Genomic DNA, 57,671 nt, shown 5'->3' on the forward strand with positions numbered 1-57,671 from the left:
AACACCTTACTTGCCATTGTTTGACGGTGTCGTCTTGATGCTTGAGGATGACGAAAGTGAGACACCTGAAACGATTGACCGGTATTTCACGCAATTGCGACACATGGGTGCGTATGACAAGATTGCGGCACTCGTCGTCGGACGCTTCCCGCGCAAAGTCGATTTTGATCCGGACTTCCCGCTCAAAGACATCATTCTGCGCGCGACGCGGGGCTATGATTTCCCGATCATTCTCGATGCGGACTTCGGGCATACGGATCCTGTCACGACACTCGCGAATGGAATTCGGATTCGTGTCGAAGCAACGGATTCGGTGACACTCGATATTTTAGAGGCAGCCGTCGAGTAAAAAGGTCTGCACGACGCCTTGAAATTTGGTACACTGTACCATGGAATCACGATCTTGAATCGTGACGAATCTCCTGCTGAAAAGCACGAAAGGTTGGTCAAACATGCAAAAAACTGGTCATATCTTATTAGAAGATGGAAATAAAATCGAATTCGAATTGTTCAACAATGAAGCACCGATCACGACTGAAAACTTCGAAAACCTTGCGAACTCGAACTTCTACGATGGATTGAACTTCCACCGTGTCATCCCAGGCTTCGTCTCACAAGGCGGATGCCCAATCGGAAACGGTACAGGCGGTTCAGGAAAAACGATTCCTTGTGAAACGTCAACATCATACCCACACAAACACAAAGCGGGTTCACTTTCGATGGCACACGCTGGTCGTAACACAGGATCGAGCCAGTTCTTCATCGTACACGAGCCACAACCGCACCTCGACGGCGTACACACGGTCTTCGGACAAGTGACTTCAGGTCTCGAACATGCACAAAAAATGAAGCAAGGCGCTGGCATTAAAGAAATCCGCGTCGAAGCGTAAGTTCTTGCTCCTCTTCGAACGTTCGAAGAGGAGTTTTTCTTTTTTCAGAACCGGGTACAATCAGTAAGGGAACTCAACTCGAAAAGGAGTGTTTGTCATGCGTTTAGAAGGAAAACGAATCATCCAAGTCGTCAGCAATGACTTCGAGGATTTAGAATTATGGTATCCAGTCCATCGCTTACGTGAAGAAGGCGCAATCGTCGACATCGTCGGTGAGAAAGCGGATGAAACATATATCGGGAAGTACGGTGTCCCAATCAAATCGAATAAGACGTTCGATGAGATCAATCCAGCAGAATACGATGCGATTCTTGTTCCAGGTGGTTGGTCGCCCGATCTATTACGCCGCTTTGACTCTGTTCTGAACATGGTGCGTCATTTTGACCAGAACAAACAACCGATCGGTCAAATCTGCCACGCTGGTTGGGTGCTGATCTCTGCCGGCATCTTAAAAGGTGTCAACGTCACGAGTACGCCAGGAATCAAGGATGACATGACGAATGCGGGTGCAATTTGGCATGATGAAGCAGTCGTCGTCGACGGACATATCGTCTCGAGTCGTCGTCCGCCCGATCTACCGGACTACATGCGTGCCTTCATCCAAGTGATGGAAGAACAAGCGTGATTCAGATGCAGGGGACGTCACGTGACAGTCTCCTGCATTTTCATGGATTATGAAAAAAATGCAGTAATTCTGTGTGAGAAGGTGTAGAATGAATGAGTCTCAGTCGTTCATGCTCCTGAGAGTTGTTGAAATTAGGAAGGTGTAGAATCACATGCTAGTAAAATATAAGAAGTTGAATGAACGGACCGCGATGGGGCTGATCGCCTTTTCGTGCGAAGTGAAGGATCCGAAGTATTTGCTTGAAACGGTTCAAGCCTATGAACAGGAAGAAGACCAACGCTTGTATTTGTACAAACAAGATGAGGATTTCGTCGGTGTCATCGGGTTTCAATTAATGGATGGCCATGCTGAATTGAAACATATCGCATTATCACCATCGTTCCGTGGAGAACGGATGTCGTATCTCCTACTCGATGAAGCAGCCAAGCTTCTTCGAACGGATATTACGGGTGCGACCGAAGAGACGCAACGCCTCGTCGACAAATGGAAAAATCAATAAAAAGACCGGTCCATGGCTTAGATGGACCGGTCTCTTCGGTTTTGTAGCGCTTCTTGTCGTGCCGTGACGACATCCGTACGATCGCGCAAACGGTGTTTATGCGTCACATAGTCGAGATCAGGTGCTGTCGCTTCAAGTGCGACGGTTCGGATGACGTCCGGGAAGACAGGTAACGGGATGTGCCGATAGACTTTATCCGTAAAATGGTCGCGATGATCGAGCAAATATGAGACGTCGATCCCGGACGCAATCAGTGTTGCCCGGTGGCGTTCGATTTTATCGAATGCTTTCGCATATGTCCGCTGTGCCCCAGTCGTATTGCCGCGGCGGTGATGATAGCGGGCGACGGCCAGCTGGATCAGACCGACAAGCGCCTCGTCCTGGCGTTGTCCTTCTTGCCAGACTTCCTCTAAGATTTCATGGCACTCGAAGTAATCGTGCCGGATGTTGAATTCAAATACGAATCGTTCAATCGGATTCATGGAATCACCTCTTCCTTGGAATATAACATAGTCGAACCCACCAGTTGTATGGTATACTAAGGCGCAAAAAACGTTGATGGGCAGGGAGAATCATGGAATCATACAGTGTAAAGATGGATGCGTTTGAAGGCCCGCTGGACTTGCTGTTACACTTGGTTGGTAAATTAGAAATCGATATTTATGATATATCCGTTTCCATGGTGACGGATCAATATGTGTCCTATATCCGTGCGATGCAGCATCTTGAACTAGATGTTGCTAGTGAATATCTTGTCATGGCAGCGACGCTGTTGCAACTGAAAAGCAAACAACTCTTGCCGATCGAACAGACGGAATACGATGAGATTCCCGATTTCGAGGAAGAACCGACGCGAGAAGGTCTGATTCAACAGTTGATCGAGTATAAAGCGTACAAGGAAGCAGCACTCGTCCTGAAAGAAAAGGAAGAGGCACGCCTTGAGCTGTTCTCGAAACAACCAGAGGATTTGATGCGTTATCTCGACACGGATGCACAAGAGTATAACGGTACGTTATCACTGAGTGATTTATTACGTGCTTACGAAAAAATGCGCCAACGGGAAGCCTGGAAGGTACGCCGTTCGAAGACGGTCAAACGGGAAGAACGTTCACTCGAGCAACAGATGGAGTCTGTTGCCCGGTACGTCGCGACCCGTGAGCGTACGACATTCTTCGGTTTTTTTGCGGAGCAACCGACGGTCGAAGAACTAGTCGTCAGCTTCCTCGCTGTTCTTGAGCTCGTGAAGCAACGGGTCATTGATTGTGAACAGATGACCGATGATATCCTATTGCGGAGCATGGTGAAGGAGGAGAGTCAGATTGGCGTATGAACAAATCATTGAGAGCCTGTTATTCGTCGTCGGAGACGATGGGATCGATCCGCGTGGTCTCAGTCAAGCGCTAGAGATCAGTGAAGCGGCAGCACGTGAACAGTTGCTGGCTCTTCAAACGACATTCGAAGCAGAGCAGCGTGTGTTGCAAATCGTGGAGTCGGGTGGTGTCTTTAAGATGGTGACACGAAAAGAGATGTCGCCATATATTCAGGCATATGCCGGTTCGCTCGCAGAAGATTCCTTGTCTCGAGCAGCGATGGAGACACTCGTCATCATCGCATACAAGCAACCCGTCACACGTGCTGACATCGAAGTCGTTCGTGGTGTGAAGACGGAGCGTGTCATCCATACGTTAAGTGCAAAAGGTTTGATTGAAGAGGCGGGACGCGCTAAAGGCGTCGGTCGCGCAAAATTGTATAAAACGACGGATCATTTCCTGGACCATTTTGGTCTGAACAGTATTGAAGAGTTGCCGCCACTCGAGTTCGAAGAAACGTTCGAATCGGATGGAGATCTCTTCTTCCGGAATGATCCTTCATTAGAGGAGAGAGTGAATTAATGGAACGGTTACAAAAAATCATCGCACAAGCAGGTGTCGCTTCGCGGCGTAAAGCAGAGGAATTGATCACAGCAGGTCGCGTCAAGGTCAATGGAAAAGTCATTACGGAGCTTGGGACGAAAGTCGGAGCACGTGCCGAAGTCGAAGTAGACGGCGTGAAGCTCGAGCGGGAAGAACACGTCTACTACATGCTCTATAAACCAACAGGTGTCGTCTCGACGGTTGAGGACGATAAAGGACGTAAGACGGTCGTTGATCTCGTACCACCCGGACACCGTGTCTTCCCAGTCGGTCGACTCGACTACAATACGAGCGGTCTTCTTTTAATGACGAATGACGGTGAATTCTCGAACCTCTTGCTTCACCCGAAATATAAGGTACCGAAGCGTTACATCGTCAAAATCAAAGGTGTACCAGAATACTTCCACGTCAAAGGTCTTGAAAAAGGTGTCGTCTTACCGGATGGTTTCAAGACAGGTAAAGCACGTGTCGAGATGCGCGATATCGATAAGAAGAAAAATACAGCGATTCTTGAAATGGTCATCTACGAGGGACATAACCGTCAAGTCCGTCAAATGGTCGAGACACTCGGTTCGGAAGTCTTGAAGTTGAAACGTGAACAGTTCGGTTTCTTGACACTGGCAGGTCTTACTTCTGGCGAGTGGCGTGAACTTTCAAAAAAAGAAGTCAATCAATTGCGTGAGCTAGCGGATCCAGCCGCTCCACCTACGAAAAGACGTAAGAACACAAAAAAACGTTAATTTGTAAAGCGAGAAGCTCATCCTCCGGGTTGAGTTTTCTTTTTTTGTGACAAAACGATTAACGAATTTCACATTTTGTCAACGGTAAAGCGATTTCAAGTACAATATGGGTGGAGGCGGTAAAATATGAAAAAAACGAAACAAAATCCGGAAGAACGCTTAGCAGCGGCCCAGCAAAAAAAGAAGAAACGCTCCTTCTGGCGTCTGATGATCATGACGATTGTCTTGTTCGCCGGAGCAGTCGTCATCATGCAATTCGTCGATCAAGCGACACGTGATAAAAACGGTCGTGTCATGGCAGGCGATGATGCCCCTGGTTTCGCACTCGTCGATCTATATGGTGAGAAACAGCACTCGATGGACGAGTATAAAGGAAAAGGACTTTTACTCAATTTCTGGGGAACATTCTGTGAACCATGTAAGAAAGAGATGCCATTGATCAATGACAACTATCAGATGATGCAAGACCAAGGCGTCAATTTCGTAGCGGTCAATGTCGGTGAAACACCAGTTCGTGTCTCAAGCTTCATCAAGGATATTGGCGGAACGGACTATCCGATTCTCATGGATACGAACAGTTCGGTCGAGAAGGCTTACGGGATCTACAACTTACCTGTGACATTCATCATCAATAAAAAAGGTGAAGTCGTCGAGAAATATGAAGGTGAGATTGATCAAGCGAAGCTCGAAGAGATGGTGAAGAAGGCGAACGAGTAACGCATCGAAGGGGGATTTAAGGATGCAGGAGCAAGAAGATTTCAAACAACTGGACATGCGTTACGAAGAAGCGGAGCTTCGATCGAAACGTAAAAATCCATCTTGGATCGACCGGGCATGGACGTTCTTCTCGTCCGTCAAGGTCGGGTTATGGTTGATTGCCTTGATCATCATCGCGAGTGGGGTCGGAACGATCTTCCCGCAAGAGATGTATATTCCACAGGCAACACCACCGGAAGAGTTTTATCAAAAAGAATACGGCACGGCAGGTGACATCTACTATACGTTAGGATTCCACAATCTATTTGAATCATGGTGGTATATCGGATTGATCACGCTTTTATTACTCTCGATCATCATCGTGTCGATTGACCGATTCTTCCCGCTCTACAGAGCACTGAAGAAACAACCGGTCATCCAGTCGGACCGTTTCATGAACGGTCAGCGATTTGGCGCGGAAGCGACTGGCGATGTTAAAAAAATCGATGCGATCGCACCGTTGCTTGAGAAAAAAGGCTATAAAGTCCGTCGACAAGACGGGGCACTCTTAGCGGAAAAGCAACGTTTCGGACGATGGGGTCCATACATCAATCATATCGGACTCGTCTTATTCTTCGGTGGTGCGATGCTTCGAGTCGTACCAGGGATGCACGAAGATGAATTGCTTTGGCTCCGCGAAGGGGAGACGTTGCCGATCGAGGCGACGGACAATCAGTACTACTTGAAAAATGAAGCGTTCAACATCGAGTTCTATGATCCTGAGAAGGTCGATGAGAAGTTCAAGAAATCACTTGAAGCAGCAGGCGGAAACGTACCGAAGAACTATGATACGAAGATGACGCTGTACAAGAAAGTCGGCGAAACGTCCGATTTCAAACCGGATCTTGAAGAAATCAAGTCAGGTGAGACGGCAGTCAACCGCCCATTCGAATTCGATGATTATCAAGTCTTCCAGGAACAGTACGCGGCAGATCCGGAATTCAAGACGATGTCGTTTAATATCGTCAACCAGAAGACGGACAAAGTCGTCGATACGATCAAAGTCGACTTGCGTGATCCGAAAGAAACATATGCTTTAAAAGATGGGTATGAAGTCGAACTGAAGGACTTCCTTCCGGACTTCGTCGTCAAAGATGGTCAGCCAACGACGAACTCGGGACGTCCGGTCAATCCAGCCTTCGTCTTTAGTATCAAGTCACCGGAACATCCGAAAGGTGAACGGAGTTTGATTGGGATCAAACTGAACGTCGGTGGAGATGAGAACCAGTACAAAATGGCATTCGCGGGTACAGAACTCTCGAACATCTCGGGTGTCCGGATTAAAAAAGATCTGACGCTACCGTTCCTGTTTGCAGGTGGTATCATCTTCATGGCAGGTCTATTGATCGGAATGTACTGGCCACACCGTCGTCTCTGGCTCAAAGAGAAGAACGGTCGGATCCAGATTGCTGGATTTACGAACAAAAATGCATTGGGGCTTCAAAAAGAAGCTAATCTCGCGTTGACGGAAGTCGGTCTACCAGAACTTGAGGATCGACAAAAGTTGCGGGAAGAGGGGGAAGCTAAATGAATTTGCTTCAGTTGAGCAGTAACCTGCTCCTTACATCGTTCATCGTCTACCTCGTCAGTACAGGATTCTTCGCTGTAGCGACGAGTGGTAAAAAAGGACCGACGCGTTCTGGTAAAATCGCCTTTACGCTCGCGATCATCGGTTTCCTCGCGCAGCTCGGGTATTTCTTCACGCGCTGGGCTGGAGCTGGGCACGTTCCAGTTTCGAACTTATATGAATACACGACATTCTTCGGCATGATGATGGTACTTGGTTTCTTGATCGTTTATGCCATCTACAAAAACAATGTCCTCGGTTTGGTTGCGATGCCAGTTGCATTGCTCGTCATCGCCTATGCGTCGATGTTCCCGGATGAAGTCCAACCGTTGATCCCAGCACTACAAAGTGTTTGGCTCAAAATCCACGTCACGACGGCAGCGCTCGGCGAAGGGATTCTTGCCGTCAGCTTCGCGACGGGATTACTGTATCTGATTCACGCGACGGATTTCAGTAAGGAATCGAAAACACGGACGTGGCTCGAAGTCGTCATGTTCTCACTCGCATGTGTCGTCGGTTACATCTTAGTTGGGCTGTTGTTCAAAGCAACAGGTTCTGCGTCGACGATCGAATACGTTGCGAAAAACGGTGCAACGATGACGCATGACTACGCGATGCCAGTCTTGACAGGTCCTGAAGGCGGAAAAGTCTTATCGGGTTCAGGTGCCGTCATCGAATTACCGAACTTCTTGAACGCGAACAAAGTCAATACGGTCTTATGGTCGATCATTGGTGGCGTCGTCTTATACGTCTTGCTTCGCTTCGTCATTCTTCGCAAGCGTCTTGCTGAGAGCTTGAAGCCGATTGCGCGTAAGATTGATCTTGAGACAGCAGATGAGATCAGCTATCGTTCTGTTGCGATTGGTCTTCCAATCTTCATCCTGGGCGGTCTGATCTTCGCGATGATCTGGGCGCAAATGGCATGGAGCCGATACTGGGGCTGGGATCCAAAAGAGGTGTGGGCACTCATTACGATGCTCTTTTACGTCTTTTATCTCCATATGCGCATCCAGCGTGGTTGGATTGGTAAAAAATCAGCTTGGTTATGTGTCGGCGGATTTGCCGTCATCATGTTCAACCTTGTCTTCGTTAACCTTGTCGTAGCAGGATTACACTCGTACGCATAAGAAAAAAGCAAGCAGCGGACCTGGAAACGGTCCGCTGCTTTTTCGTGTGCGTCTGACCGAAGTGTGCCTTTTCGGAGAAATCAGCCAGAGCAAGCCATTCTTTTCGTTTCATAGTATACTAAAAGAGTAGTAGGATAGAGGAGTAGAGTTTAGTTCATAGGAGGAGACAGCATGTCAGAAGAAGCACGTATTTTAGTCGTCGACGATGAAGAACGGATTCGTCGCCTGTTGAAGATGTATCTGGAGCGGGAAAATTTCACGATCGAGGAAGCAGACAATGGAGAGACGGCGCTTGAAATGGCGCTTGAGACAGAATACGATGTCATTCTCCTCGACTTGATGATGCCAAAGATGGACGGGATGCAAGTCTGTGAAGAACTGCGGAAAACGAAAGCGACGCCGATCGTCATGTTGACGGCAAAAGGCGAAGAGACGAACCGCGTCCATGGGTTTGAGATGGGGGCAGATGATTATATCGTCAAACCATTCAGTCCACGCGAAGTCGTCTTGCGTGTCAAAGCGATCCTTCGCCGAGCAAGTGCGACGAAATTCCTCCACACGGATGCGAAAACAAAAGATGTCATCGTCTTCCCACACTTGACGATCGACAATGATGCGCACCGCGTGACGGTCGAATCGCAAGAAGTTAATTTAACACCAAAAGAATACGAACTCCTGTATTTCTTAGCAAAACAAACGGACAAGGTATTCTCGCGGGAACAATTACTCAAGGAAGTCTGGAACTATGAATTTTTCGGAGATCTACGGACGGTCGATACACACGTCAAACGTCTTCGTGAAAAGCTGAATCGTTTGTCTCCGAACGCCGCTCAAATGATCACGACGGTCTGGGGTGTCGGATACAAGTTCGAGAATAGTCCGACCTGACGATGAAATGGTTGCAAAGCGTTGTCATCAAACTATGGGGAACGATTCTGTTACTCGTTTCGGTCGTCTTGATCGCCTTGACGATCTTGTTACTTGAATTTTTCAACTCGTTCCATATCGAACAGGAACGGGGGCACCTAGCAAAGCTCGGTCAACAAGTCGAGACCGTCTTTCAGGCGCACTCCGGCATCGAGGAAGGGTCGAGTACTGCGGTCGAAATCACGGATATCTATGGCGCGACACTGATCGCAAAGACGCAGGATGATTCCGTCGAAGCGAATATCTCACAAGCGAAGGCAAACCGGATCATCAAGGAACTCGAACGTCAGAACTGGAAAGCAATTGATGGTGAAGAAGGCGAGACGGCGATCGGCAACTATGAGACCTTCGATGGAAAAGCAGCACTCGCGTATCGGGCACCGCTCATTACGGATAGTGGCAACGGAACGATCTACTTGATCGAGCAATTGACGAACATCGAACAGGCGAATGAGGGAGCACGTCAAATCATTCAGCTCTGTGTCCTGTTAGCGATTATCGGGACGACCGTCTTTGCCTTCTTCCTCTCAACACGAATCACGGCACCACTGCGGACGATTCGTCAAGCTGTCGTTGAGGCCGGTGAAGGAAAGTTTGATCAGAGCCTGACGCAACGTTCGCGTGATGAGATCGGTGACTTAGCGCTTGCGTTCAATGAAATGAGTAGTCAACTCAATCAATATGTCACGGATCTCGACAAGGAGCGGCATTTACTCTCCTCGATTCTGCGCTGTATGGCAGATGGCGTGCTGACGTTCTCGAAATCAGGTGAGCTCCTCGCGACGAATCCACCAGCTGAAGCCTTTTTGGCAGGTTCTCCCGTACCGGATGAACTGATTGAATTATTCCAGACGGTCATGCGTGAAGAGACGGAGATGACGGTCTCCTTCGAACGAGAGGGACGCTTCTACATCATCATCGTCAGTCCGTTACTCGAACAAGAAGAACAAATCGGAGCGGTCGCTGTCCTGCGTGATATGACGGAAGCGCAGCAGCTCGAGAAGATGCGTGCTGATTTCGTCGCGAACGTCAGTCATGAATTACGGACGCCACTCGTCATGTTGCAAGGGTACTCAGAAGCGATTGTCGATGGCATGACCGAAAGTGACGAGGCGACGAAAGAATTCGCATCGATCATCTACGACGAGTCCCAAAGACTGTCGAGACTTGTTAACGATCTTCTTGATCTTGCGCGAATGGAAGCGGGATATCAGGAGTTACGGATTGAATCCGTCGAAGCAATACCTTTTGCAAAGCGGGTGATCAAGAAGTTCAAACAGATGGGACGTGATAAACAGGTTACCTTCTCGGTTTCTGGTCCGAACATCGCGTTTGAAGCAGACCCTGATCAAATGGAGCAAGTCTTGACGAACCTCCTCGGTAACGCCCTGCGTTATACGGAGAACGGTGAAATCAAGATTAAGATTGACGAAGATAGGGAAAACATTACATTATCCGTCATTGATTCGGGTGACGGAATTCCAGAAGAAGATCTACCGTTCGTCTTTGACCGTTTTTATAAAGCGGATAAAGCGCGGACACGTGGCAAGACGGGTACAGGAATCGGTCTTGCGATCGTGGCGAATGTCGTCCGAGCTCATGGTGGTGAAGTCGAAGTCGACAGCCGCTTGGGAGAGGGAGCGACCTTCCGGATCCGATTACCGAAAAAACAAGGGAAGCGAACATTATGAGTCGCTTCCTTTCGCTATAGGAGTGAATGAAAAATGAAAATTTACACGAAGTCTGGTGACGAAGGAGAAACATCTCTCGTTGGTGGAAGAGTCAAAAAAAATGATCGTTTGATTAGCTTGATGGGAGAACTCGACGAATTGAACAGTTTCGTCGGACTTGCCCGGACGAAAGCATCGTCAATCGAGGTGCGTGAGCAACTGACAGTGATCCAGCACGCGTTATTCGATTGTGGCAGTGACTTGATGTATGTCGAGCCGCGCCCGTCACGTTTGAGTCAAGAAGCGACGGTTGATTTAGAAAGTTGGATTGACACGTTAACGGAGTTATCACCGCCGCTCGATAAGTTCATCTTGCCTGGTGGAACGGAAGCAGCTGCAACGTTACACGTGGCACGGACGGTCTGTCGTCGCGTGGAACGTTCGATGATCGATGTCCCTCAAGCGGCTCATTTGTTACCGTTCATCAACCGACTCAGTGACTTCTTCTTTACAGCAGCCCGTTACGAGAATGCCGTCAAACAAAAAGCAGATATTGAATATGTCCGCAGTGCGCATGTATTCAAACGAAAGGATGGAGAGCAATGAGTCAGTCATTTAGCACATGGAAAAAGGAAGGAACGAGCTACCATCTCGTTCCGACCGACAAATTCAAGACGACGACGATTCTCGTCACATTTTCAGCACCGTTAGAAGCGAAGACGCTGACAAGCCGTGCAATCCTACCGTACATCATGGAAAAATCGACAGCCGCTTATCCGTCGATGAAAGCTTTACGTGAGCCACTTGAAACACTATATGATGCGGGACTTTATGCGGACGCGTCGAAGTTCGGAGAAGAGCATGTCATCTCATTCCAACTCGATGTCGTCCGGGGAGAACTCGTCCATCATCCGTCGTTGTTAAAAGAAGCACTCGAATTGCTCGAGCAAATGGTGCTGTATCCAGATTTGACGGAAGGTGGCTTCCGTGAACAGTTCGTCAAACAAGAAAAACGATTGCATGCCTTACGGATCAGTTCACTATATGACGATAAAATGCGCTACGCACAGCAACGTCTTCTCGAATTGATGGCACCAGGTGAAGCCGTCGCGTTGCCATCGCTTGGAACACTCGAAGAACTCGAACAGATCACCCCGTCATCCTTGCGTGATACATACCGTTCGATGATTGAAGACGACCGGATTGATGTCTTCGTCGTCGGACATGTAACGAAGGAGGAGATGGAAGACGCTCTATCATTCTTGCCATCGCATTCTGAAAAAATCAGTCATTACATTCCGGCACAAAAAGCAGTCAATGGCGTGAAACGGTCGAGTGAAACGCAACCGATCAAACAAGGTAAATTGCACCTTGGTTACCGGGTAGCGGTCGATCCGACATCTGCTGACTCGATTCGGATGCAAATCGTCAATGGTCTGTTCGGTGGCTTCCCGCATTCAAAACTGTTCATGAATGTCCGTGAAAAAGAGAGTCTCGCGTATTATGCGGCTTCACGATACGCGGCATTGAACAGTGCACTCTATGTTTATGCAGGGGTCGACACGAAAGAAGCGGAACGTGCTGAGAAAATCATCTTGGAACAACTCGTTGATTTAAAAGCAGGACAGTTCACGGATGAAGAATTGACACAGACGAAGGCGATGTTGATCAATGCGCGCCGTCAAATCCTTGATCAGCCAGGTCAATTGATTGGTTGGTTGAATGGTTCGAAGATGCGTGGACTGACACTGGAGGATGAGATTCATATCATTGAAACGGCGACACGTGAAGACGTCGTTCGATTAGCAGCGGCAATCGATCTTGATGCCGTATATCTATTGCGAGGTGAAGCATGATGGAACAACTGACTTATCACGATACAGACGAAACGGTATACCACGAGCAGCTCGATAACGGCTTATCCGTCTATTTGTTGCAAAAAAAAGGATACGAAAAGACGTATGCGACGTTTACGACACGTTATGGTTCGATTGATCAACGATTCAAAAAAGGGGAGGAATGGATCACGGTACCGGACGGCATCGCCCATTTCCTCGAGCATAAGATGTTCGAATCCGAAAAAGGGGACGTCTTCCAAGAGTTTGGTCGTCTCGGTGCCTCTGCGAATGCCTTTACCTCGTTCTCGCGGACAGCGTACTTGTTCTCAGCGACGTCGCTGATCGAACAAAACCTTGAGACATTGATCGATTTCGTACAAGATCCCTACTTCACGCCGGAGAGTGTTGAAAAAGAGAAGGGGATCATCACGCAAGAAATCCAGATGTACCAAGATAATCCGGGATGGCGTCTGTTCTTCGGTCTGATCGAATCGATGTATGCATCGCATCCAGTCCGGATCGATATCGCGGGAACACCGGAATCGATCAATCAAATCACAGCCGATGATTTGTACACGTGCTACCGTACGTTCTATCATCCATCGAACATGGTGTTGTTCGTCGTCGGAAACATCGACCCGGAAGAGACACTGGCATTGATCAAGGCGAACCAGGCGAAGAAGGACTATACGGATCGCCCGGCAATCGAACGAGATTACGGTCAAGAGCCGCATGGCGTACATCGTCCACGCTTTGAACTCGAGCTCGACGTTAAGACACCTAAGGTATTGATCGGTTACAAGGACGAATCGCTTCGCGGTGAGGCACAAGTCCGCCGTGAGTTAACGAGTGAACTGCTGTTACATCTCTTGTTCGATCAGACATCATCGACGTATTTGGAACTGTATGAAGACGGTCTGATTGACGATACGTTCAGCTTTGATTACTCGAGTGAGGAAGAGTTCGCCTTTGCGACGTTTGGAATGGAGACAGAAGATCCAGACAAGTTCATCCAAGCGTATGAGACGCTCCTGCAAACGCGTCCTGACTTTACGGAAGACGAAGTCACACGCAAGCGGAACATGATGCAAGGGAAGTTCCTCCGTGCCTTGAATTCACCGGAATTCATCGCGAATCAGTTCTCGCGTCACGCACTTGCCGGTACGAATCTGTTCACGCTTCCAACGTTGATTGCTTCGATTACGAAAGAAGAGATTGAAGCCCGCTTCGACGAGTTGTTCGCCATTGAAAACCGGGCGATCTCAATCGTCAAACCGTACGCGTGATGCGAATCCTCATCACCGGTGCGAGTGGCGCCATTGGTCTTGCGGCAGCAAAACAACTCGCTGCCGCCGGACATGAATTGGTGCTTCAGACGTATCGACAGCAAGCGGTTTTAGAACGGATGATAGAGGAGTGGCAAGGCGAGCACCACATCCTGACTGCGAACTTAGCAGACGAGGAGGACTTGCAGGCATTCTGTGCGGCATTACCTGTCGTCGATGCCTTCGTCCATTGTGCCGGAACGAGTTATAGTGGTCTGTTGCTCGATCAATCGGCAACATCAATGCACGAACTTTGGAAAATCCATGTCGAGGCGTTGATGCGCATCAGCCAAACCGTAACACGGACGAAACCGTTTACGTCGAAGCTTGCGATCGTCGTCATCAGTAGTGTATTAGGGGAACAAGGTGTCGCGGGTGAGGTCGTCTATTCGACGTGCAAGGCGGCACAGCTCGGATTCGTCAAGGCATACAGCAAGGAACTTGGACCGATGCACGGACGCATCAACGCGATTACGCCGGGGTGGATCGATACGCCGATGAACGCGATTTTCTCGGGAGATGAAAAGGAACAAGCGATCGCTGAAATCCCTGCCGGTCGATTCGGAAAAGCAGAGGAAGTGGCTTCTGCCATCCGTTACTTAGTGCAACCCGAATCAAGTTATGTGTCGGGAGCCATCCTTAAAATAGATGGCGCATGGATGTAGGCGATGGAATTTCAGTTCAGGAATGCTTTTCATTTTTCAAAAAATCATTTAACATGAGGAATGGATAATCGTATTGATAGAGGAGGATGGGCGCGTGAGTGAGTTCGAGCAATGGTATCTCGAATATGAATTAAAGGTCAACCGTCCCGGTATACTCGGGGACATTGCTTCGTTGATGGGAATGTTACATATTTCGATCGTGACGATCAATGGTGTCGATCATCAACGACGCGGTATGTTGCTCCAAACGAAACAACCGGATCAAATTCCACGACTCGCCGCTATTCTCAAGACGATGTCAACCATAGAGGTCATCAAACTACGAAAACCAAAACTACGTGACCGAATTGCGATTCGTCACGGGCGCTATATTGATCAAAGCAGTGATGAACGAAAGACGTTCCGCTTCGTCCGGGAAGACTTAGGGATTCTCGTCGATTTCATGGCAGAGCTATGTAAACAGGATGGCCACTTGTTGATTGGTGTCCGCGGCATGCCACGCGTCGGCAAGACGGAGTCAATCGTCGCAGCGAGCGTCAGTGCGAATAAGAAATGGCTGTTCCTATCGTCGACGTTGATTAAACAGACGGTTCGAACATCGTTGTTCGATGACGAGCGGACGGGTGATTATGTCTACATCATCGATGCGTTAGTGTCACAACGAAATTTCGATGAACGACACTGGCAAATCCTGCGTGAAGTCATGCGTCTACCGGCGACAAAAATCGTCGAACATCCGGATGCGTTCGTCAAATCCAGCGAGTATACGTGGGATGATTTTGATTACATCATTGAATTACGCAACACGACTGAAGAAATCATTGTGACTGAACTGCCTCGTTCCCATGGTGGAAATGATTGGTTCAACTTTGAATAAGTATGAAAAATGGAAGGTGTGTTACCGATGACCGAGCTCGGAACCTACTTAAAAGAACAACGGGAGGCACTTGGTGTCTCTCTCGAACAAATTCAAACGACGACGAAGATTCAAAAGCGTTACATCGTCGCGATCGAAGAAGGTAATTATGATCAATTGCCGGGTGCTTTTTACGCTCGGGCCTTCATCAAGACATATGCGGAAGCACTCGGTCTTGACGTCGATGAAGTCTTTACGACCTATAAACGTGATCTTCCGGAACCGGAAGCACAACCGGTCGTCGAATTGTCACGACGCGCGACGTATTCGAAATCAAGTGCTCCGAAGAAGAGCGTTGCGAAGCGTTGGATTCCGAACATCATCATCATCGTTCTAATCTTTGCGATCGGCGCTGCCTTGTATTATGGTCTGCAGACGTTCCTCGACGGTAACGAAGAGGCGAAGACGTCCGCACCGAAGCAAAATGATGTCACGATCGATCAAGGGGACGCGCCAAGTAAAGAGACGGATGCGCCTGCGAAGACGGAAGAAGAGCCGAAAGAAGAACCGGCAAAACAGGAAGAAACAAAAGAAGAACCTAAAAAAGAGGTACTTGCTGCGAAGTCGACATCTGGTCAAGATGTCACGTATGAAGTCGCAACGAAAGATACGATGAGTGTCTCGATTCAAATCAAGAAAGATGCCTCTCCGTCGCCATTCGTTGGTGTACGTGATACATCACTTGAAGGAGAAGCACTCGCGCCAGACCACATCAACGCATCGGATCCGAATCCGATCGTCGTGAAGGACGCGAAGACGGACTTGATCCGGATCCGGATCGGTTCGATTAAAGGGATTGATAAAATCGTCGTCAATGACCAAGAACTGAAACTGAACCGTTCGCTTCTCGTCCAAAACATCTATCTAAAGAAAGTAGCCACGCCGTAACTCGGCGTGCCTTCTTTTAGATGGCATGTCATTTACATACGAAATGAAGGAGGAGGGCGTTACATGAACTTACCGAATCAATTGACAGTATTACGCGTTTTATTAATTCCCGTGTTCGTCATCGTACTTGCGATTGATCCGAACTGGGGACAGTGGGATGTACTGGGAGCCGAGCTTCCCGTCTCACACTTTGTTGCAGCTATCATCTTCCTTGTTGCTTCACTGACGGACTGGCTCGATGGTTATATCGCTCGCAAACAAAAATTAGTGACGAACTTTGGAAAATTCATGGATCCACTTGCCGACAAGATGTTAGTTGCAGCTGCTCTCGTCTACTTGGTGGAACTTGGATTCGTCGCAGCGTGGATCGTCGTCATCATTCTCTGTCGAGAGTTCGCAGTCACGGGTCTTCGTCTCGTCGCATCTGACGAAGGGATCGTCCTTGCTGCCGGAAACTCTGGCAAAGCTAAGACATGGGTCCAGCTGACATCGATCACGGCATATTTGTTGCACGATATCATCTTTGCGATGTGGAACATTCCGTTCGCAGATATTACGATGTGGCTTGCTTTGATCTTGACGATCTACTCAGGCGTCGAATATTTCTCGAAAAACATTAAGTTAATTACGAAATCCATGTAAGATGGATCAATTTAGACTGTTCGTCATACCGAACAGTCTTTTCTTATACTTCAAGAAGGTGAGGAATCAACATGAAAGCAGAAATCATCGCAGTCGGAAGCGAGCTCCTCCTTGGGGAAATCGCGAACACGAATGCACAGTACCTTTCCGAATGGTTAGCGAGTGCCGGAATTGACGTTCATTATCACACAGTCGTCGGTGACAATCGCGAACGGATGCAAGAAACATTCCGTCAGGCACAACAGCGGGCAGATCTCCTCGTCATCACAGGAGGTCTTGGACCAACGGAAGATGATTTGACGAAAGAGGTGCTCGCTGATCTTCTCGGGCGTGATCTCGTCCTCGATCAAGCGGCGTACGAGCGAATCGAAGGATTTTTAAAGACACGTCAACGGGAGATGACGATTAACGAACGAAAACAAGCTCTCATCATCGATGGTGCAACGGTTTTACGCAACGATGCAGGGCTTGCTCCCGGTATGTCGGTCCAGACCGAGCATCACCAATATATCGTCTTACCCGGTGTGCCACGCGAGATGAAGCAAATCCTCAAAGATCACTTCAGTCATCTATTCGGTCAAGAAACGATTCGTTCTCGGACGTTACGATTCTTCGGAATCGGGGAATCGGCTTTAAACGACCGTCTAGAAACGTTGATCAAGGAAGCGACCAATCCATCGGTCGCACCGTATGCGGAGCTCGCTGAAGTCCGGTTGCGTCTGACGGCTAAAGCACTCGATCAACAGGAAGCCGATCGTATGCTCGATGAACTCGAACAACACGTCCTTGCTGAAGTCGGCATGTACTTTTATGGATATGGGGAGACGAGTCTGCCGGAAGTCGTTCTAAAACGGTATCAAGAAGCAGGATTGACACTTTCACTTGCCGAATCACTGACGGGAGGAGCCGTCGCGAGTGGTCTCGTTGATGTCAGCGGTGCGAGTCAAGTGTTGCGCGGGAGCGCCGTCGTCTATGATGATGCAGCGAAACAAGCCGTGTTATCGGTACCAGAGGATTTATTACAAGAGCATACTGCTGTCAGTAAAGAGGTCGCGATCGCGATGGCTGAAGGGGCACGGGAACTGTATCAATCCGATATCGCCGTCGCCTTGACGGGAGAAGCAGGTCCGACGAGCAACAGCGGAAAAGCGGTCGGAACGGTCTATTGTGCTGTTGCAGACGCACATGGAACACGGATCGTCGAATGGCAATATCCTTCGTTCGATAGAGGCATGATTCGACTGCGCGCCGTCAAGGATACCTATTTCCTTCTACTGAAACATCTCGAAAAAGCACCAGAGTGAGAAAAATGATCAAAGTGCAAGTATACGAATAAATGTTCGTAAAATGCTTGTCATTCGGTCTCAAAAGAAGTACAATAATCTCAGTAAGATAATTAAAAGGAGGCCTGCTACGTGAGTGATCGTAAAGCAGCACTTGAGATGGCGCTACGCCAGATAGAGAAACAGTTCGGTAAAGGTTCTATCATGAAACTCGGAGAAAATGCGGATCAGAAGGTATCAGTAATCTCTTCTGGATCGATTACATTAGATATTGCCCTAGGTGCAGGTGGATACCCACGTGGACGGGTCATCGAAGTATACGGACCTGAATCGTCAGGTAAAACAACGGTTGCGCTTCATGCAATCGCAGAAGTTCAAAAACAAGGCGGACAAGCAGCGTTCATCGATGCGGAGCACGCGCTTGATCCAGCATATGCAAACAAACTCGGTGTCAACATCGATGAGCTCCTCTTGTCACAACCGGACACTGGGGAACAAGCACTTGAAATCGCGGAAGCACTCGTTCGTTCTGGTGCGGTCGATATTCTTGTCGTCGACTCCGTTGCGGCACTCGTACCAAAAGCAGAGATCGAAGGCGAGATGGGTGACTCACACGTCGGTCTTCAAGCACGTTTGATGAGCCAAGCGCTTCGTAAACTGTCTGGTGCAACGAATAAATCGAAGACGATCGTCATCTTCATTAACCAAATCCGTGAAAAAATCGGTGTCATGTTCGGTAACCCGGAAACAACTCCAGGTGGTCGCGCACTCAAATTCTACTCGTCTGTTCGTTTAGAAGTGCGTCGTGCGGAAGCGTTGAAAAACGGTACGGACGTCGTCGGTAACAAAACGAAGATTAAGGTCGTCAAAAACAAGATCGCGCCTCCGTTCAAACAAGCGGAAGTCGACATCATGTATGGTCTCGGGATTTCGAAAGTCGGTGAGTTGATCGACATCGGAACAGACCTCGATATCGTTCAAAAAAGTGGTGCATGGTACTCGTACAACTCAGAGCGTCTCGGTCAAGGACGTGAGAACGCGAAGCAATACATGGTCGAGCATCCGGAAGTCGCAGCAGAGGTCGAACGTTTGATTCGTGAACACCACGGTCTCGTCGATCGCGAAGAGCCAGTTGATTTTGAAGCAGAACAACCAGAAGATCTATTTGCTGAATAAATCGTTTTAGAGAGGATTCGCATGCGAATCCTCTCTTTTTTTAGTGTAAAAGAGGAAAACAGTGGAATTCTTTCCCGTCCGTTCGTTGACAATGAACGAGTGCTATCCTTACAATATAGATGTACGTTTTTTAGACAGCTTCGATGAAATACCGAAATGAACTAAGAAACACCTTGCAAAGGGGAGGTGAACCCATGAGTACACTGACTTGGATTGTCATACTTCTCCTCACTTTGCTGATCGCATTCATCGTAGGCTACTTCTTGCGGAAATCGATTGCAGAAGCGAAAATTCAAGGCGCAGAAACGGAAGCGAACAAAATCGTCGAACGTGCGCGTGAATCAGCTGAGGCAACGAAAAAAGAAGCAGTACTCGAAGCGAAAGATGAAGCATTCAAACTTCGTAACGAAGTGGAAAAAGAATTGCGTGAACGTCGCCAAGAGCTAGCGAAACAAGAAGCCCGGTTGCTCCAGAAAGAAGAGACACTCGATCGCCGTGTTGACGCTATCGACCGTAAGGAAGATCAAATCAATACACGTGATGCAGAGATCGCGAAACGGAAGCATCAAGCTGAAGAACTAGAGCGCAAAGTAGAGGACCTGTATGAACAGGGACGTCAAGAGCTTGTCCGCGTCGCGAATTTATCGCAAGACGAGGCAAGAACGATCATCATGGATGAGACGAAACAGGCTGCTTTACATGACGCAGCCATTCTTCAAAAAGAAATCGAACAAAAAGCAAAAGAAGAAGCCGACAAGAAAGCACGTAACATCTTGTCACTTGCGATTCAACGGTTCGCCGCTGAACATATCGCAGAGACGACTGTATCGGTCGTCAACTTACCGAACGATGAGATGAAAGGTCGGATCATCGGACGGGAAGGCCGCAACATCCGTACGCTCGAGACCTTGACTGGGATCGACTTGATTATCGATGATACGCCGGAAGCCGTCATTTTGTCTGGTTTTGACCCAATTCGTCGCGAAGTCGCTAAAATGGCGCTCGAGAAATTGGTTCAGGATGGTCGGATTCACCCGGCCCGTATTGAAGAGATGGTCGACAAATCCCGTCGTGAAGTCGACGAGCGGATTCGAGAAATCGGGGAAGAAGCGACGTATGATGTCGGGATCCACGGCATTCATCCGGACCTTGTCAAAATTCTCGGTCGCTTGAAGTACCGTACGAGTTACGGACAGAACGTCCTGTATCACTCACTTGAGGTTGCCCACCTTGCAGGTATGATGGCAGCTGAACTTGGAGAAGATGTCACGCTTGCGAAGCGTGCGGGTCTTCTGCATGATATCGGGAAAGCGATCGACCACGAAGTCGAAGGCAGTCACGTTGAGATTGGTGTCGAGCTCGGTACGAAGTACAAAGAGCATCCAACCGTCATCAACGCGATCGCATCCCACCACGGGGATACGGAAGCGACATCTGTCATTTCCGTCTTGGTCGCAGCTGCGGATGCATTATCTGCTGCTCGCCCAGGTGCACGTCAAGAGACACTCGAAAGTTATATCCGCCGTCTCGAACGCCTCGAGGAAATCTCGGAATCGTTCGACGGTGTCGAAAAATCATTTGCGATCCAAGCGGGTCGTGAAGTCCGTATCATCGTTCGACCTGACGTCGTCGATGACGTACTGGCTCACAAGATGGCGAGTGACATCCGGAAAAAAATCGAAGAAGAACTCGATTATCCGGGACACATCAAGGTCACGGTCATTCGGGAAACACGAGCAGTCGAATACGCGAAATAAGTGGAGTGGCGGGCGACCGCCACTTTTTTTAATGAACGGAGGAACAGCAATGAAGATTTTATTCATCGGAGACGTCGTCGGTGCACCCGGTCGACATATCCTACAACAATTCACAGCACGCTTGAAAGCGAAGTACAACCCGAACGTCATGCTCGTCAACGGCGAAAACGCAGCACACGGACGCGGCATCACGAAGTCGATCTATCATCAATTCCTTGAACTCGGATTCCACGGGATCACGATGGGGAACCACACGTTTGATAACCGCGACATCTTTGACTGGATCGACGACGCGGATCGAATCGTCCGTCCGGCAAACTATCCAGAAGGTACGCCAGGTCGTGGGATGATGATCGTCAAAGCAGGTAATAAAAAGATTGCCGTCATCAACGTCCAAGGAACAGTCTTCTTACCACCGCTCGGTGACCCGTTTCGTACCGTCGATGCATTAATTGCGGAAGTCGAAGGAAAAGTCGATGCGATCTTCGTTGATGTCCATGCGGAAGCAACGAGTGAGAAAATTGCGATGGGCTATCACCTCGATGGTCGAGTACAAGCTGTCGTCGGCACACATACGCACGTCCAGACAGCAGATGAGCGTGTCCTTGACGGAGGAACGGCTTACATCACGGATGTCGGGATGACAGGTCCGCTGAACGGCGTGCTCGGAATGCGCCAGGAAGATGTCCTACGAAAATTCAAGACACAGCTCCCAACACGGTTTGAAGTTGCCGAAGGACGGGAACAACTTAATGGAGTCTTGATTCATATCGATGACACAACCAAAAAAGCAACGAAGATTGAACGGATTCATCTGACGGATCAGTCAGTATTCTTCGACTGATTGCCATTTCTGGATGGGGAGGTACACGCATGGACGTCCTGAAAGTATCAGCTAAGTCGAATCCAAACGCGGTAGCAGGTGCACTCGCGGGTGTCATTCGAGAGAGAGGTTCCGTCGAGATTCAGGCCATTGGTGCGGGAGCGCTCAATCAGTCTGTCAAAGCCGTCGCCATCGCACGCGGATTCGTGGCGCCTTCTGGCATCGACTTGATTTGTATCCCAGCCTTCACAGACATTTTGATTGATGGGGAAGAGAGAACCGCCATCAAACTCATCATCGAACCACGATGACGAATTGGACATAGGTCCTATTTGCAAGTAGACCATTTACTCGACTGGAGTAGATGGTCTTTTTGCTGCGTCCGCGAAATTTTCTCACCTTTCCACCGAGGGAGCATTGTACTACTTCCGGTAAATCGGTATCATGAGGGAGGATAGAGAGAACTATCATTTCAGGGGACAGAGAAGGAGCGAACGTCGATGTATAATCAGTTATCATGGAAAGTTGGCGGTCAGCAGGGAGAAGGGATCGAATCAACAGGCGAAATCTTTGCGATTGCCTTGAATCGACTCGGCTATTACCTGTATGGTTACCGTCACTTTTCGTCACGTATCAAGGGAGGACATACGAACAATAAGATTCGTGTCGCGACACAGGAAGTCCGGACGATTTCCGATGATCTCGATATTTTAGTCGCATTCGATCAAGAGACGATCGATGTTAACTTCCATGAATTGCGTCAAGGTGCCATCATCATCGCGGATGCGAAATTCAATCCGACGAATCCGGACGAAGCACGCGCTTCCTTGTATGCGATTCCATTTACGGAGATTGCAGCTGATCTCGGTACGGCTTTGATGAAGAACATGGTCGCGATCGGTGCATCGAGCGCGATTCTCGGCATTGCACCGGAGCGTTTCCAAGCCGTCGTCGAACAGATTTTCGGCCGAAAAGGTCCAGACATGGTCGAGAAAAACTTAGCGGCAATCCGTGAAGGCGCAGCAGCGTTCGAAGCACTTGCAGGAGAGGGCGAACGGTTCGTCTTGGAACCGGCTGACGGAAAACAACGGATGTTCATGATCGGAAACGATGCGATCGCCCTTGGTGCGATCGCCGGTGGAGCGCGTCTGATGGCAGCTTACCCGATCACACCATCATCTGAGATCATGGAATACTTAATCAAGAAACTGCCGCAGTTCGGCGGAACGGTCGTCCAGACGGAAGACGAATTGGCGGCAGTCACGATGGCGATCGGGGCGAACTACGCAGGTGTCCGTGCTTTGACAGCATCTGCTGGTCCAGGATTGTCATTGATGGCGGAAGCGATCGGGTTATCCGGGATGACGGAAACACCGCTCGTCATCGTCGATACACAACGAGGTGGTCCGTCAACCGGTCTACCGACGAAACAGGAACAGTCTGACTTGATGGCGATGATCTACAGCACGCATGGTGAAATTCCGAAGGTCGTTTTGGCACCGTCAACGGTCGAGGAAGCGTTCTACGATGCAGCAGAGGCATTCAACATCGCAGAGGAATACCAGTGTCCTGTCATTCTATTGACGGATTTGATGCTGTCTCTTGGAAAACAATCGGTCGAACCACCGGATATGTCACGCGTTGAGATCCGACGCGGGAAGTTGATCCAGGAAGACTTACCGGAACTTGAAGGAAAAGCGTACTTCAAACGCTACGAAGTGACGGAAGATGGGATCAGCCCACGTGTCATTCCAGGCGTCAAGCACGGGATTCATCACGTAACGGGTGTTGAGCACAATGAGGAAGGGCGTCCGTCGGAAGCGACGAAGAACCGAGTCGATCAGATGACGAAGCGACTCCGTAAGCTGAACACGTTCCGCTTACAGGATGCCGTTCTCGTAACGGAGCATCATGCAGAACCGGATATCTTATTCGTCGGTTTCAACTCGACACGTGGAACAATCGAAGAGATCATGCCACGACTCGAAGCACAAGGAATCAAGGTTGATCACTTGCATATCCGTCAAGTCCATCCGTTCCCTAGTGAGCTTGTCACGCCACACTTAGAGCGGGCAAAACGAGTCATCGTCGTCGAGTACAACGCAACGGGACAACTGGCGAAGCTGATCCAGATGAACTGTGGACATGCATCGAAGATCGAGCATATCCTGAAATTCAATGGCGACCCGTTCTACCCAGCAGAGGTGGTCGAGCAGGTCGTAGGAGGGGTATATCATGGCAACCTTTAAAGATTTTAGAAACGATGTCAAACCAAACTGGTGTCCAGGGTGTGGAGACTTCTCGATTCAAGCAGCGATTCAGCGTGCTGTCGCGAACGTCGGTCTCGAACCAGAAGAGTTGGCATTGATTTCCGGGATCGGCTGTTCTGGTCGGATTTCCGGTTATATCAATACGTATGGCTTCCACGGTGTTCATGGACGGTCCCTTCCGATCGCCCAAGGTGTCAAGATGGCGAACCGCGAATTGACGGTCATCGCGTCTGGTGGCGACGGTGATGGATTTGCAATCGGCATGGGACATACGATTCATGCATTCAAGCGCAATGTCGACATGACGTATATCGTCATGGACAATCAGATTTACGGCTTGACGAAAGGACAGACGTCACCTACTTCTGCACCTGGATTCAAGACGAAATCGACGCCAAAAGGGTCGATCGAAAAGAGTGTTTCACCGGTTGAACTCGCCTTGACGGCTGGTGCGACGTTCGTTGCCCAAAGCTTCTCGAACGATTTGAAGGGCTTGACGCAACTGATCGAGCAAGCGACGGCACATAAAGGATTTGCCTTCATCAACGTCTTCAGTCCATGTGTCACGTTCAACAAGGTCAATACGTACGATTGGTTCAAACAGAACTTGACGAAGCTGTCCGACATCGAAGGATATGATCCGTCGAACTTGGATCTTGCGAAACAGACCGTTCATGCTCACGACGGACTCGTCATGGGATTGATCTATCAGGATGAAACACGTCCTGATTACCAGTCACAAATCGATGGGTATCAAGAATCGGGTCTTGCGTATGCGGATCTTGAGCTGAACGAAGAAACATTCGGTAAACTGGCAGCAGAATTCATGTAAGATAGAGGAAAGATGTGTTTGGTTTTTTGGGGATGCTAAACATTTGGAAGTTCGCCACATATAAAAAACGTGAGCTTCCGCGAAGGAGTCGGGGAAAGATGACGAAATTAGTAACGACGGTAGAAGAGACGACAACGACAAAAACGATGCGTGCACTCGTCAAAGAAGAGCGCGGGTTCGGTGCGGCACTGAAAGAAGTACCAGTACCCGTACCGAGTCGTGGAGAAGTCTTGATTCGAGTCGAGGCAACATCGATCTGTGGGACGGACGTGCATATCTATGAGTGGGACGCGTGGGCAGCCTCGCGTGTCAATCCGCCGTATGTCTTCGGTCACGAGTTCTCAGGCGAAGTCGTCGAGCTCGGAGAAGGCACGAAACGCTTGAAGCTCGGTGATCGTGTCTCGGCGGAGACGCATATCGTCTGTCATCAATGTAAACAATGTCTTCGTGGACAATATCACATCTGTAAGAACACGAAGATCATCGGTGTCGATACACAAGGATGTTTTGCAGAATACGTCGTCATGCCGGAAGAAAACCTTTGGGTCAACCCGGAAGATATGCCAGCAGGGATCGCCTCGATCCAAGAGCCGATGGGCAATGCCGTCCATACGGTTCTCGCGAGCGATGTCAGTGCGAAAACGGTCGCAATCGTCGGTTGTGGTCCGATTGGTCTGATGGCGGTCTCCGTCGCTAAAGCAGCTGGTGCGGCGGAAGTCGTTGCGATCGACGTCAATCCGTATCGTCTTGAACTCGCGCGGACGATGGGGGCGGATGTCGTCATCGATTCACGTCATGACGATGTGTTAGAGCGGATCGAGCGCATGACGGACGGAGATGGAATTGATGTCGTCTGTGAGATGAGTGGTCATCCGGTTGCGATTCGTCAAGCCTTCGAGATGGTGACAGCAGGTGGAGACGTCAACATCCTCAGTCTGCCGGTCAAACCGGTTGAAATCGATTTGACGAACCACGTCGTCTTCAAAGGTGTCCGGGTCCAAGGGATCACCGGTCGGAAGATGTATGAGACATGGAGCCAGGTTTCTGCTTTCTTATCGAGCGAAAAAGTCGATGTCCGACCATTAATCACACACACGTTGCCGCTCGAGCGGTTCGAAGAAGGATTTGAATTGATGCGTCAAGGGAAATGCGGGAAAGTCGTATTACAACCAAGGGGGACGAATTAATGGGATTTGAACACTTACGGACAGAACTAGAAGAGATGAAACAGGCGGGCACGTTCCGCAACCTCGTAGCACTTGAGAGCGCGCAACATAACCGCGTGACGATTGACGGGAAGGAACTGATTCAACTGTCGTCAAACAACTACCTTGGACTCGCCGCACATCCGCGTCTCGCTGAACAAGCAGCGGAAGCAGCGCGCACGTTCGGTGCTGGAACAGGATCCGTTCGGACGATTGCCGGAACACTCGAGATGCACCAAGCATTCGAACGGGAACTCGCGACATTCAAGCACACGGAAGCAGCACTTGTCTTCCAGTCTGGATTCGCAACGAATCTCGGTGTCTTATCGGCACTGCTCGGTCCGGAAGACGTCGTCATCTCGGATGAGTTGAACCACGCTTCGATCATCGATGGGATTCGTCTGACGAAAGCGAAACGCCGCATCTATAAACATGTCGACTTGGCGGATCTTGAAGCGGCCTTACAAGAAACACAAGACGCGCGGACGCGCCTCATCGTCACGGATGGTGTCTTCTCGATGGACGGAAACATTGCACCACTTCCAGAGATCGTTGAATTAGCCGAGCGTTATGACGCACTCGTCATGGTCGATGATGCCCATGCGTCAGGTGTGCTTGGGAAAGCGGGACGCGGTACGGTCAATCACTTCGGTCTTGACGGACGTGTTGCCCTGCAGGTCGGTACGCTCTCAAAAGCCATCGGTGTCCTCGGTGGATACGTCGCGTGTGAACAGCACGTCAAGGATTATCTGATCCATAAAGGACGTCCGTTCTTGTTCTCGACATCACATCCACCAGCAGTCGTCGAAGCGAACCGGGAAGCGCTCCGTGTCATGGAGGAAGAGACGGAACTCTTCGATCGTCTATGGGAAAACACGGAATTCTTTAAACAAGGACTCCGTGATCTTGGATTCGACATCGGAACATCGACGACGCCGATCACACCGGTCATCGTCGGGGATGAAGCACGTTGCCACGAGTTGTCGGACCGCTTACGTCAAGAAGGTGTCTTTGCTCAAGGCATCGCCTTCCCGACGGTCGCAAAAGGCAAAGCACGTGTCCGGACGATCGTGACGGCGGAACATACGCGTGAAGATTTAACGACGGCGCTTGCAGCTTTCGAAAAAGTCGGTCGTGAATTAAACTTGATCGGTTGATGCTGGTCACGGACGAACCAGGTCCGCATACTTTCAGGCAGTGGGTCGATGACCCACTGCCTGAAGTGCGTCATGACGAAAGAATCAACGTCGACCGTTTTTACTTTTGCGAGATAGGGAATAACAGATGAGGAAAGGATGTGACCTGATGAGTACGAAAAAGAAAGGGATTTTGCTCTCATTTTTGATGCTGACGCTGCTCCTTGGGGGTTGTATTCGCATCCAATATGATGCGACGATTCATACCGATCAGAGTGTTACCTTAAAGACGACATATGCCGCAAAGGAACACCCGGTAGCGCGTTTACTGAACCTAAATCCGAATTGGAATAGTTATGTTAAGCAGGCAGAAAAGAACGGTTATGCGGCGAAAACATTTAAGACGAAGGATGACTATGAAGGAATCCGGATGCAGAAGACATTCGCGAACTTCAAGGACATGACGTCGATCAAGGACGAATGGAAGACAGGTATCGGAGGGATTCTCATTCCACCTGATACGAAGTTCGACATGAAAAAATCGGACGGTTTTTGGTTTGATACGTATCGACTGGATACGAACATCGATCTCAGTATCGATCGTTTGAATATCAAAGGCTATCAACCGACTGGACAGGTCAAGAAACTCGCCGACCGGTATATCCGTCAAGCCGATATCGAGATCAAGCTCCACGGTCCGAAAGTGATCGGTCTCCAAAATGGAGAAAAGATCGACTGGTCGAATTATCATGATGTGTCATGGAAATTATACGGAACGAAAGCCAACCAGCTACAGTTGATTGCGTATGTACCGAATCCGACAGGTTGGATCATTACCGGTATCGTGTTATTAATCGGTGTCGGATTATTCCTCTACTGGGTCTTTCACCGTGTCCGTCGTTTGCGCCGGCAACAGTTGAAGACGATCAGCATCTCGCTCCTCGTCTGTTTGATCGTCGGGGGAGGCGCGTGGTGGGTGTTCGCGGAGGATACGTCAAGTGCGCCGCCACCAACGCGTCAGATCGTCACACAAGGAAAGAGTGAAATCGTGCCGACGTTCCTCGTCCATGGGTTATTCGGGACGGAGCGGACGTTCGTGCCGATGATTCAAAACTTCACGAATAAAAAAGTCGCCGATGATGGCGGTCGATGTGACGTGACCCGTTCCGGGAAAGCGACCTGTAGCGTCAAACCATCATCGACCGGCTACCCACTTGTCCGAATCGTCTTCGCAGATGATGAGGCAAGCCTTGTCGATCAGCAAAAGTGGTTGAATGCGGCGATTGCAGCTTACGATGCGAAACAAAAAGCGACCTTTGCCGATATTCAGCTCGTTGGGCACAGCATGGGTGGTGTCGATGTCGTCGCCTACACGGTCCAAGAGGAGATGCCGTATCACGTCCGAAAAGTCGTGACGCTCGACTCACCGATCGCCGGTTCGGATTACGCGAAGCTCGGCTTGACACTTGCGCCACTCGGCACGAATACGAACAGTCCTGCCATACGTGATCTTGCGAAAGGTTCTCCAGCAATGAACAATCTGACCCAACGGCTTGAGACGTGGCCACGCGACGTGCTCGTCTATTCGTTTGGTGCCAAAGGAGGCGACTTCAATCTGATTTCGTTAAATAGTTCGTTTGCACTCGAGAACTACACGGATAACATTCAGACGAAATCCTATAAGTATGATCACTTCACGATTCATCGCCGGGAGCCGGTCTTCCGCGAAATCCGCAATTTCCTGTTTAAAGAAAATCGAGTCACGGAGGAGGAACCATCATGAAACAGGTCGTCATCGTCGGCGGAGGAATTGCCGGTCTAACGGCTGCGGCATTGATTGCACAAGAAGGACATGCCGTCACGGTACTTGAGGGAAGTCGTGAATGGGGAGGATCAGCCGGGAAGTTCACGCGCCGGGACTTGACGTATCCAGTTGGAGCGACCCTTGGGATGGGATTTGAACCGGGTGGCATTCATGCCCGTGTGCTCGATCATCTCGGAGTGACGCACCAGGTCAAGCCACTCGACGTCGTCATGACGATTCGCATCGAAGGACGATTGATTCATTATTATCAAAATCGCGATGTCTTTCTAACCGAATTGACGTCACATTTTCCGGAGCAAGCATCGTCGATTCGGGCATTCTTTGCTGAAATCGAGCAGATTCATGAGGCGATTCGTCCACTGATGGCAGAACTGCCGGCATTGCCACTTCAAGATTTAGCCGACGTCCGGCGGTTAGTCCGTCACACGAAAAGTGTCGTCCTCTTACCGTATTTTCCGCTGACGATTGGTCATCTGTTACGCAAACATCGATTAGCGGATACGCTGTTCGCACAAGTGATCGACGGGATCTTGCTCGACAGCATGCAGACTGGGCAGGAAGCATCTGCTTTACTAGGAGCCGTCGCCTTATCGATTTACCACGAGGGTGCTTATTATGTCCCGGGTGGATTATACCGACTGGCCGAGCAATTGAAAGAGACAGCCGAGGCGAGCGGGGCAACCTGTCTCCTTGGGCGAAAAGTCACGTCGATTCGTAAGACGCCGGATGGTTTCTTGATCGAGGATCGTCGCGGACGCTTGATGCTTGCTGATGCTGTCATCTGCGCAGTTCCGCTTGAAGGCATCAGGGAAGTCGTCAGTTCGGATATGAAACGAACGTTACGACGGACGTATCAGCGACAGGAAAAGCTACAGCAATGGGCGACGTTTACGTATTATGCGGCGATTCCGGAGTCGATCATTTTGTCTGACGAAGCATTCCGGCAAGTTCATGATCCGTCCTTACCTTCAGGTCATGCCTTCATCTCCCTCTCCCGTCCGGACGACCGATTACGTGCACCAGCCGGTCAGCGGACGCTGACGATGTCATGTCATGTTCCGATTGGTACGTTTGATAAGACGGACCGGAAACGCTACGACGAACAGGTCGAGGTGATGTCGGCGATCTTCGAAGCTATTCTTGAACAACAGTTTCCTGGCTTCGTGCAACAGGCGATCGAACGCCATCCGGGTGGACCCGGTGCGTGGGTACGCTATACGTTCCGTCCGGACGGTGGAGTCGGGGGATATCCGCAACGTCCGAGTACAAGTCTCTTGTTCGCGGCTCCGTTTCGTACGGGCATCGATCACTTCTTTGCGATCGGCGACACGATCTTTCCGGGTGCCGGGACGATTGGGGCGACGACGTCTGCGATTCATGTTGCCCGACAGTTTAACGTCAGATTATGAGAAATCGTCGTAAAATGATGAAAGAAGCGACGCATCTGTCGCTTTTTTCACATTTGAGGATTATGATGAGGAAGAGTCGGGAACATGATATCCATGAACAGAAAGAGAGAAGGAGTGAAGAACCATGGAGACATTCGAGCAAAAATGTCAGTCGTTCATTCAGGAACGACGACCTGAAGTCGGTCCGATTCAATTCGAGTCGGCGCGTACGTTTCTCAATGCACGCGGTTTAAGCGTTTACGAACGGATTTATCAAGGGAAAGAGGAAGTCCGATTAGCGTTCGTCGAGCAGACGAATGGTCAACAACTCGTGTCATTAATGGAAAATACATTCGGCAACGGACTGGTCTATTTTGTCTCAACGGCAACCGCGACATGGGATGGCGACCGTTTTGGTGAATACACGTTTTAAGTACATAGAGAGTCCCAGTCGATGACTGGGGCTCTTTCGTGTCGAAACCTAATCCTTGTCCCGTTCGTAAGGTAGATAAGTGACTCAGTTGAAGGAGGAAACGATGTGTCATCACTTGAACAACCTAAAACATCGACACGGCGGCTTGCGACCGTCTCGTTGATTTTCATGGCGGTCGGATTCATCGTCTCATTGCCATTTAAAGAAAATGCGTGGGTCTTTTGGCTCCAGAGTGGTTTTGAAGCCGGACTCGTCGGTGGGATTGCTGACTGGTTCGCGATCACGGCGTTGTTTCGCCATCCGCTTGGCTTAAAGATTCCCCATACGAACCTGTTGCCGAAAAATCGGGAACGGGTCATCGAATCAATCGTTCATATGCTCGAGACGGACTTGCTCAATAAAGAGAGTATCGTCGCGAAACTCCAGCACATGACGCTCGCAGATCGTGTCATCAAAATCTTACGTTCGATTCTCGTTCTGCCTGCTTTTCGAGCGACCGTCACCGAACTGTTGATTGGTTTAATTCGGAAACTACCGAAAGAGGCGATTCTTGAGTTTGCGAATACACGGGTGACGGAGACGATCAAAGCGTATCCGTCAAAACGGCTGGCTGTCCGAGCGATGGAGTTAAACGAGGAACGTCGCCTCGACGAGTGGCTGATGGATCAGTTACTCGATTATGGGCAACGTCTGCTCGAAGACCCTGTCATCCGCGATCAGATTGGGCGCCTTGCCTATACGGCGATGATCGATCAAGAAAAGAATACGTTCTTGCGAGTGACCGCGCGAACCGTACAAAAAGTCTATTCAGAAGAAAAACTCAGTCTGGTCATTCAAGGTGTCTTGCTGACGGTCATTCAAGATATGCGACACGTCCATCACCCGAATCGTTTAGCGATTCTTGATCATCTGCGTCGAAATCTGGCACAGTTGTCGATTGATGAAGAGCGTCTAGCGAAAATCGATGCCTGGAAGGCAAGCGAGGTCGACCGGTTTGACTTCGTTCCGGTCATTGAACGCGCGTATGATGCTGGTCTGATCGAACTCGAACGCTACTTGACGTCAGATGCCTTCTGGACGGAACGGGCGATGCCGATGCTTTCTCGCGCTTTAGACGACTGGGAACAGCATCCGACGTTCAAGGATAGCAGTGATCAATGGATGAAGGAGCAACTCGTTCGTTTCGTTGAACAAAATCACCAAAAAATCGGTGGACTCGTCCGCGAGAACTTAAACCGGTTCGATACGGAGACACTGATTCATATGATCGAGGATAAGGTCGGCAGTGACTTGCAATGGATTCGGGTCAACGGGGCATTGTGTGGATTCATCATCGGTTTGATTCTCGGTGCGATCAAGGTGTTCGTCGGATGAGCCGGTGGACATATGATGTGACGTTGTCGGAAGCATTTGATTTTAAAGGAGTCGTGTCTCGTTTGACGGGAGACCCGTTACAAATCGAACAGGATGGGCGACTCGTCGTTCCGATCTTCATCAACGATCAGGCATACATCACGACGATGGAAGCCATCGATGGTTACACGTTACGGATTGACGGTTCAGGACCGCAAACAGCGGTGCTGACGCAACTCAATCGACGCTTTCGACTCAATGAGCCGAATCCTGCGCAGCGTCTCAAGGCGACGTCGTTACACGCGATCGTCGAACAGTTCGGTGACGAACGACTCGTGCTTGATCATTCACCGTTCACGGCCTTGATTCGCTCGATCATTCATCAACAAATCAATCTGTCATTTGCCCATACGTTGACGGAACGTGTCTTTCGAACATTCGGAACGGTCAAGGACGGAATCATTCTTCCGCCGACACCGCGTCAATTAGCAACGGCGCGTCGCGAGGACTTGCTTGCTCTGCAACTATCAGGACGTAAAGTCGATTATCTGCTTGGCGTAGCGACGGCAACAATCGATTATGATGCATTGACGTCAGCCGACGACGCAGAAATCGCTGAGACTTTGATTGCACTGAAAGGCGTCGGACCATGGACGGTCCAAAACGTCCTGATGTTCGGGTACGGTCGTCCAGATTTGTTTCCGGCATCTGACATCGGGATATTACGGGCTTTCGAACAGTTACTCGGTTACCGACCGACTGTTGAAGAGGCGACGCGACTGGCAGAGGAATTTGCCCCTGTCCGCAGTCACGCCGCCTATCTATTATGGCGTTCGATTGAATAAGGAACTATTCTTGTCACTCTATCGTGAGAACGGTATAATGAATGCGACAGAACGAGGAATCGTTCAGAATGCTAAGGGAAGCGACGTGTTCGCTAACGATAGAGGGGACGAATGTGGATGTATACAGATGAACAAATCATCGAAAAAGCCAATGAAATCGCCAAAATGATTTCAGAGACACCGGAAGTAGAACGATTTAAAGCGGCAGAAGCCAACATCAATGGGAATGAAAAAGTCCAAAAGATGATGAAACAAATCAAGTTCCTTCAAAAAGAGGCAGTCAACTGCCAGCATTACGGCAAAACAGAAGCACTCGCACGTGTCGAAGCGAAGCTCGATAAATTGTTCGCTGAGCTCGATGAGATGCCTGTCGTCCAACAGTTCCAAGAAACACAAGAAGAAGTCAACGGACTTCTCCAATACATCACGGTGACGATCTCGAACGGGATTACGGATCAAATCATCGAAGCGACGGACGGAGATGTTCTCGCTGGTAAGACAGGTAGCGGCATGGAAGCAGAAAACAAAAGCGGCGGTTGCGGCTACTAATCACGAAATGAACGAAAAGCCGACGGACATCCGTCGGCTTTTTCTACGAATGAGGTGGAAGAATGGAAGCAGTACACAACACTCCGATGATGAAACAATACTTCTCGATCAAGGCGGATTATCCGGATGCCTTTTTGTTTTATCGACTCGGTGATTTTTACGAATTATTCTTTGAGGATGCCAAAAAGGTCGCCCATGAGCTGGAGTTGACGCTGACGGCGAAAAACGGCAAGAACGCGGAACATCCGATTCCGATGTGTGGCGTGCCCCATCACGCAGCGAACGGCTACATCGAACAGTTGATCGAGCGTGGTTATAAAGTGGCGCTTTGTGATCAAGTCGAGGATCCGAAGTTGACGAAAGGACTCGTCAAACGCGAAGTCATCCAAGTCATCACACCGGGAACGTTGATGTCCGCCTTGACGGAAAAAGAGAATCGGTACTTAGTCGCGGTCGTCGAACAGGACGGTCGCTTTGGGATTGCTCGCGGTGATGTCTCAACAGGTGAGAGTGCCTTGACAAGCGTTGCGACACTCGACGGTGTAGTCAAAGAACTGAGCATCATTTTGCCACGGGAAATCATCGTCACGACAGAGGAACACGAGACGGCGCTCGCGCACTTACGGATTCCACTGACGCGTAGTTCTCGGCGCGAATCGCATCCGCACGGGGATCGTGCGATTGATGCAGCCCAAGCGGAAGCCTTTGCAGTGCTCTATGCCTACATGCACGATACACAAAAAAGAGCGTTGACACATCTACAACCCGCTGTCGTCTATGAAGCGAGTGACTTCATGCAACTCGAGCCAAATACGGTCAAGAATCTTGAGCTCGTCCGCTCGGCACGGACAGGAGACAAAAAAGGTTCGTTGCTTGGTTTACTTGACGTGACAGGTACAGCGATGGGCGGACGGATGTTGAAACGCTGGCTTGAAAAACCGTTGTTATCGGAACGTGTCATCACCGAGCGGCTCGACGCTGTCGAGGAATTGTTGCAACACTACTTCGAACGTCAGCAATTAAAAGATACGTTACGAGAGGTCTATGATCTCGAGCGACTCGTCGCAAAAGTCGGTTACGGTACGGCGTCTGCGCGCGACCTCGTTCAATTGAAGTCGACGTTACGGCTGATTCCCCGCATTCAATCAGCGCTCGAGGAGATGATGAGCGAACGTCTTGGTCAACTCAGTCTCGGACTTGATCCGCACGATGAGTTGAGCGATCTACTCGATCGTGCTTTCGTCGAAGCCCCACCGATCTCAACGAAAGAGGGCGGAATGATTAAGGCTGGTTATTCAGCAGATCTCGACGAGTTACTCGTCGCCTCAAAAGACGGAAAGACATGGCTTGCGACACTTGAAGCCAGTGAACGGGCAGCAACCGGCATCAAGACGTTGAAGATCGGCTACAATCGCGTCTTCGGTTATTACATCGAGGTCTCACGTGCCAATGCCAAGCTGTTGCCGGAAGGACGGTATGAACGGAAGCAGACACTTGCCAATGCCGAGCGTTACATCACACCGGAACTGAAGGAAAAAGAAGCATTAATCCTTGGTGCGGAAGAGAAGAGTGTCACGCTCGAGTACGATCTCTTCTGTGGAGTGCGCGATGAAGTCAAAGGACACATCGAAAGCTTACAACGGGTCAGTCGCCGGATCGCGGAACTCGACGTCCTCGTCGCACTGGCTGAGATTGCCGAGACGCACGACTATGTCCGACCAATCACGACGACGGGACGAACGGTTGATATTCAGCAAGGACGTCACCCGGTCATCGAAACAGTCTTACCGCGCGGTGAATACGTCGCGAATGGGATCACCTTAAACGAAGGACGCGAGATGCTGTTGATCACTGGACCGAACATGTCCGGTAAATCGACCTATATGCGACAGTTCGCCTTAATCGCCTTATTGCATCAAATCGGCTCGTTCGTACCAGCTGCTCAAGCGAAACTGCCGATCTTCGATCAAATCTTCACGCGGATCGGGGCGGCAGATGACCTCGTCAGTGGACAGTCGACATTCATGGTCGAGATGGTCGAGACACAAGAAGCGTTGACGCGTGCGACGGACCGGTCGTTGATCCTGCTAGATGAAATCGGTCGCGGGACCTCGACGTACGACGGGATGGCACTCGCACAAGCGATCGTTGAACACATCGCCCGGCACGTTGGGGCGAAGACGCTATTTTCGACTCATTATCATGAACTGACGGTGCTCGAAGAATCGATTGATCGATTAGCGAACGTTCACGTCCGTGCCGTTGAACAAGATGGGCGTGTCGTCTTCTTGCATGAAGTACGCGACGGAAAAGCCGACCAATCGTACGGAATCCATGTCGCGCGGTTAGCTGATTTACCGGACAGCTTGATTGAGCGGGCGCAAGTCCTCTTGTCCGAGTTCGAGCAGGCAGAGCCTATTCCGGTCGCAGCACCTGTCAAAGCTCCTGTTCAGGAGGAGCCGGTTGATCAACTCAGTCTGTTCTCAGAAGCGGATCCGCTGCGTGAGACGATGGCGAGTCTTGATTTAATCAACATGACGCCACTCGAAGCATTGAATACGCTGTACCGCCTACAAGCCGAAGCGAGAAAGTGAGGAGAATGCAGTGGGAATCATTCGTGAATTATCCGATAGTTTAGCGAACCGGATCGCGGCGGGAGAAGTCGTCGAACGACCAGCATCGGTCGTCAAGGAACTGGTCGAGAACGCACTTGATGCCGGTGCGACACAAATCGATGTCGAGCTCGAAGAAGCTGGAATGAAACGGATGACGATCCGCGACAACGGACACGGGTTTTACCCGGATGACGCTGAACTGGCTTTCGTCCGTCACGCGACGAGTAAGATTAAGGATGAGCATGACTTATTCCGAATCAAGACACTTGGTTTTCGCGGAGAGGCACTTGCCTCGATCGCGTCCGTCAGTAAAGTGACGTTGAAGACGAAACGTGAGGACGCGGAAGGGATTCAAGTGACGCTTGAGTACGGGACGGTCGTCGAACGGACACCAGCAGCAATGAACCGGGGAACGGAATTGACGGTCGAGCATCTCTTCTTCAATACACCGGCACGGCTGAAGTATTTGAAGACGACGCATACGGAACTTGCGGCAATCACGGACGTGCTGAACCGGATGGCGTTCGCTCATCCAGACGTCAAACTTCGGGCTACCCATGAAGGGAAGACGTTGATCCAGACGAACGGATCAGGAGACGTCCGGCAAGCGCTGGCGAGTGTCTACGGTCATCAAACGATTCAAGGAACGTTGGTCGCCAAGGGCGCGAATGCCGATTATCAATTGACGTGTCATCTCGTCAAACCGGAAGTGACCCGTGCCTCGAAGAATTACATTACGTTGATTCTCAATGGACGTTCGGTCAAAAACTTCGCCCTGACGCAAGCGGTCTTGAACGGTTACCATACGCTCTTGCCGATCGGGCGGTATCCGATTGCAGTCATCGAGGTGACGATGGATCCACTCCTGATCGATGTCAACGTTCACCCGGCGAAACGAGAAGTCCGTCTTTCAAAAGAGATGGAGCTCTGCCAGTTGATTCAGGAGACGATCAAGATGACGCTCAGCCGGGAGACACTGATTCCGAAAGTGACGCCACCGAAACCAAAAAAAGATCCGAGTAGCCAGGAAAAACTTGATTTTTCTTACGTCGCGGAACCAGTCGAAGAAACGTCATCGCGAGCGGTCTGGAATTATCCGATTCCGAAAAAGCCGCAAGAGGACGATCGACCACCTGTAGAGAAATCATTACCGTTTAGCAACGAGGATGATCTGTTCGAGCCCATCGAGCCGGTCAAGCAGGAGTTTACTGAATCGATTGAGGAACCACCCGCGCGTCCGCGCTTTCCGCATCTCGACGTCATCGGTCAACTCCATTCATCCTATATCGTCTGTGCCGGGGAAGACGGGATGTATATGATTGATCAACATGCAGCACAGGAACGAATCAAATACGAGACGTATAAGGTCATGTTCGGTCGACCACCGGAACAGAGGCAACAACTGCTCTTACCGTATACGTTTGAAATCTCGTCGGATGACATGAAACGGATGGAGGAAGTCCTTCCGTTGCTAAAAGACGTTGGCATCGAGTTCGAAGCATTCGGTCCACAAAGCTTCATCGTCCGAGAAGTTCCGACGTGGTTCCCGTCCCATCGACAGGAAGAGACGATTCAGGAATTACTCGATGAAGCCTTGATGAAGCGAAAAATCGATCTCGAGACGTATCGGGAAGATGCCGCCATCATGATGGCATGTAAGAAATCGATCAAGGCGAATCATCCGTTGAACGATGAGATGATGCGCCGGTTGATTGACGATCTAGCGAAAACGGAAATGCCGTTCACGTGTCCGCACGGACGTCCGGTCATCATCGAATGGACGACGTATGAACTTGAGAAGTTATTCAAACGGGTCATGTGATCAAGATGAGGAGACGATTCCATTCAGGTGTCGTCTCAGATTAAAAAAGGGAGCTGACTCAAAAGTCAGTCTCTACAAATAAGAATGATGTGTCTTTTCACGCACTTTCCTCAGGCGAGACACAAGGCAGTTTTCCTGCTTCATTTAGACAGGAAAACTGGCTTGTTTGTCTCTAAAGCGCATAAATGTGCTTGTTCTTGTAGGAGTTGCGTGTGACACGTCATTTTTTTTTAATCAGTCTCCTTTTCGTTCGTCTCGAATCATTTATTGTACTGATACACGACTGACTGGTTTATGTTTGTGCTAATACAAAAAAGGTATGGATTTTCATGAGAACGGTTACTTCAGTTGATTAACTAGATTTCATTGATTGTTGAAGGAAAGAGGCGGATAATAAGACCCGAAACTGTTAACAAGGGGACCTTTATCATGCTTTCACGCGTTATGCGTATCATTCAAATCATTGCTCAAATCGCACTTATTTTTTGTTTTTCACTCAGTGGGGACTGGGTGAGCGAAACTTTCCAGTTACCATTACCCGGTAACATCATCGGCTTGATTCTGCTGTACGTGACGTTAAAAAGTCGATTGCTTCCTCTCGTCGCTGTTGAACGGGGCGGAACCTTTCTGCTGTTCGTCATGCCGTTATTCTTTGTCCCAGCACTGTCCGGAATCATGGATTATACGGCATTCCTTCGAACATCTGGTCTTCAAGTCGTGTTGATTGTTGTCGTCAGCAGCCTGCTGACGTTAGTCGGCTCAGCGTACATCGTCGATCGCTTGGCACACCGGAAAGAGGCGGTGACCCCACATGAGTGAGACACTGTTCTGGATCATCCTAACCATTCTTTTATTCAGTGGCGCGATGTTTCTTTACCAACGTCATCCCCGTGTCTGGACGTTGCCGATCCTGACGGTGACGGCTGGCCTGATCGTGATTCTCGTCTATAGCGGCGTCTCACATGCAGAATACATGCAAGGAGGACAATACTTGTCGAAGATGCTCGGTCCAGCGATCACGGCATTTGCGATTCCACTCTATCGGGTCCGGCATCACGTCCGCCGTTTTTTACCGGAAATCGGACTCGGTGTGTTGCTTGGAACCTGTATTGCGATGAGTTCAGATTTGTTACTCGGTCTTCTGCTTCATCTCGAGCGGACGACGAACCTTGCCTTGTTACCGAAATCGGTCACGTTACCCGTTGCCTTAGCGATCTCACAAAAAGCAGGCGGGACGACGACGTTGACGGCTGCCTTCGTTTTATTGACCGGATTGACGGGATCAATCGTCGGACCAAAATTAATGACGGGCTTGAAAATTCGGCACTTCGTCAGCCGTGGAGTAGGCTTGGCATCGATTGCTCACGTCATGGGCGCGACGAAATCGATGAGTCTTGATCAGCGCGAAGGGGCGGTCGGTCTGTTGACGATGGTCTTGACGGCTGTCTGTGCCAGCATTCTCGCACCGTTTTTAATCACATGGTTATATGGCTAAACACTCTGTTTTTTAAACGGAGTGTTTTTTTTGTAACCGATTGAAACTTGTCGACCACTTTTGCAGTATAGTACAACAGAAAACAGGGTGGAGGAGAATCAGATGATCATTTGGATTAACGGTACGTTTGGCGTCGGGAAGACGACGGCAGCAAAAGGGCTACAACAACGCTGGAGCGGATCACACATCTTTGATCCAGAGGAGACAGGCTATTTTTTACGAGCGCAACTGCCGGAAAACAAGGATGATTTTCAGGATGAGCCGTTGTGGCGCACGTTTAATCGACAGCTCCTCGAACAGCTCGATACGGAAGATGCGCGGATCATCGTACCGATGACATTGACGAATCCAGCGTACTTTCAGGAAATCATCGGGACGTTACGAGCGAACGGTCATGACGTCCGTCATATCGCCTTGATGGCGAAGGAGACGACTGTCAAACGTCGGTTGATTAGCCGCTTTGAGCGTCCAAACTCGTGGGGCGGTCAACAAGCGGAACAACGACTACGGCAATTATCCGATCCGCTGTTCAGTCAACAGATCGAGACGGATGATCTGACGAAAGGACAAATCGTCGATGCGATTGCCCTCGTGACCGGGATCGGACTCTCGCCTGCCCGACCATAAAGGATTCAATAAAGATGTTTCCGGGAATCATTAGATGATAATAGATGAGGAGGAAACAATCTTGAACGAAGGGCAACTTATTGCTAGGAGGATTTATGAATATGAAACACTGGATGACTGAGAAATTAGGCAGACAGTTGATGGCGATTTTTTATAGTGTCTTTGCACTAAGTGTCATCACATCGGTTGCCAGTTATTTATACGTGGATAATGCAGACGGTCGGACGAAGGAACAAGTACTCGACCAGTTACAAAAGACACAATGGTTCTGGTTCTTGAACTTGATGATTTTTTTATTTTGTCTACTGTTCATCGTTCGCCCATTGATTCATCGGGTGACGTCACAACTCCGCGAATTGAACGTCAAGAGTCGTCGCCTTGCAGAAGGCAAGTCGATTTCGCTCGAGCATGATGTCGACAGCCATAATGAAGTCGGTCAATTAACGGCATCATTTTACCAGATGGCACGGTCGATCTCATCACAACATGCGGAATTGTCAGCTAAGAATCAAGAAATGGAACACAATCAGGAAGTATTGAAGCAAAAACAGAACGAGCTTGAGCGTGCTCTTGAATTGACGCGGACGAATGAACTCCATTTGCAGGATCGGAATGAACTGATCGAAACGCTTGCTTCAAAGGAGAGTTTATTCGATTATTCATCCGTCATCAGTACGATCGTTCGGTTGACGAAGACGGAATTCGGTGCACTGTTATTGATCAAGAATAATGAAATCGCTCAAGTCGTTCCAAAAGAAATGACAGAAGAACAACAAGAGAGTCTGAAGACGGAGTCGTTACTACTAAAGCGAGTCATGATTTCAAAGGAAACCGCACATTCCTCAAAAAAGGTCGCGAACGACGATCTCATCAAGTATCCGTATCACGTCTATGAAGGTGTCATTCCAATCATGGATCCGGCAAAAGAAGAATTGATTGCCTGTCTCTATCTAGCACGGTTTGACGCACCATTCAACCAACAGGATCTAGCGGAACTGGAATCGTTCTCGAAACAAATCGCGATCTCATTGATGCGAATGTCACTCTACGAACAGATGGAATACGAACGAAAAGAGACGGCACAACTGTTGAATTCCGTTCGGGAAGCAATTCTCTACATCAAACACGAAGAGAAGACGATCTTAGGAAATCAGGCGTTATTCGATATCTTCCAGTCGTTACAAGTCGAAGAAGACAACGATTCGATGACCTTCCTCGAAGTCCGACCGGAAACGATGTTCGAGCAGATGGACCAAAAGGAAGCGTTTGAAGCATACTTCGAAGAAGTCTTATCGGGTGAGATTCCGGAGGGCATGTTCTCCTTGTCGATCGACCAAGGTGAATACTTCATTCAAGTCTATGCCGAAGCCATTGCGCACGGGGGACATTCAAAAGGAACGATTCTCGTCTTTCGTGACGTCACGGCTGAGACAGAAGTCGACCGCGTGAAGTCGGAACTCGTCTCAACGGTCTCTCATGAACTTCGAACACCGCTCTCTTCAATTTATGGCTTTACGGAGCTCATGTTGAAACGGGATTTGGATCCTGAGCGGAACAAGCGATACTTGCAGACGATTCACGATGAATCAAAACGTCTGACCGATCTCGTCAGTGACTTCTTGAACGTCCAGCGGATGGAGTCAGGAAAGCAAGAGTATGACAAACAAATCTTTGACCTGAAAGAAATCGTCAAGGAACAAATTCAGTTCTATCAAGCAGCGACGGAGCAACACAGTCTGCAGCTTGATTTGAATGATGAACAGGACTTCATGGTCGAGGCAGATGCGAACAGCATGAAACAGTTACTCGGTAATCTCTTGAATAACGCGGTGAAGTACTCACCGGACGGCGGGGATGTCGTCGTGACGATGACCCACCAGCACAATCAGATCGAACTCAGCGTTCGTGATTTCGGGATCGGGATTCCAAGCCATTCGATGCCGCATTTATTCAGTAAGTTTTACCGGGTCGACAACTCAGACAGCCGAAAGATTGGCGGGACAGGTCTTGGATTATCGATCTGTAAGGAAATCGTTCGCGCACATGATGGCAATATCGAAGTCGAATCGATCCTTGGAGAAGGAACGGTCTTCCGGGTCAAATTGCCGAGTGCGACAGACGCGTTACTCGAAGCAGAATGAAGAGACGAAGAAGAGGCGATATCATGCGCCTCTTCTTTTTTGTCGTTTCACGTGTGAGATTCGTCCAAATTCATGCGTTTGGCTAAAACGAGTAAGATGCAGACATTTGAACGATAAATCGGACAGATTGATGACAGAACGGCTGAAACAGTTGAAAAAATCGTAAATTGTGCAGGGATTGCGAACGTTTCTGTACTCTCGCTATAGTGATTACAAAAAAGCGTGAGAGGAAGAAGAATCATGGAGAGCTTAGAAGCGTTACTCACACCACCGCAAGATATCGAACAAGAGAATGCAAACATTGATGGCAAAACACCGCTTGCGAAATTACAGCGGATTGCTGGAGAAGCAGCGCGACAGATGATGCGACAACATCTCGAAGCAGATGTCTTGCAGGCGCTTGACGACAACATCTTGTATATCCACGACGCCGATTACTACGTGACGGGTACGACGACTTGTGCCCAGATTCCGCTCGGTCAGCTACTCTCAAACGGATTTCAGACGACACACGGTTCAATCCGACCAGCGCAAGATATCCGTTCCGCCCTCGCCCTTGCAGCAATCATCGTCCAGGCGAATCAAAACATGCAGCATGGCGGACAAGCCTTCGCAACCTTTGACGATGATGTAGCACCATTCGTCGAAAAGACCTACCAACGCGAATGGACCAAACTAAATGACCTCGTGCCGCATTGGAAGCGACGCAAGCGGGAGCGGCGCGCATGGCAGGAGACGTATGAAAAGACGTTTCAGGCGTGCGAAGCGTTCATCCATAATACGAATTCGATGCATTCACGCGGTGGGGGACAGGTACCGTTTTTATCCGTCAATTATGGAACGAATACGACGCAGGCAGGTCGGCTCTTCCAGCGCGCCTTGCTGACGGCGACGGAACGTGGATTAGGAAGAGGGGAGACGCCGATCTTTCCAATTCAAATCTTTAAAGTCAAACAAGGCATCAACCTGTCACCGACAGACCCGAACTACGATTTGTTTCAACTTGCCACCCGCGTGACAGGAAAACGACTGTTTCCGAACTTTGCGTTTCTTGATGCATCATTCAACCGTCAGGAGCAACCGGGGGGAGCCGAAGTCGCGTACATGGGATGCCGGACCCGTGTGTTTGAAGATCGTGGAGATATCCCGTCCGTCACAGGACGAGGGAACTTATCGTTTACGAGCATCAATCTTGTCCGTTTGGCACTCCAAAGTCAAACCGTCGATCAAATGTTCGAAGCCGTCCAAGAGACGACAAGACTTGCATGCCGGCAACTCATTGCGCGTTATGAGTTCCAGGCAAGTCGAACGGCTGACGCGTTTCCATTTTTATATCAACATGTCTGGAAAGACGGTGAGACGCTAAAAAGTACGGATCAGGTGGGTCCGGTCCTCAAGCATGGGACGTTAGCGGTCGGCTTCATCGGTCTCGCTGAATGTTTGACCGTCCTGACGGGGAGTCATCATGGGTATTCCGAACTGGCGCACCGGATTGGTCTTGCCTTGATTCAAGCGATGCGAACGGTCGTCGACAACTATGGCGAGATGACGGGATTGAACTTTAGTTTGCTGGCAACTCCAGCTGAAGGGTTGTCGGGTAAGTTCACACGTCGTGATGCCAGTGACTTCGGTGAAATCAAAGGAGTGACCGATCAGCCGTATTACACGAATTCCTTTCACATCCCTGTTGACGCCCCCGTGACGATCCGTGAGAAGATTCAACTCGAAGCTCCGTTTCATGCATTATGTAATGGTGGACATATCACCTATGTCGAGACAGATGGTGCCCTTGCCGGAAATCCGCAAGCGATTGAAGACATCGTTCGTTTAATGGCGGAAGCTGGAATCGGCTATGGATCAATCAATCACCCGGTCGATCGTTGTCTTGATTGCCGAACGGAGCAGACGATTGAGGATCAGTGTCCGGTTTGCGGAAGTAAATCCATCGAACGGATTCGACGGATCACAGGGTATCTCGTTGGTACGCTGGACCGCTGGAATGAAGCCAAACGGGCTGAAGAGCAGAATCGGGTGAAGCACGATGCTACGCGTTCTTTCCCTTCTTCCTGACTCTGTCGTTGACGGTCCCGGTTTGCGAACGGTCCTGTTTCTTGCCGGTTGTCCACACCACTGTATCGGCTGTCATAATCCATCCTCCTGGGACCCGACAGGTGGAGTGGAGTGGACGATTGAAGAAACAGTAGAACGGATTCAGGCGATCGGAAATCGTCGTTTGACATTGTCCGGTGGGGAGCCGATGCTTCAAGTGGCAGCACTTGTGCAACTACTTGAACGACTTGGACCAGACTATGACGTCATTTTATATACTGGCTATGTACTAGAGGAAATCTTAAGACGTCAACGATGGCATCCACTAATACTGCGACTAGACGGACTCATCGATGGTCCGTTCATCCTGTCGAAACTCGACCGAACGACACGTTTTCGGGGCAGCACGAATCAACGAATTTATGATCGACAGCAGTTACAAAAAAGAGTGTTACACGAAAACAAAAACTCCCCCGTCTGAATAGACAGGGGAGAAGCAAATCATGCATATTTTTGTTCTTGATCGACGGATTCGACGACTGCGAGTGTCGTCGTCCGTCGTTTTTTGATGAAGAACGATAAAATCAATGCCGCGAGTGCAAGTAACGTCGCGATGAAGAACGTATCGTTGATTCCTTCGATCATCGCCTGCATTTGCAACCATTCCGGATTAGCGGCTTCAGGTTGTGAAGCGAGTTCCGGAACGTGATGTTTCGTCCGCGACGTCATGATCGTCACGAGAAGACCTGAACCGATCGCACCCGATACTTGTGACAACGTATTGTTCAATGCCGTACCGTGTGGCGTCAAGTGTTGCGGAATATGGTTCAACCCGTTCGTCATGACGGGCATCATGACCATCGAGATTCCAAGGAAACGTAGCGTATACATGATGACGAGGAACGCGTATGACGTATCCGCCGCTAATTGACTAAACGAGAACGTCGTTAAGACCGTCAGTGATAAGCCGATGATGGCAAGGATCCGGGCGCCGAATCGATCGAACAGACGACCTGTGATTGGTGACATGATCGCCATGACGATCGCACCCGGTAACATCAAGAGACCGGAGTGAAACGGTGAGATACCGCGAATCGTCTGGATATAGATCGGCATCAAGATCATTGCGGAGAACATCGACATGTTCAAGACCATCGAAATTCCTTGCGATAAGGCGAACATCGGATAACGGAAAATCCCGAACTCAAGCATCGGTTCTTCGAGCATGAATTGACGTATAATAAAGGAAGTCAGACTAATCACACCGATGATCAATGATCCGATGACCGTCCAAGATCCCCATCCGGCAGAACCAGCGGAACTAAATCCATACAGCAAACCACCGAAACCAAAGCTTGAGAGAACGAGTGAAAATAAATCGAGTTTGAGTGTGCTACGAACCGTCTCTTTCTTCAATAAGAAGGCACCCGTGAACAGTACGAGTAATGCGATCGGTGTAACGAGATGGAACAACATCCGCCATTCATAATGTTCAAGAATCCAGCCGGACAATGTAGGTCCGATGGCTGGGGCGAACGTGATGACAAGTCCGAAGATGCCCATTGCTTGTCCGCGTTTCTCGATCGGGAAACCGGTCAAAAGAACGTTCATTAATAGTGGCATCATGATCGCAGAACCAGATGCCTGCATCATCCGCGCACCGAGTAGAAGCGGGAAGACGTGTGCTTGTCCAGCGATAATCGTACCGAGTGAGAACAGCGTCATCGCCGTCAAGAACAGTTGACGTGTCGAGAACTTCTGGACAAGGAAGGCTGACGTCGGAATCATGATTCCGTTGACGAGCATATAGCCCGTCGTCAACCACTGGGCGGTGCTTGCCTGAATACCGAAGGATCCCATGATCGACGGTAAGGCGATATTAAGTAACGTTGAGTTCAGGACCGCAACGAACGCACCTGCCATAAGGACAGTTAAAATTAAATAAAGTCGTGATGATTGCTTGCTTGATTGCATTTCGTTATGCTCCTTTTGTACTATGAGTCTAAAATGTTAGACTTGAATTCTATAACTAACTTGGCTATCTTACCAGTCCAAGTCGAATGAATTCAAATTATTTGCTTCATACACTAAAATAAGTGATTGTTAAACCATTGCAATCATTTGAACAGAAAAGGACAAGACCATGAATCCAAAAAAGAAACAACTTCTAGATGCCGCCTATCAGTTATTCGTCGAAAAAGGTTATCAATCGACGTCCATCCAGGACATTCTTGAGCACAGTAACGTTTCCAAAGGAACGTTCTATAACTACTTCTCCTCTAAAAATGAATTATTCATCGATGTATTCAATACCGTCTTTGAAAAGATGCGGACAGCGCGCAAGGAAATTCTCGTCGGACGAGATGTCTCGGATTATGAGACGTTCATTCAACAAGGTAACTGTTACTTGGAACTGATGCAAAAATATAAATTGTATACGTTGTTCGAAGAGGCGATTGCTTCAAATGAAAAAGAACTGAAGACGTTCATGGAGAATAACCGTCTTCTCGAGATCGAATGGACGTTTGAACGATTACGTGATTTATTCGGTCAGACGAAAGAACCGTATCTTCTAGATTTAGCGGTCATTTATACAGGAATGTTGCAATATGCGATGTACTTCTTCCGACAATCCGAACCGAACACACAACCGGAACGTGTTGTCCGTTACGTATTCAATCGATTGACGCATCTCGTCGAAGACGTCAGTCGGACGGAAGAACAGTTGATTCCGCCGCGCTTCCTATCCGTTTGGCTCGACCGTCCACAAGATGAAGTCGTCATTCGGAAGGATTTGTTCGAGAAGACGAGTGCGCATATGAAACGCTTGATTACCCTGTCATCGATTTCCGATGAATCGAAGGAAGCCCATGAAGAGGTGCTTGATTTCATCTATGAAGAACTACTCGAACGGAAGAAACCAAAAATTCATCTTCTACGCCGGGCACTCAAGACGATGGACGAAGATCCGGTCTTTGCGGGTCAGGAAATCATGGCAACCTATAAGGCAATGGTCGATGAGATTGCCCGTGTGCGGACTAAAACTTCCTAAAAAGGTTGCTTTTTGAAACTAACCGGATTACACTGAGACCATTCATATTAGAAAAGGGGTCTCATCATCATATGTTTACTCAATGGAAAAAAGAGTGGTTCCTGCAACCAAAAGCGGATTTGCTGTCCGGAATCGTCGTTGCCTTAGCACTCGTTCCGGAAGCAATCGCGTTTTCGCTGATTGCTGGCGTTAATCCGATGGTCGGTTTATACGCTTCCGTCATCATTGCGATCGTCATCTCGATTGCCGGCGGTCGTCCCGGAATGATTTCAGCTGCGACCGGTGCGATGGCACTCGTCGTCGTCCAGCTCGTCAAGGACCATGGTGTCGATTATTTACTAGCTGCCGGTATCCTTGCCGGAATTCTACAAATCGCGTTCGGATTTTTAGGAATTGCTAAGTTATTACGGTTCATTCCTCGATCCGTCATGGTCGGATTCGTCAATGCTTTAGCGATTTTGATTTTCTCGGCACAACTGCCGCAATTCGAAGGACAGAACTGGATCATGTACGCAATGGTCGCCGCATCACTCGCCATCATCTTGTTATTCCCACGCGTGACGAAAGCGATCCCGGCACCACTCGTTGCGATCACGATCATGACAGTGTTGACGGTCGTCTTCTCACTCGATACACGAGTCATCGGGGACATGGGGCAAATCGAAGCGGCGTTACCAAGCTTCTTCTTGCCGGATGTTCCGTTCTCGCTTGAGACGCTCCAAATCATCTTCCCGTATGCATTGTCACTTGCATTCGTCGGGTTGATCGAATCGTTGCTGACGGCACGAATTGTCGATGAGATGACGGATACGACGTCGAACAAAGCGATGGAATCACGCGGACAAGGAATTGCGAATATCATCGCAGGTGTGTTCGGTGGCATGCCGGGCTGTGCAATGATCGGTCAGTCGGTCATCAATGTCACGTCTGGTGGGCGTGGTCGCTTGTCGACGTTGACAGCAGGTGTGTTCCTGATGCTGTTGATGTTCACGATGAACGATCTATTGATGACGATTCCAATGGGAGCGCTCGTCGGTGTCATGTTCTTCGTCTCGTATGCGACGTTTGACTGGGGCTCATTTAAGATGCTCAAGACGTCACCGAAGAGTGATTCTGCTGTCATGCTCGCAACCGTTCTCGTCACCGTATTGACGAACGATTTATCAATGGGCGTTCTTGTCGGGATCTTACTTGCTGCGTTATTATTCGCGTCAAAAATTTCTCGTATTCTAGTCGAGCGCAAGGAGCAAACAGATCGAGTCCGTTATACGATTCGTGGACCGTTGTTCTTCGCATCGACGACAGCATTTGCAGAACAGTTCCAGCTCGAAACTGATCCATCGTCTGTCATCACACTTGATTTCTCAGCGTGTCACTTGTTTGATGATTCCGCTATCGAAGCAATCGAAAACGTCGTCTTGAAATACGAACGACTTGGCAAAAAAGTCGAACTTGTTGGATTGAATGAAGAGTCGCAAGCGCTCGTCGATCGATTAGCGCAGCGAATCGCATAAGGAAAAAGGAAGAGGATAGGAAGAAGCGGTCGACACGATGTCGACCGCTTTTTTTGTTTCCTTCAGATTGACGATGAGAAGTGCGTCCGTTGATTGGTTTCGCTATACTAAAAACAAAAGGGGGCAGTTAAGATGAAATGGTTTCGATTTGAGCAAGAAGGAAAAGTAGGGATCGGGGTTGAACGGGATGGTTCTACATATGATGTGACGGCACAAGTCTATACGGATTCATTGTTTGAAGTGATTTCACGTGAGTTCGATGTTGATCTTGATTTAGATATCGCGCCACTACTTAAAGGGGATGTTCGAAAACTGGCACCGTATATTCCGGCACGAAACGTCATCTGTGTCGGCAAGAACTACGCCGATCATATCAAGGAGATGGATACGGCGGGAGCGGGGAAATTCGTCTTGTTCACGAAAGCACCGACATCGATCGTTGGTCCGTTCGAATCGATTGAGCGGCATGCGGATTTGACACAGCAACTGGATTATGAAGGTGAACTCGCCATCATCATCGGCACGACGGGGCGTGATCTGACACCTGAGAATGCACTTGATCACGTGTTTGGCTACAGTATCGTCAATGATGTGACAGCGCGGGACTTACAAAAAGAACACGTCCAGTTCTTCCGTGGCAAATCACTCGATGGGTTCTGTCCGTTCGGACCGGTCATCGTCTCAGCGGACAGCTTTGATCCGCGTGACGTCCTTGTCGAGACGCGTGTGAACGGGGAACTCCGTCAATCGGGATCAACGGCCTTGATGTTGCGTGATGTCGTAACGATTTTAGTTGAAGTGTCACGCGGGATGACACTTGAAGCAGGGGACATCATTGCGACAGGCACTCCGGCTGGTGTGGGTCACGGCATGAAACCACCGGTCTACCTTCAGACAGGGGATGTCGTCGAAGTATCGATTGAAGGAATCGGTCGCTTGCAAAATGAAGTCCAGTGAACGAAGATGACTGAAATGACCGATTTTCATTCACCACTTTCCAAGTTGCTTTGGAAAGTGGTTTTTTATTTTGTGAAAATCATCAAAAATTTAAAAAATGATTGATTCTAACCAATAAAACAGTCATAAAATGACCGTTTTTGATGTATAATGAAACTATAAGAACGGTTTCATGTCGAAAAAAGTCGTATTTTGAACGTTTTATAAAGAATTTATATAAATTTTGAACGTTTTTGATTGATTTTTAGATGTAAACGCTTTATATTAAAGATGCGGAGGGAAACCTTATGTTAACCAAAAAACGCCATCAACTCATCCTTGAGCTTTTAGCCCGAGAAGAAGTCGTCAAGATGCAAAAGATCGTCGAACAAACCGGTGCGAGTGAATCCACGATTCGTCGGGATTTATCACAACTCGAGACAGCAGGTCATCTGCGTCGGGTGCACGGGGGAGCGACAGCGAACCATTTGCAAATTGAAGAACCGAGTTATTTCGAGAAGAGTGACCAACACGTCGAAGAGAAGGAACGGATCGCGCGAGCGGCTGCCGATCTGATCGAAGACGGGATGTATGTCTATCTCGATGCCGGAACGACGACGCTTGCCATCGTTCCGTATCTCGAAGAGAAGGCGATTACGGTCGTAACGAACAGTCTTCCTCTAGCGAACACGTTACTCTATCACCGTATCCCGACGTTCGTCGTCGGAGGGCAACTCAAGCATTCAACGCAAGCACTCGTCGGTTACAACGCACGTGAAGGAATGTTGATTTACCATTTTGATGTCGCGTTCCTTGGGATGAACGGTGTTCATCCGGCACAAGGCTTCACGACACCAGATCCGGAAGAGGCACTCGTAAAGAAGACAGCGATCGAATTAGCAAAACAATCGTATGTACTCGTCGATGAGACGAAGCTGGATGCGATCAGTTTCAGTCGTGTGGCGTCCTTGCAAGCGGCGACGATCATCACGACGACATCCAGTGAGCAAGAAGCGAAATACAGTCAATACACAGAGGTGGTGAACGCGAAATGATTTATACACTGACACTCAACCCATCAATCGACTATTATGTCACGTTACCGGTATTTGAGGCAGGACAAGTCAATCGTGTCGAACAGGCGGAAAAAGTGGCCGGAGGGAAAGGGATCAACGTCTCTCTCGTCCTAAAAAACTATGAGGTGGAAACACAAGCACTCGGATTTCTTGGAGGAAGTACCGGACAATTCATCCGGACGGAACTCGAGAAACGAGGCGTGTTGACGGACTTCACACCGATTCAAGATGAGACGCGGATCAACGTAAAGATTCGCGCCGATCAAGAATCTGAGTTGAATGCAGCGGGACCGAAGATTCAACCGGAAGAGCTGGAGCATTTATTATCCCGATTCAAGACGATGGAAGCCGGTGACATCGTCGTCTTCGCAGGTAGTATCCCAAGCAGTCTGCCGCATGATCTCTATCGTCATATCGCGACGATCCTGAATGAACGGAACGTCCGCTTCGCTGTCGATACGACGAAGGAAGCGATGCTTGAAGTCTTACCGCTCGGTCCATTTTTAATCAAGCCGAATCACCATGAACTCGGTGAAATCTTCGACGTCGAGATTACGTCGAAGGAGATGGCCGTTCCATACGCCCAGCAGCTCGTCGAGCGTGGTGCCGAGAACGTCGTCATCTCATTTGCAGGAGACGGAGCACTACTTGTCAATCGTCAAGGTGCCTATACGGCAAACACACCGGCAGGGAAGCTCGTCAATTCCGTCGGTGCCGGAGATTCACTCGTTGCTGGATTCGTCGCCAGCCACGCGCTCGGTAAATCACCAGAAGAAGCGTTCCGCTATGCGGTGACGACTGGTAGCGCGTCTGCTTATTCCTTTGGTCTTTGTACGAAGGAAGATATCGATCGTCTCATCAAAGACGTCAACGTCGTTGAACTCATTCAATCCTAAAAGGAGTGTGACTACTCATGAAAATTACTGATCTCTTGACACGTGATACGATTCAGCTCGATTTACAAGCGTCATCTAAAGCCGCTGTCATCGACGAACTCGTCAACGTCCTCGATCGGGCAGGAAAACTGAACGATCGCTCGGCATATAAAGAAGCGATTCTCGCACGGGAAGCGCAAAGTACGACAGGTTTAGGGGAAGGCATTGCCATTCCACACGCAAAAACAGCAGCAGTCAAAACACCAGCGATCGCTTTCGGTCGTTCGGCAGGTGTTGACTACGAAGCACTCGATGGTCAACCAAGTCGGTTGTTCTTCATGATCGCAGCGGGTGAGAACGCAGATAATGCGCACCTTGAAACACTTTCGAAGCTATCGGTTTATCTGATGGATATGAACTTCCGCGATACGATCCTTGCGGCTAAAACGAAAGACGAAGTCATCGCAGCAATCGAAGCGAAGGAACGTGAAGAAGAAGGTCCAGTTGACGTCTCAAGCGACAATGTTGACCAAGACGCACCGTATATCCTTGCTGTCACAGCTTGTCCGACAGGGATTGCACACACGTATATGGCGGCTGATGCCCTTCGCCAAAAAGCAGAAGAGATGGGTGTCCGCATCAAAGTCGAGACGAACGGCTCGACAGGCGTCAAGAACGGTTTGACACAACAAGACATCAACGATGCGACAGCGATCATCGTCGCTGCGGATAAAGCGGTTGAGATGGATCGCTTCAACGGGAAACACGTCGTTGAAGTACCGGTCGCACAAGGAATTCGTAAACCACAAGAATTAATCAACCGTGCCGTCAAACAGGACGCACCTGTTTATAAAGCGAGCGGTTCAAGCGAAAGTTCAAAACCAGCTCGTGGTGGATTCTACAAACACTTAATGAGTGGGGTATCCGCAATGTTGCCACTCGTCGTCGCTGGTGGTCTCTTGATCGCGATCAGCTTCTTCTGGGGAATCAACTCTGCGAACCCGGATGATCCGTCATACAACGAGTTCGCTGCTCAGTTAATGACGATCGGACAAGCCGCGTTCGGTCTCTTGATTCCGATTCTCGCTGGATTCATTGCGATGTCGATCGCTGATAAACCAGGTCTTGCTCCTGGTCTGATCGCTGGTTTCCTTGCAAGCAACGGTAATGCTGGTTTCCTCGGTGGATTGATTGCCGGTTTCCTTGCTGGTTACGTTGTGCTCTTACTCGTTAAAGTCTTCAAAGGTCTCCCGGCAGCTCTTGAAGGAATCAAACCAGTCTTGCTCTATCCACTGTTTGGTTCATTCATCACAGGGATGATCATGTTACTCGTCATCAATGAGCCGATCGCGAAGTTCATGACATGGCTCACGGATTCACTGAACGGACTCAGTGGTGGGAACGCAATCCTCCTCGGTATGCTCGTCGCAGGTATGATGGCAATCGACATGGGTGGTCCAATCAACAAAACAGCGTATGTATTCGGTACAGCTGCTCTTACAGCAGGTAACACGGAAGTCATGGCAGCCGTCATGGCAGGTGGGATGGTTCCACCACTCATCGTGGCCTTCTCATCAACATTGTTCGCACGTAAGAAATTCACGCCGCAAGAACGTGAAGCAGGTATCGCTGCTTACGCAATGGGTGCATCGTTCGTCACAGAAGGTGCGATTCCATTCGCAGCAGCCGATCCACTCCGTGTCATTCCGTCAAGTGTCATTGGTTCAGCGATCGCTGGTGCGTTGACGATCGTCTTCGGCGTCTTGCTCCCGGCACCACACGGCGGTATCTTCGTCTTCCCGTTACTTGATGGTCCATCAGGTACGGTCATGGCGATCGTCGGTTACGCGGGTGCGATCCTCATCGGTTCACTCGTCGGTGCGGCAATCCTATCCTTCCTTAAAAAACCGCTTGTTGACCAATCGGTCGCGAAAGCGGAAATGACAGAAGGAACAGGTACGAAAGCATCATAATTCATCTAAATCCTCTCCGTTTTCAAGCGGAGGGGATTTTTTGTTGAATTTTGACGGCTAACGGTGAAGAATAGAGGGCATACTGAATAAGAAGGAGGGATGGACATGGGTGGACAATCCTTACAAATCGGACCACGGACCATCAAGACAGGTCTTGCGGTCATCTTGGCGCTGTTGATCAGTAATCTGTTCAACCTCAGCCCGATCCTGCCTGCAATCTCGGCAGCGACGACACTCCTGCCTTCGGTCTATCAGACATGGAAACAATTTCTCGAGGAAGCAGAAGCCAACTTGATTGGTGCCTTTTTGACTTTACTCGCACTTTGGATTTTAGGGGATAATCCAGCGAATCCGCTCGCGATCGGAATCGTCATCATGGCAGCGATCTCGATCTTGCTAGCCTTTGGTTTCGGGCGGACGATTCCACACGTCGTTTTGATGATCATCGTCATTCTCGAAAGTGTGGCGACAGCGACCGAGCCACTTTGGCAAGTCGTCTTGATCCGTTACTTGCTCGTCATGCTCGGGATCGGCTGTGCGCTTGGCATCAATGCGCTGATCTTCCCGCCGCGCTATGGCAATGTCTACTATCAAAAAGCGACGAAACTCTTCGAAAAGCTGCTCGTCGTCACGCGAGCGATTGCCTTCGAAGGAAAAGTTGCTCCATACCGGGCAGCGATTGATAAAATGTCAAATTCGCTCCTTGAGACACAAAACTTGTTCAACCTACACAAGGAAGAGATTCGAGGAACGCGTCAGAAGCACGCCTCGCTCTTACGGAACCTCTTGATTCTCAAACATATGCAATCGTGCCTCGAACGTGGTGTCGCGACGGCAGAGCGCTTCAGAGAGCGAGAGAAGGCCCTTGACTCGATTGCGGACGATCTTCGGAGTGAATTGTTTTATCACTTGATGCATATCGCACAGCGACAAGAGAAGGTCTTGCTGACATATGATCTCTTGTTGACGGAAGAACCACTCGCGATGGAGGATCTCGTCAAAGAGAACATCGCCTTCGTCAAGCACTCTTTCCTTGACCGCGATGAACTCGAGGAAGAAGTCATCATGGAAATCTTACCGATCGTCGTCTCGATGAATGAGTGGATCCAAGAGCTTGAAGCATTCGAAAAACGGCTCAACGGTGCGCTTCGTCGTCATATCACATCACTGACGATCGAACAAAAATCAGTCCGCGATAAAACATTTAATCGATTTAAACGTAAAAAAGCCATTGACGAAAGTAAAAAGTAAGCGTATAGTCCTCCTTAACGATACTTTACTTGCTAAAAGCATAACAGTATAACAGCATAACAGAACGAAAGATTAAGCGATGATGAAACCGAAGTAAAGACCATCTCCCTGTTTCAGAGAGCACGTGGCGCTGCGAACGTGTACACAGATGGTGTTGAATTACAGTTTCTGAGCTTCTTGCGTAAGCGAGCGGAGCAAACCGTTATCCCGATCATGAGTGACTCAGTCGATGACTGGGTAATCAGGGTGGTACCGCGGCTTTCGTCGCCCCTGTCGAACAATATGTTCGGCAGGGGCTTTTTTGTTATCTATCATTCATTCAAGGGGGAACTCATATGTCTACACCAATCATTCCAAGTCATTTACGTCCACACGTCGCACCACAGCACTACGAAGACTACACACCAACGGATCATGCCGTTTGGAGATACGTCATGCGACTGAATTTAAATACATTACAAGATACAGCACATCCGGCATACCTCGAAGGGCTTGCTGCATCGGGCATCAGCCCGGAACGGATTCCAGACGTGCGTGAGATGACAGCGAACCTAAGCCGTGGTGGCTGGGGAACAGTCGCTGTTGATGGTCTCATTCCTGGTGTCGCCTTCTTCGATTTTCAAGGGCACGGTCTCTTGCCGATTGCGACCGACATTCGGAAGGTCGATAACATCCTTTACACACCAGCGCCAGATATCTTGCATGAAGCAGCAGGGCATGCGCCAATCTTGATGAATCCGGTCTACGCGGAATTCGTTCGACGCTTCGGTGAGATCGGAGCACATGCCTTTAACCATAAAGCCGAGCATGACGTGTTCAAGGCACTAAAGAAATTGACGATCGTCAAAGAGAGCCCGTTCTCGACGCCAGCCGATATCGAGCAAGCTGAAGTCGAACTCGCGGAGACACGGACACACGTCAAAGGGATTTCGGAAGCGAACGAAATCTCACGTCTGTTCTGGTGGACGGTTGAATTCGGTCTGATTGGTGATATCGACAACCCACAAATCTACGGGGCAGGTCTTTTATCATCCGTCGGTGAAAGTCGCCACTGTTTGACGGACGCGGTCGTTAAACATCCATTCTCGCTTGAGAAAGCACTTGCGACGAAACATGACGTGACGAGCATGCAAAAAGAACTCTTCGTCTGTGAATCGTTCGAACAGCTCCGCGATGCACTCGAAGAATTCGCACAGTCGATGTCTTACATCCGCGGTGGTATCCACGGACTGACGAAAGCGGTCGAATCAGGTAACCTATCGACGCTCGTCTTCGACAGTGGTCTCTCGCTTGTCGGTGTTCCTGAAACGCAAGAGATTCACGATTCGCTGCATCTCGTCAAACTAACTGGACCGACAGCGCTTGCTGCGAACGGTGAAGTGTTGACAGGTCAAGGACTTGCAGATCATCCGGAAGGCTTTACACTCCTTCACGGCAAGGAATTGAACGAAGTATTGATGCAAGTCAAAGTCGGTGAACGTCTCGACTGGGCGGAAGGAAATGTTCATGTCACAGGAGACATCACAGCGATTCAAAACGTCAATGGAAATCGGGCGCTCGTCGTCTTAGAAGCAGCGACGCTTGCAAACGACGGGAAAACGATGACGATGGACCGGATGGAATTGATCGTCGGTGACATCACGTCAGCATTCCCGGGAACGGAAGTTGAAGCACTGAAGCCGATTCCGGAAACGGTCGAGTTCGAACGAATCGAACGTCCGTTGACAGCGGCTGATCCGATCTTCGAAGTCGTCCGCGAGATTCGCGAAGGTCGTGCCGGACGAGAACGGTTACCGCAACTGATCGATCAGACACTCGTCCAGTTACCGGACGCTTGGTTACTCCGTCTTGAATTACTTGAGTTAGCGGATGAAGTCGATCAACCACGTCTGATTGCAGATCTCGAGCGCTTAAAAGCGACATCTGAGCAGCGAGATGAATTGATCACGCGTGGGATGGCCTTACTCGACGTCGTTCATCAATGAGTCGAACTCCGGTTCTGAACCTGTTAGAATGGAGACATTCGGTAAAAGGGGATGATCGGTTATGACAAATTATTATCAAGACGTAAAGGAATTCCACCGTGTGTTTTCACACCCTGGCGCAACGACGCCAACACCTATGACGGTCGATCGTGGAATCAAACGCTCGACCTGGACGGCAGAAGAAGCGGTCGTTGAGTTCCTACATCAATCGGCGACGAGTGAAGCAGAATTTCTCGAAGCGATCGAACGTTTCAAGTCAGGACTTGATACAGCGGTCGAAAAATCGCTTCAGATGAAACAACCCGAAACAGATGTCGAACGGCTCGTCGGACAAGGGGATGCCTTGACGGACGCCCTCTACTTCATCATGGGAAGCTTCGTTGAGATCGGGCTTGAT

53 protein-coding genes and 1 other annotated feature (2 of these 54 only partly in view) are annotated in these 57,671 nt (G+C 49.4%); of the genes, 51 read left to right on the forward strand and 2 right to left on the reverse strand.

Translation table 11 applies throughout. From position 1 onward, the window contains the following. From KNQ08_RS01785 to KNQ08_RS01800, 4 genes are all read left to right on the forward strand, one after another. Nucleotides 1-349, forward strand: the end of a protein-coding gene (locus KNQ08_RS01785) for a S66 family peptidase (RefSeq protein ID WP_214804448.1). Its footprint begins 656 nt before the window's first position; 349 of the gene's 1,005 nt are visible here — the last part of the coding sequence; the start codon falls outside the window, past its left edge; its stop codon occupies nt 347-349. 103 nt (nt 350-452) lie between these two features. Next, the gene (locus tag KNQ08_RS01790) at nt 453-890 is read left to right on the forward strand and encodes a peptidylprolyl isomerase (protein ID WP_149427014.1); all 438 of its coding nucleotides are present in this window, start codon (nt 453-455) and stop codon (nt 888-890) included. A gap of 97 nt (nt 891-987) precedes the next feature. After that, nucleotides 988-1,515 (forward strand): type 1 glutamine amidotransferase domain-containing protein, encoded by a 528-nt coding sequence (locus KNQ08_RS01795; RefSeq protein ID WP_035398198.1) that lies wholly within the window; start codon nt 988-990, stop codon nt 1,513-1,515. Between the two features lie 151 nt (nt 1,516-1,666). Next, entirely contained in the window at nt 1,667-2,014 is a 348-nt protein-coding gene (locus KNQ08_RS01800; RefSeq protein WP_023467684.1) for a GNAT family N-acetyltransferase, read from the forward strand. A 17-nt stretch (nt 2,015-2,031) separates the two neighbouring features. On the opposite strand, the gene KNQ08_RS01805 is transcribed toward KNQ08_RS01800, so the two are convergent. Beyond that, nucleotides 2,032-2,496 (reverse strand): DUF309 domain-containing protein, encoded by a 465-nt coding sequence (locus tag KNQ08_RS01805; RefSeq protein ID WP_133208018.1) that lies wholly within the window; start codon nt 2,494-2,496, stop codon nt 2,032-2,034. Between the two features lie 92 nt (nt 2,497-2,588). On the opposite strand from KNQ08_RS01805, the gene KNQ08_RS01810 reads away from it, so the two are divergent. The 38 genes from KNQ08_RS01810 to KNQ08_RS01995 all read left to right on the forward strand — a co-directional run bounded on the left by KNQ08_RS01810 (nt 2,589) and on the right by KNQ08_RS01995 (nt 45,093). Continuing rightward, nucleotides 2,589-3,344 (forward strand): segregation/condensation protein A, encoded by a 756-nt coding sequence (locus KNQ08_RS01810; protein WP_023467686.1) that lies wholly within the window; start codon nt 2,589-2,591, stop codon nt 3,342-3,344. Then, nucleotides 3,334-3,906, forward strand: coding sequence for an SMC-Scp complex subunit ScpB (gene scpB, locus KNQ08_RS01815; RefSeq protein ID WP_023467687.1), 573 nt, complete (start codon nt 3,334-3,336; stop codon nt 3,904-3,906). Before KNQ08_RS01810 ends, scpB begins: the two co-directional genes overlap by 11 nt. Beyond that, nucleotides 3,906-4,667, forward strand: a complete 762-nt coding sequence (locus tag KNQ08_RS01820) for a pseudouridine synthase (RefSeq protein ID WP_023467688.1) — start codon at nt 3,906-3,908, stop codon at nt 4,665-4,667. The genes scpB and KNQ08_RS01820 overlap by 1 nt, the downstream gene beginning before the upstream one ends. 126 nt (nt 4,668-4,793) lie before the next feature. Next, nucleotides 4,794-5,384, forward strand: coding sequence for a thiol-disulfide oxidoreductase ResA (gene resA, locus KNQ08_RS01825; RefSeq protein WP_023467689.1), 591 nt, complete (start codon nt 4,794-4,796; stop codon nt 5,382-5,384). A 22-nt stretch (nt 5,385-5,406) separates the two neighbouring features. After that, nucleotides 5,407-6,954, forward strand: a complete 1,548-nt coding sequence (gene resB / locus KNQ08_RS01830) for a cytochrome c biogenesis protein ResB (RefSeq protein WP_149427015.1) — start codon at nt 5,407-5,409, stop codon at nt 6,952-6,954. Continuing rightward, complete coding sequence (ccsB, locus tag KNQ08_RS01835) at nt 6,951-8,117, forward strand: c-type cytochrome biogenesis protein CcsB (RefSeq protein ID WP_029341189.1); 1,167 nt, start codon at nt 6,951-6,953, stop codon at nt 8,115-8,117. The genes resB and ccsB overlap by 4 nt, the downstream gene beginning before the upstream one ends. Before the next feature lie 171 nt (nt 8,118-8,288). Continuing rightward, entirely contained in the window at nt 8,289-9,005 is a 717-nt protein-coding gene (locus KNQ08_RS01840) for a response regulator transcription factor (protein WP_023467692.1), read from the forward strand. 2 nt (nt 9,006-9,007) lie between these two features. Beyond that, nucleotides 9,008-10,735: an ATP-binding protein gene (locus tag KNQ08_RS01845; protein ID WP_023467693.1), complete on the forward strand. Its 1,728-nt coding sequence runs from the start codon at nt 9,008-9,010 to the stop codon at nt 10,733-10,735. A 33-nt stretch (nt 10,736-10,768) separates the two neighbouring features. Next, nucleotides 10,769-11,320 (forward strand): cob(I)yrinic acid a,c-diamide adenosyltransferase, encoded by a 552-nt coding sequence (locus tag KNQ08_RS01850; protein WP_029341191.1) that lies wholly within the window; start codon nt 10,769-10,771, stop codon nt 11,318-11,320. Next, complete coding sequence (yfmF, locus tag KNQ08_RS01855; protein ID WP_023467695.1) at nt 11,317-12,570, forward strand: EF-P 5-aminopentanol modification-associated protein YfmF; 1,254 nt, start codon at nt 11,317-11,319, stop codon at nt 12,568-12,570. The genes KNQ08_RS01850 and yfmF overlap by 4 nt, the downstream gene beginning before the upstream one ends. Continuing rightward, on the forward strand, nt 12,567-13,838 hold the full coding sequence (gene yfmH, locus KNQ08_RS01860; RefSeq protein ID WP_235147631.1) for an EF-P 5-aminopentanol modification-associated protein YfmH: 1,272 nt from the start codon (nt 12,567-12,569) through the stop codon (nt 13,836-13,838). The genes yfmF and yfmH overlap by 4 nt, the downstream gene beginning before the upstream one ends. Continuing rightward, nucleotides 13,838-14,542: an elongation factor P 5-aminopentanone reductase gene (gene ymfI / locus KNQ08_RS01865; RefSeq protein ID WP_149427016.1), complete on the forward strand. Its 705-nt coding sequence runs from the start codon at nt 13,838-13,840 to the stop codon at nt 14,540-14,542. Before yfmH ends, ymfI begins: the two co-directional genes overlap by 1 nt. 94 nt (nt 14,543-14,636) lie before the next feature. Continuing rightward, the gene (locus KNQ08_RS01870; RefSeq protein ID WP_023467698.1) at nt 14,637-15,419 is read left to right on the forward strand and encodes a DUF3388 domain-containing protein; all 783 of its coding nucleotides are present in this window, start codon (nt 14,637-14,639) and stop codon (nt 15,417-15,419) included. Nucleotides 15,420-15,428: 9 nt separating this feature from the next. Next, nucleotides 15,429-16,346, forward strand: coding sequence for a helix-turn-helix domain-containing protein (locus KNQ08_RS01875; RefSeq protein ID WP_251133599.1), 918 nt, complete (start codon nt 15,429-15,431; stop codon nt 16,344-16,346). A gap of 63 nt (nt 16,347-16,409) precedes the next feature. Continuing rightward, on the forward strand, nt 16,410-16,988 hold the full coding sequence (pgsA, locus tag KNQ08_RS01880; RefSeq protein WP_023467700.1) for a CDP-diacylglycerol--glycerol-3-phosphate 3-phosphatidyltransferase: 579 nt from the start codon (nt 16,410-16,412) through the stop codon (nt 16,986-16,988). A 71-nt stretch (nt 16,989-17,059) separates the two neighbouring features. After that, the gene (locus KNQ08_RS01885) at nt 17,060-18,292 is read left to right on the forward strand and encodes a competence/damage-inducible protein A (protein ID WP_214724529.1); all 1,233 of its coding nucleotides are present in this window, start codon (nt 17,060-17,062) and stop codon (nt 18,290-18,292) included. A gap of 111 nt (nt 18,293-18,403) precedes the next feature. Continuing rightward, complete coding sequence (gene recA, locus KNQ08_RS01890; protein ID WP_023467702.1) at nt 18,404-19,447, forward strand: recombinase RecA; 1,044 nt, start codon at nt 18,404-18,406, stop codon at nt 19,445-19,447. Nucleotides 19,448-19,641: 194 nt separating this feature from the next. Next, entirely contained in the window at nt 19,642-21,204 is a 1,563-nt protein-coding gene (rny, locus tag KNQ08_RS01895) for a ribonuclease Y (protein WP_023467703.1), read from the forward strand. A 49-nt stretch (nt 21,205-21,253) separates the two neighbouring features. After that, a complete protein-coding gene (locus KNQ08_RS01900; protein WP_023467704.1) occupies nt 21,254-22,048 on the forward strand; it encodes a TIGR00282 family metallophosphoesterase in 795 nt (264 codons plus the stop codon). A 29-nt stretch (nt 22,049-22,077) separates the two neighbouring features. Then, nucleotides 22,078-22,338: a stage V sporulation protein S gene (locus KNQ08_RS01905; RefSeq protein WP_023467705.1), complete on the forward strand. Its 261-nt coding sequence runs from the start codon at nt 22,078-22,080 to the stop codon at nt 22,336-22,338. A gap of 189 nt (nt 22,339-22,527) precedes the next feature. Further along, a complete protein-coding gene (locus tag KNQ08_RS01910; protein ID WP_035398188.1) occupies nt 22,528-24,276 on the forward strand; it encodes a 2-oxoacid:acceptor oxidoreductase subunit alpha in 1,749 nt (582 codons plus the stop codon). Continuing rightward, entirely contained in the window at nt 24,263-25,129 is an 867-nt protein-coding gene (locus tag KNQ08_RS01915) for a 2-oxoacid:ferredoxin oxidoreductase subunit beta (RefSeq protein WP_023467707.1), read from the forward strand. Before KNQ08_RS01910 ends, KNQ08_RS01915 begins: the two co-directional genes overlap by 14 nt. Nucleotides 25,130-25,227: 98 nt before the next feature. After that, nucleotides 25,228-26,316: an L-threonine 3-dehydrogenase gene (tdh, locus tag KNQ08_RS01920; RefSeq protein WP_149427018.1), complete on the forward strand. Its 1,089-nt coding sequence runs from the start codon at nt 25,228-25,230 to the stop codon at nt 26,314-26,316. After that, nucleotides 26,316-27,491, forward strand: a complete 1,176-nt coding sequence (locus KNQ08_RS01925) for a glycine C-acetyltransferase (protein ID WP_023467709.1) — start codon at nt 26,316-26,318, stop codon at nt 27,489-27,491. The genes tdh and KNQ08_RS01925 overlap by 1 nt, the downstream gene beginning before the upstream one ends. Nucleotides 27,492-27,636: 145 nt before the next feature. Then, entirely contained in the window at nt 27,637-29,253 is a 1,617-nt protein-coding gene (locus KNQ08_RS01930) for an alpha/beta hydrolase (RefSeq protein WP_149428111.1), read from the forward strand. Then, nucleotides 29,250-30,704: a phytoene desaturase family protein gene (locus KNQ08_RS01935; protein ID WP_149427019.1), complete on the forward strand. Its 1,455-nt coding sequence runs from the start codon at nt 29,250-29,252 to the stop codon at nt 30,702-30,704. The genes KNQ08_RS01930 and KNQ08_RS01935 overlap by 4 nt, the downstream gene beginning before the upstream one ends. A gap of 124 nt (nt 30,705-30,828) precedes the next feature. Beyond that, complete coding sequence (locus KNQ08_RS01940; protein WP_029341204.1) at nt 30,829-31,116, forward strand: hypothetical protein; 288 nt, start codon at nt 30,829-30,831, stop codon at nt 31,114-31,116. Nucleotides 31,117-31,221: 105 nt separating this feature from the next. Further along, the gene (locus KNQ08_RS01945) at nt 31,222-32,490 is read left to right on the forward strand and encodes a DUF445 domain-containing protein (protein WP_244290111.1); all 1,269 of its coding nucleotides are present in this window, start codon (nt 31,222-31,224) and stop codon (nt 32,488-32,490) included. After that, the gene (locus tag KNQ08_RS01950; RefSeq protein ID WP_214769178.1) at nt 32,487-33,314 is read left to right on the forward strand and encodes a DNA-3-methyladenine glycosylase family protein; all 828 of its coding nucleotides are present in this window, start codon (nt 32,487-32,489) and stop codon (nt 33,312-33,314) included. Before KNQ08_RS01945 ends, KNQ08_RS01950 begins: the two co-directional genes overlap by 4 nt. 111 nt (nt 33,315-33,425) lie before the next feature. Further along, a complete protein-coding gene (locus KNQ08_RS01955) occupies nt 33,426-33,863 on the forward strand; it encodes a YlbF/YmcA family competence regulator (protein ID WP_023467714.1) in 438 nt (145 codons plus the stop codon). A gap of 62 nt (nt 33,864-33,925) precedes the next feature. After that, nucleotides 33,926-36,457, forward strand: coding sequence for a DNA mismatch repair protein MutS (gene mutS, locus KNQ08_RS01960; protein ID WP_214804450.1), 2,532 nt, complete (start codon nt 33,926-33,928; stop codon nt 36,455-36,457). Between the two features lie 10 nt (nt 36,458-36,467). Beyond that, the gene (mutL, locus tag KNQ08_RS01965) at nt 36,468-38,300 is read left to right on the forward strand and encodes a DNA mismatch repair endonuclease MutL (RefSeq protein ID WP_214804452.1); all 1,833 of its coding nucleotides are present in this window, start codon (nt 36,468-36,470) and stop codon (nt 38,298-38,300) included. A gap of 429 nt (nt 38,301-38,729) precedes the next feature. After that, the gene (locus KNQ08_RS01970; protein WP_050677344.1) at nt 38,730-39,119 is read left to right on the forward strand and encodes a CidA/LrgA family protein; all 390 of its coding nucleotides are present in this window, start codon (nt 38,730-38,732) and stop codon (nt 39,117-39,119) included. Continuing rightward, nucleotides 39,112-39,795, forward strand: a complete 684-nt coding sequence (locus tag KNQ08_RS01975) for an LrgB family protein (RefSeq protein ID WP_214769186.1) — start codon at nt 39,112-39,114, stop codon at nt 39,793-39,795. Before KNQ08_RS01970 ends, KNQ08_RS01975 begins: the two co-directional genes overlap by 8 nt. A gap of 102 nt (nt 39,796-39,897) precedes the next feature. Next, nucleotides 39,898-40,422 carry an AAA family ATPase gene (locus tag KNQ08_RS01980; protein WP_214804454.1) on the forward strand — a complete coding sequence of 175 codons (525 nt, stop codon included), beginning with the start codon at nt 39,898-39,900 and terminating at the stop codon, nt 40,420-40,422. 101 nt (nt 40,423-40,523) lie between these two features. Continuing rightward, complete coding sequence (locus KNQ08_RS01985) at nt 40,524-42,563, forward strand: ATP-binding protein (protein ID WP_064300223.1); 2,040 nt, start codon at nt 40,524-40,526, stop codon at nt 42,561-42,563. 240 nt (nt 42,564-42,803) lie between these two features. Further along, nucleotides 42,804-44,633 (forward strand): anaerobic ribonucleoside triphosphate reductase, encoded by a 1,830-nt coding sequence (locus KNQ08_RS01990; RefSeq protein ID WP_214804456.1) that lies wholly within the window; start codon nt 42,804-42,806, stop codon nt 44,631-44,633. Then, nucleotides 44,605-45,093: a 4Fe-4S single cluster domain-containing protein gene (locus tag KNQ08_RS01995; RefSeq protein WP_214804458.1), complete on the forward strand. Its 489-nt coding sequence runs from the start codon at nt 44,605-44,607 to the stop codon at nt 45,091-45,093. Before KNQ08_RS01990 ends, KNQ08_RS01995 begins: the two co-directional genes overlap by 29 nt. A 20-nt stretch (nt 45,094-45,113) precedes the next feature. Here KNQ08_RS01995 and KNQ08_RS02000 read toward each other — a convergent pair whose 3' ends face one another. After that, the gene (locus KNQ08_RS02000) at nt 45,114-46,586 is read right to left on the reverse strand and encodes a DHA2 family efflux MFS transporter permease subunit (protein ID WP_029341214.1); all 1,473 of its coding nucleotides are present in this window, start codon (nt 46,584-46,586) and stop codon (nt 45,114-45,116) included. Between the two features lie 169 nt (nt 46,587-46,755). On the opposite strand from KNQ08_RS02000, the gene KNQ08_RS02005 reads away from it, so the two are divergent. From KNQ08_RS02005 to KNQ08_RS02045, 9 genes are all read left to right on the forward strand, one after another. Then, nucleotides 46,756-47,664: a TetR/AcrR family transcriptional regulator gene (locus KNQ08_RS02005; RefSeq protein WP_214804461.1), complete on the forward strand. Its 909-nt coding sequence runs from the start codon at nt 46,756-46,758 to the stop codon at nt 47,662-47,664. 71 nt (nt 47,665-47,735) lie between these two features. After that, nucleotides 47,736-49,178: a SulP family inorganic anion transporter gene (locus KNQ08_RS02010; RefSeq protein ID WP_214804463.1), complete on the forward strand. Its 1,443-nt coding sequence runs from the start codon at nt 47,736-47,738 to the stop codon at nt 49,176-49,178. Between the two features lie 132 nt (nt 49,179-49,310). After that, nucleotides 49,311-50,135, forward strand: coding sequence for a fumarylacetoacetate hydrolase family protein (locus KNQ08_RS02015; protein WP_149427030.1), 825 nt, complete (start codon nt 49,311-49,313; stop codon nt 50,133-50,135). 287 nt (nt 50,136-50,422) lie between these two features. Next, a complete protein-coding gene (locus KNQ08_RS02020) occupies nt 50,423-51,169 on the forward strand; it encodes a DeoR/GlpR family DNA-binding transcription regulator (RefSeq protein ID WP_023467728.1) in 747 nt (248 codons plus the stop codon). After that, nucleotides 51,166-52,086 (forward strand): 1-phosphofructokinase, encoded by a 921-nt coding sequence (pfkB, locus tag KNQ08_RS02025; protein ID WP_149427031.1) that lies wholly within the window; start codon nt 51,166-51,168, stop codon nt 52,084-52,086. Before KNQ08_RS02020 ends, pfkB begins: the two co-directional genes overlap by 4 nt. A gap of 17 nt (nt 52,087-52,103) precedes the next feature. Further along, nucleotides 52,104-54,038, forward strand: coding sequence for a PTS fructose transporter subunit IIABC (locus tag KNQ08_RS02030; RefSeq protein WP_149427032.1), 1,935 nt, complete (start codon nt 52,104-52,106; stop codon nt 54,036-54,038). Nucleotides 54,039-54,143: 105 nt separating this feature from the next. Then, nucleotides 54,144-55,289: an FUSC family protein gene (locus tag KNQ08_RS02035; protein ID WP_023467731.1), complete on the forward strand. Its 1,146-nt coding sequence runs from the start codon at nt 54,144-54,146 to the stop codon at nt 55,287-55,289. Between the two features lie 70 nt (nt 55,290-55,359). After that, nucleotides 55,360-55,564, forward strand: a binding site (T-box leader). A 60-nt stretch (nt 55,565-55,624) separates the two neighbouring features. Beyond that, complete coding sequence (locus KNQ08_RS02040; protein WP_214724546.1) at nt 55,625-57,274, forward strand: aromatic amino acid hydroxylase; 1,650 nt, start codon at nt 55,625-55,627, stop codon at nt 57,272-57,274. A gap of 61 nt (nt 57,275-57,335) precedes the next feature. Beyond that, nucleotides 57,336-57,671, forward strand: partial view of a pyrophosphohydrolase domain-containing protein gene (locus tag KNQ08_RS02045; protein ID WP_064300216.1) — the 5' portion only. The gene runs 186 nt beyond the window's last position; 336 of the gene's 522 nt are visible here — the first part of the coding sequence; the start codon lies at nt 57,336-57,338; its stop codon lies beyond the right edge, outside the window.

The sequence above is a fragment of the Exiguobacterium sp. s46 genome (genome assembly GCF_018618875.1).
Classification (GTDB): Bacteria; Bacillota; Bacilli; order Exiguobacteriales; family Exiguobacteriaceae; genus Exiguobacterium_A; species Exiguobacterium_A abrahamii.

Coding starts and splice junctions, on each gene's coding strand:
- KNQ08_RS01910 (WP_035398188.1), top strand. CDS start 22,528: ATGTATAATCAGTTATCATGGAAAGTTGGCGGTCAGCAGGGAGAAGGG.
- pfkB (WP_149427031.1), top strand. CDS start 51,166: ATGATTTATACACTGACACTCAACCCATCAATCGACTATTATGTCACG.
- KNQ08_RS01845 (WP_023467693.1), top strand. CDS start 9,008: ATGAAATGGTTGCAAAGCGTTGTCATCAAACTATGGGGAACGATTCTG.
- KNQ08_RS02035 (WP_023467731.1), top strand. CDS start 54,144: ATGGGTGGACAATCCTTACAAATCGGACCACGGACCATCAAGACAGGT.
- KNQ08_RS01840 (WP_023467692.1), top strand. CDS start 8,289: ATGTCAGAAGAAGCACGTATTTTAGTCGTCGACGATGAAGAACGGATT.
- KNQ08_RS01790 (WP_149427014.1), top strand. CDS start 453: ATGCAAAAAACTGGTCATATCTTATTAGAAGATGGAAATAAAATCGAA.
- KNQ08_RS02040 (WP_214724546.1), top strand. CDS start 55,625: ATGTCTACACCAATCATTCCAAGTCATTTACGTCCACACGTCGCACCA.
- KNQ08_RS01940 (WP_029341204.1), top strand. CDS start 30,829: ATGGAGACATTCGAGCAAAAATGTCAGTCGTTCATTCAGGAACGACGA.
- KNQ08_RS01850 (WP_029341191.1), top strand. CDS start 10,769: ATGAAAATTTACACGAAGTCTGGTGACGAAGGAGAAACATCTCTCGTT.
- KNQ08_RS01810 (WP_023467686.1), top strand. CDS start 2,589: ATGGAATCATACAGTGTAAAGATGGATGCGTTTGAAGGCCCGCTGGAC.
- KNQ08_RS01980 (WP_214804454.1), top strand. CDS start 39,898: ATGATCATTTGGATTAACGGTACGTTTGGCGTCGGGAAGACGACGGCA.
- ccsB (WP_029341189.1), top strand. CDS start 6,951: ATGAATTTGCTTCAGTTGAGCAGTAACCTGCTCCTTACATCGTTCATC.
- KNQ08_RS01885 (WP_214724529.1), top strand. CDS start 17,060: ATGAAAGCAGAAATCATCGCAGTCGGAAGCGAGCTCCTCCTTGGGGAA.
- KNQ08_RS01875 (WP_251133599.1), top strand. CDS start 15,429: ATGGAAGGTGTGTTACCGATGACCGAGCTCGGAACCTACTTAAAAGAA.
- KNQ08_RS01905 (WP_023467705.1), top strand. CDS start 22,078: ATGGACGTCCTGAAAGTATCAGCTAAGTCGAATCCAAACGCGGTAGCA.
- KNQ08_RS01805 (WP_133208018.1), bottom strand. CDS start 2,496: ATGAATCCGATTGAACGATTCGTATTTGAATTCAACATCCGGCACGAT.
- yfmF (WP_023467695.1), top strand. CDS start 11,317: ATGAGTCAGTCATTTAGCACATGGAAAAAGGAAGGAACGAGCTACCAT.
- resB (WP_149427015.1), top strand. CDS start 5,407: ATGCAGGAGCAAGAAGATTTCAAACAACTGGACATGCGTTACGAAGAA.
- KNQ08_RS02030 (WP_149427032.1), top strand. CDS start 52,104: ATGAAAATTACTGATCTCTTGACACGTGATACGATTCAGCTCGATTTA.
- KNQ08_RS01985 (WP_064300223.1), top strand. CDS start 40,524: ATGAAACACTGGATGACTGAGAAATTAGGCAGACAGTTGATGGCGATT.
- KNQ08_RS01950 (WP_214769178.1), top strand. CDS start 32,487: ATGAGCCGGTGGACATATGATGTGACGTTGTCGGAAGCATTTGATTTT.
- KNQ08_RS02015 (WP_149427030.1), top strand. CDS start 49,311: ATGAAATGGTTTCGATTTGAGCAAGAAGGAAAAGTAGGGATCGGGGTT.
- KNQ08_RS01970 (WP_050677344.1), top strand. CDS start 38,730: ATGCTTTCACGCGTTATGCGTATCATTCAAATCATTGCTCAAATCGCA.
- KNQ08_RS02005 (WP_214804461.1), top strand. CDS start 46,756: ATGAATCCAAAAAAGAAACAACTTCTAGATGCCGCCTATCAGTTATTC.
- KNQ08_RS01915 (WP_023467707.1), top strand. CDS start 24,263: ATGGCAACCTTTAAAGATTTTAGAAACGATGTCAAACCAAACTGGTGT.
- ymfI (WP_149427016.1), top strand. CDS start 13,838: ATGCGAATCCTCATCACCGGTGCGAGTGGCGCCATTGGTCTTGCGGCA.
- KNQ08_RS01795 (WP_035398198.1), top strand. CDS start 988: ATGCGTTTAGAAGGAAAACGAATCATCCAAGTCGTCAGCAATGACTTC.
- KNQ08_RS01820 (WP_023467688.1), top strand. CDS start 3,906: ATGGAACGGTTACAAAAAATCATCGCACAAGCAGGTGTCGCTTCGCGG.
- KNQ08_RS01990 (WP_214804456.1), top strand. CDS start 42,804: ATGGAGAGCTTAGAAGCGTTACTCACACCACCGCAAGATATCGAACAA.
- KNQ08_RS01925 (WP_023467709.1), top strand. CDS start 26,316: ATGGGATTTGAACACTTACGGACAGAACTAGAAGAGATGAAACAGGCG.
- tdh (WP_149427018.1), top strand. CDS start 25,228: ATGACGAAATTAGTAACGACGGTAGAAGAGACGACAACGACAAAAACG.
- resA (WP_023467689.1), top strand. CDS start 4,794: ATGAAAAAAACGAAACAAAATCCGGAAGAACGCTTAGCAGCGGCCCAG.
- KNQ08_RS01935 (WP_149427019.1), top strand. CDS start 29,250: ATGAAACAGGTCGTCATCGTCGGCGGAGGAATTGCCGGTCTAACGGCT.
- KNQ08_RS01900 (WP_023467704.1), top strand. CDS start 21,254: ATGAAGATTTTATTCATCGGAGACGTCGTCGGTGCACCCGGTCGACAT.
- pgsA (WP_023467700.1), top strand. CDS start 16,410: ATGAACTTACCGAATCAATTGACAGTATTACGCGTTTTATTAATTCCC.
- KNQ08_RS02000 (WP_029341214.1), bottom strand. CDS start 46,586: ATGCAATCAAGCAAGCAATCATCACGACTTTATTTAATTTTAACTGTC.
- KNQ08_RS01995 (WP_214804458.1), top strand. CDS start 44,605: ATGCTACGCGTTCTTTCCCTTCTTCCTGACTCTGTCGTTGACGGTCCC.
- rny (WP_023467703.1), top strand. CDS start 19,642: ATGAGTACACTGACTTGGATTGTCATACTTCTCCTCACTTTGCTGATC.
- mutS (WP_214804450.1), top strand. CDS start 33,926: ATGGAAGCAGTACACAACACTCCGATGATGAAACAATACTTCTCGATC.
- yfmH (WP_235147631.1), top strand. CDS start 12,567: ATGATGGAACAACTGACTTATCACGATACAGACGAAACGGTATACCAC.
- KNQ08_RS02010 (WP_214804463.1), top strand. CDS start 47,736: ATGTTTACTCAATGGAAAAAAGAGTGGTTCCTGCAACCAAAAGCGGAT.
- KNQ08_RS01800 (WP_023467684.1), top strand. CDS start 1,667: ATGCTAGTAAAATATAAGAAGTTGAATGAACGGACCGCGATGGGGCTG.
- KNQ08_RS01955 (WP_023467714.1), top strand. CDS start 33,426: ATGTGGATGTATACAGATGAACAAATCATCGAAAAAGCCAATGAAATC.
- KNQ08_RS02020 (WP_023467728.1), top strand. CDS start 50,423: ATGTTAACCAAAAAACGCCATCAACTCATCCTTGAGCTTTTAGCCCGA.
- KNQ08_RS01975 (WP_214769186.1), top strand. CDS start 39,112: ATGAGTGAGACACTGTTCTGGATCATCCTAACCATTCTTTTATTCAGT.